Origin of the sequence: Streptomyces sp. NPDC051180 (assembly GCF_040689545.1) — a bacterium.
GTDB lineage: Bacteria > Actinomycetota > Actinomycetes > Streptomycetales > Streptomycetaceae > Streptomyces.
Genome location: NZ_JBFBBC010000023.1, coordinates 1 through 54,968, shown reverse-complemented (window position 1 = coordinate 54,968; position 54,968 = coordinate 1). Strand labels below are relative to the sequence as shown.

Below are 54,968 nucleotides of genomic sequence, written 5' to 3'. Positions count from 1 at the left end.
GGACGCCGTCGACCTCGACGCCGAGCGCGGGATCGTGGCGCCGCTCGACCCGCGCCGCCTGGACGTGATCCTGGCGAACCTGATCGGGAACGCGCTCAAGCACGGCGGTTCGCCGGTGCGGGTCTCGGTGCGCACGGAGGCCGAGGAGCTGGTCATCTCGGTCCGCGACCACGGGCCCGGCATCCCCGAGGAGGTGCTGCCGCACGTCTTCGACCGCTTCTACAAGGCGAGCGCGTCCCGGCCGCGGTCCGAGGGCAGCGGTCTCGGCCTGTCGATCGCCATGGAGAACGCCCTGATCCACGGCGGGTCGATCACGGCGTCCAACTCGGTCGGCGAGGACGGATCGGTGGACGGCGCGGTGTTCGTGCTGCGGCTGCCGCTCGACGCGTCGGGGATCACGCGCGAGGTGCAGACCCGCAGCAGCCAGGGCGAGGTGGAGGAAGAGTGAGGCGCCGCACCTTCGGGCGCACGGCGGGAGCCGGCGCCCTGAGCGCGGCCGCGCTGGCCGTGCTGGTCACCGGCTGCGGGATCAGGACGACGTCCGTCCCCGTCGACGCGGGCGCGGCCCCGTCGCGGGTCCCCTGCAGCGTCACCGACGAGTCCCCGTCGCCGACGGCCGCGCAGGGCGTGCCGGTCCGGGTGTTCCTGGTCTGCGGCTCGCAGCTGGAGCCGGTGGACCGGCGGGCGCCGCTGCCGGAGGAGAAGGCGGGCGGCGACCCGGTGCGTACGGCCACGGGGCTGCTCGCGCAGCTGTCCGCCGAGCCGTCGGACAGCGAGCGGCAGGCCGGTTTCACGAGCGCCGTGCGGGGTCCGCTGACGGTGGGCGGCGGGTCCAAGGGCGATCCGGCGGGCACGCTGCGGCTGAGCCGGCAGCCGGAGGACCTGGCCCCGACCGCCCTGTCGCAGATCGTCTGCACCTTCGCGGAGAGCTCGGCGGGCGCGGGCGGCCACACGGTCCTGCTCGGCGGCCCCGGCGCCTACCCGCCCAAGCGCTACCGGTGCACGACGGAGCTGCGCGAGCGCCCGGAGTCCACCCCGCCGACGGCGCCGGCGGCCGCTCCGACGGCGACGTCGACGGGCTGACCCGGTGAGGCGTCCGGCGGGCGGCGGAACCGATTCCGCCGTGACGGGCGTCTTGGGGGGCGTGCAGCGTCAAGGTTCGGGCGGTGGTGCCGCCGTGGTCGTCCGCGTGGTGGGGTTCTCTCTCCTCCTCGCGCATCTGCTGCTCGTCGCCTGGGTCGGTCTGCGGCCACGTGACGTGGCCTGGGTGACCGCGCCGAACACGATCCCGCTGCACGGCCTGCGGGCCGACCTGGCCCTCGGCGCCGGCGCGGCGGCCCGGCGGATCGGCGAGGGCCTGCTGCTCCTGGCGCCGCTCGGGGTGCTGCTGCCGATGGCCGACGGCAGGCTCGACGTCTCCCGCTGGGCCTCCCTGGCCCGGACGACCGCCGCCGGCGCGCTGCTGTCGCTGGCCGTGGAGCTGCTGCAGACCGCCGTGCCGGGGCAGGTCGTCGACGTGGACTCGGTGCTGCTGAACACGGCGGGCGTGGCCCTCGCCCATCTCCTGTTCGTCCCGGCCGGCCGCGGCTGGCTGCGCCGCAGGTCGGAGCCGCGACGGGGGAGCTCATCCGCGGGGAGCGGGTCCGGTCAGGGCTCCGCCCTCCCCCGGAACGAGACGGCTCAGGGTTCGACCCCGACGATTTCCAGGGTTCCGATCGCCCGGTAGACCGACGCCCGACGCACCCGTCCGGCGGCACCATCGAGTCATCGGGAGCCCGACGGAGCGGCTCCCGGACCGACTCCGAAGGAGCCCACCATGGCCGCAGTCATCCGCCCCCGTGACGGACGCGTGATCGGCGGAGTGTGCGCGGCGCTGGCACGGCGCTTCGGCACCTCCGCGTGGACGATGCGCCTGATCTTCCTGGTCTCGTGCCTGCTGCCCGGCCCCCAGTTCCTGCTGTACCTGGCGCTCTGGATCTTCCTGCCGTCCGAGAAGCGGGCGTCCGCGGCCTGGTAGCCGCACGCACCGCGCACGCCGAAGGGGCGCGTATCCGGGAGAGTCCGGGTGCGCGCCCCTTCGGCGTGTGCGGCGGGTGTCAGCCGATCGGGAGGCCGCCGAGCGGCAGGCCGCCCAGGAGGCCGCCGAGCGGGGTGGCGCCGAGGCCGCCGGCGGCGGCGTCGAGCGGCAGGCTCTGGGTGGCCTGGCCGGCGGCGGCCGGCAGGGTCTTCACGCCCTGGTCGACGCCCTGGCCGAGGGCACCCTGCCCGCCGGCGAGCGACTCGGCGGCGCCGTCGGGGAGCTCGGTGAGGCCGTCACCCAGCGGGACGGCCTTGGTCACCGTGCCCAGCGCGTCGGCGTCGAGCGGCAGGGACGGCGCGGCGGAGGCCGTGCCGGCGGCGGTGACGGCGAAAGCGGCACCGAGAGCGGCGACACCGAGCTTCTTGGCGGCAGACTGCTTCATCTGAAAATCTTCCTTGTGGAATCCGGGGGCTTCCGGGAAAGCCGGGAGGGGAAATCCTGGGAATGCAGAGCGGCTCTGCAACCTAACCAGTGATCGACCCCTCCGCAAACACCGGAAAGCGGCCGGGTGTCGCACCGACCCGGCCGCCTCCTCACCCCGGACGGGGCGCCGATCAGCCCGTCGTACGGGAAGAGTCGCTGGTCGTGGCGGTCTGCTGGAACAGCCATTCGGACCGCAGCTCGGCATATCCGGGCTTGATGACCTCATTGATCATCGCCAGGCGTTCATCGAAAGGAATGAACGCTGATTTCATCGCATTGACCGTGAACCACTGCATGTCGTCGAGCGTGTAATCGAATGCCTCGATCAGCAGCTCGAATTCCCGGCTCATGGTCGTACCGCTCATGAGCCGGTTGTCGGTGTTGACCGTGGCCCGGAAATGGAGGGTGCGGAGCAGGCCGATCGGGTGCTCGGCGAACGAGGCGGCCGCGCCGGTCTGGAGGTTGGACGAGGGGCACATCTCCAGGGGGATGCGCTTGTCGCGGACGTAGGCGGCGAGGCGGCCGAGCCGGACCGTGCCGTCGTCGGCGACCTCGATGTCGTCGATGATCCGGACGCCGTGGCCGAGCCGGTCGGCACCGCACCACTGGAGCGCCTGCCAGATCGACGGCAGGCCGAACGCCTCGCCCGCGTGGATCGTGAAGTGGTTGTTCTCCCGCTTGAGGTACTCGAAGGCGTCGAGGTGGCGGGTGGGCGGGTAGCCGGCCTCGGCGCCCGCGATGTCGAAGCCGACCACGCCGGAGTCGCGGTAGCGGTTGGCGAGTTCGGCGATCTCCAGGGCCCGGGCCGCGTGCCGCATGGCGGTCAGCAGGGCGCCGATCCGGATGCGGTACCCGTCGGCCCTGGCCTGCCGCTCGCCCTCCCGGAAGCCCTCGTTGACGGCCTCGACGACCTCTTCGAGGGTGAGTCCGCCCTCCAGGTGCTGCTCGGGGGCGTAGCGCACCTCCGCGTAGACCACGCCGTCCTCGGCGAGGTCGATCGCGCACTCGGTGGCGACGCGGACCAGGGCCTCGCGGGTCTGCATGACGGCGCAGGTGTGCGCGAAGGTCTCCAGGTACCGTTCCAGCGAACCGGAGTCGGCCGCCTCGCGGAACCAGATGCCGAGCTTGTCGGGCTCCGTCTCGGGGAGCTGGTCGTAACCCTGCTCCCGGGCGAGTTCGATGATCGTGCCGGGGCGCAGTCCGCCGTCGAGGTGGTCGTGGAGCAGCACCTTCGGGGCACGGCGGATCTGGTCCGCGGTGGGGACGTTGGGAGTCTGGCTCGTCATTTTCGCACTGTAGCCCCTACGCGCGTAGAGCGCGCCCCGTCGCGCCGCGCGGGCGCCGATTTTCCCCGCCGCGGACGGGCGTGCGGACGACGGTCCGGCGAACCGGTCCGAACAGGCGGAGGGCCCACGGGTGTTCGCTCTCCGGACGATACGTAACAGAGATCGCGCGTACCACTGGTGTACACCTCCGCTTCTGAGACTGTTCTGTCATGGCGCACTACGCACTCGTGGGGCCGTCCGAGGCCCGGAGACCCCGGCTCGGACGTCCCGTTGGCGGTTCCCGCACGTCGGCGGCGGTGGGCGGCGTGGTGCTGCTCCTGCCGGACGGCGAGCCCGTGTCGGGGCGGCGGGCCTCGGCCCGGGCGCACGCGGCGATGCTGCCGTTCGGCCGCGACCTCGTCCGCGCGGGCCGGTCCGAAGGGCTCGTCGCGCACGTGGTGCGCTACCGGGGCCGCGGCTGGAACGGCACCGACGCGCAGCTCGCGGCGGACGCGTCCTGGGCGGTCGCCGAGGCCGTGCGGCGGTACGGCGACGTCCCGGTCTGCCTCGTCGGGCACGGTCTCGGCGGCCGGGCGGCGCTGCGGGCGGCCGGGCACGAGGCGGTCGGCGCGGTCCTGGCCATGGCCCCCTGGCTGCCGGAGGACGACGTGGCGGCCGAGCCGGAGCCGGTGCGGCAGCTGGTCGGGCGCCGGGTGCTGCTGGTGCACGGCACGAACGACGCGCGGACGGACCCGGAGCTGTCGTTCCGCTTCGCCGAGCGGGCGAAGAAGGCCAACCGCGACACCTGCCGCTTCGAGGTGCACACGGACGGCCACGCGCTGCGCCAGTACGCGGACGAGGTCCGGGCGCTCGCCGCCGACTTCGCCCTCGGCGCGCTCTTCGCCCGGCCCGTCGCCCGCCCGGTGGCGGACGCGATGGCGGCGCCGCCGCCGCTGGGCCTGCGGATGCCGCTGGCGGCGGGCTTCGGCGGCTCACGCCGGAGGTGACGGCTCCTTCGGGAGCAGGTGACCGCGCCGGCCGAGCAGGAACTTCTTGAAGGCGGCCACCGGCGCGGTGTCCGGATGGCCGTCGAGCCAGGCGACGCCGATCTCCCGGACCGCGCGGGGGGCGGTGACGTTGAGTTCGACGACGCCGGGCCGGGGGACGGCGGGCGGCGGCAGCAGGGCGACGCCGAGGCCGGCGGCGACCAGTCCGCGCAGGGTCTCGGCCTCCTCGCCCTCGAAGGCGATCCGGGGCCTGAAGCCGGCCTCCGCGCACAGGTCGTCGGTGATGCGGCGGAGGCCGTACCCCGGTTCCAGGGTCACGAAGGTCTCGTCCGCGGCCTCGGCGAGGCGGACGCGCCGGCGGCCGGCCAGCCGGTGGTCGTCCGGGACGACGAGCCGCAGCCGCTGTTCGTCGAGGCGGCGGGCCACCAGGTCGGGGGCGTCCGGCACCGGGGAGGTCAGGCAGAGGTCGAGGTCGCCGGCCCGGAGCCGTTCGATCATCGCCTCGCCGTAGTTCTGGACGAGGGTGAAGCGGATCCCCGGGTGGTCGACGCGGAAGGCGCGCAGGAGGCCGGGGACGGTCTCGGAGCCCATGGTGTGGAGGAAGCCGAACGCGACCCGCCCGGCGGAGGGGTCCGCGTCGGCCCGCACGGTGTCGGCGGCCCGCTCCACCTCGGCGAGCGCCCGCTCGGCGGCGGTGAGGAAGCGGCGGCCGGCCGGGGTGAGGGAGACGGTGCGGCCGCGGCGGGCGAAGAGGGCGACGCCGAGGTCCTGTTCGAGCCGGACCATGGCCCGCGACAGGGTCGACTGCGGCACGCCCATCTCGGCGGCGGCGCGGGTCACGTGCTCGTGCCGGGCGACGGCGGCGAAGTACGCGAGCCGCGGCGCGAGCAGGTGTCCCATGTCATCTTCGTTACTGTTCGGTGACAGGCGAGGCTGTGACCTTTACTCATGCACCATGGGAACGATTACAGCAGTTCCGTGCATTGGACGCATGAAGCGGGGCGTCCTACGTTCGTGACATGCTTCCTGCCAGTACCAAGGCGGCCGCCACCAGCGCGTCCGCCGACACCCGCCTCTCCCCCGGCGCCCCCGGCTACCGCCGGCTGAGCCTCGCCCTCTTCGCCGCGGGACTGGCCGCCTTCGCCCTCCTCTACTCCACGCAGGCCCTCCTCCCGGCCATCTCGGCCGAGTTCGGCGCCACCGCCTCCGCAGCCTCCTGGACGGTCTCCGCCGCGACCGGCGCCCTGGCCCTCTGCGTGCTCCCGCTCAGCGCCCTCTCGGAGCGCTTCGGCCGGCGGACGACGATGACCGCCTCCCTGACGGCCGCGGTCGTCCTCGCCCTCCTGGTCCCGCTCGCCCCGAACCTGGAGTCCCTGGTCGTGCTCCGCGCCCTCCAGGGCGCCGCGCTCGCCGGGCTCCCGGCCTCCGCGATGGCCTACCTCGCCGAGGAGGTCCGGCCCAAGGCGCTGGTCGCCGCGATCGGCCTCTTCGTCGCCGGCAACTCCATCGGCGGCATGAGCGGCCGGCTGGTGACGGGCTGGGTCGCCCAGATGTGGGGCTGGCGCGCGGGTCTGGCCGCCGTCGGACTGACCTCGCTGCTCTGCGCGATCGCCTTCCGCACGCTGCTCCCGAAGGCGCGGCACTTCACACCGGGCACGCTGAACCCGAAGGCGCTGGCGAGCACCGTCCGCGGGCACCTGTCCGACCCGCTGCTGGTGCGTCTCTACGTGATCGGCGCCCTGTTCATGACGGTCTTCGGCGCCGTGTACACGGTGATCGGCTACCGCCTCGTCGAGGCGCCGTTCTCGCTCCCGCAGGGTGTGATCGGCTCGATCTTCCTGATCTACCTGGTCGGCACGGTGGCCTCCGCGGCCGCCGGACGGCTGGTCGGACGGCTCGGCCGGCGCGGCGCGCTCTACCTGGCGGTCTCCACCACCGCCGCGGGCCTGCTGCTCTCGCTCTCCGACTCCCTCGCCGCCGTCCTGGCGGGCCTGGTCCTGATCACCGCCGGCTTCTTCGCGGGCCACGCGGTGGCCTCCTCCTCGGTGAGCCGCACGGCGACGACCGGCCGCGCGCAGGCGTCCGCGCTCTACCAGTCCGCGTACTACCTGGGCAGCAGCGCGGGCGGCACGCTCGGCGCGATCGCCTTCCACGCGGGCGGCTGGGCGGGCACGGTCCTCATCGGTCTGATCGCCGTCCTCGGCGTCGTCTCGGTGACGCTGTACGGCAGCCTCAGCGCCCGGACGCAGGCCCGCCGGCTGCGGCTCGCCGCCTCCTGACCCCTCCCCCCGCGGTCCTGCAACTGGAAGACTCCCCCGCGCGTCCTACGGGACAGGACTCAAGGGGGAGTTGACGATCATGAACCGGATCATGGATCGGATAGGCAAGAGAGCGGGCATCGCGGTCGGCCTCACGTCACTCGTGGTGCCGATGACGATCGCGCTCGGCGCGGCACCGGCGCAGGCGGCGTCCTGCAACGTGACGACGGGGCCGTACCAGAAGCAGGTGGAGAAGTTCCTCGGGCGCGCGGTCGACGGCCGCCAGTCGCTCGGAGACTGTCAGGCCATCCAGTCCTTCCAGCGCAAGCACGGCATCACCCCGACCATGGGGTACGCGGGGACGATCACCTGGCGCACGATGAACACGATGCTCCAGCAGAAGGCCGCCGGCACCAACCCCAACCGCTCGGGCGCCTGCCCGACCAACCGGGGCCGCATCGCCTGCGTCGACCTGACGCGACAGCTGAGCTGGATCCAGGACGGCGCCCGCCTCAAGTACGGCCCGGTTCCGGTGCGTACGGGCAAGGACGGCACCGAGACCCGGCCCGGCTCCAAGAAGATCTACTGGCGCAACATCAACCACTGGTCGACGCTGTACCACGTCTCCATGCCGTACTCGCAGTTCTTCGACGGCGGCCAGGCGTTCCACTCGACGACCAAGTCGATGTGGAACCCGCCGGGTTCCGGCGGCTGTGTGAACATGCGGTCGGCCGACGCCAAGGCGTACTGGAACCTGCTCAGGAACGGCGACGACGTCTACATCTACGGGCGCAAGCCGGGAACCTGACCCCGACTGTCAGTCCACTGCGATAGCTTCCCCTCACCGGCGCCGAACGGGCGCCGGCGAGGGGTGAGTGGGGTGTGGACCCGATGAGTGACGCCGCGACCGCGACGACCGAGGAACTCGACAAGTACCGCAGGGAGCTGACCGGTTACTGCTACCGGATGCTCGGATCCTCCTTCGAGGCGGAGGACGCGGTGCAGGACACCATGGTCCGCGCCTGGAAGGCCATCGACTCCTTCGAGGGCCGTTCCTCGCTGCGCTCCTGGCTCTACCGGATCGCGACCAACGTCTGCCTGGACGCGCTCAACGCAGGCAACCGGCGGGCGCGGCCGATGGACCTCACCTCCGCGACGCCGGTGGCGCAGGCGCAGCTCGTCAAGCAGCCGGAGATCACCTGGCTGGAGCCCGTACCCGACGGGCGGGTACTCCCCTCGATCGCCGACCCCGCGGAGACGGCCGTGCACCGCGAGACCGTCCGGCTCGCGTTCGTCGCCGCGCTCCAGCACCTGCCGCCCAAGCAGCGTGCCGTCCTCATCCTCCGCGAGGTGCTCGCGTGGAAGGCCAGTGAGGTCGCCGAGCTCCTCGACACCTCCGTCGCCTCGGTCAACAGCGCCCTCCAGCGGGCCCGCGCGACCCTCGCCGAGCAGGCGCCGGCCGCCTCCGACGCGGCGAACCCGCTCGACGAGGAGCAGAAGGCGCTCCTGGAGCGGTACGTCGCCGCCTTCGAGGGCTACGACATGGAGGCGCTCACCGCGCTCCTCCACGAGGACGCGACCATGTCCATGCCGCCGTACGACCTGTGGCTCCGGGGCCACGACGACATCGTCGGCTGGATGCTGGGCGTCGGCGAGGTCTGCGCCGGCTCGAAGCTCGTGCCGACCGTGGCCAACGGCTCCCCGGCCTTCGCCCAGTACCACCCGGATCCGGCCGGCGGTTACGGCCCCTGGGCGCTCATCGTCCTGGAGCTCCGCGACGGCAAGGTCGCCGGCATGGACTTCTTCCTGGACACCGAGCGCTGGTTCCCGCTCTTCGACCTCCCGGCGCGGCTGGACGCCTAGGCGGCCGTCACAGGGGGCCCAGGGGCTCGTCCAGGCCGGTGAGGAGGAGCAGGGCCCGCAGCTCGGGCCCCGCTCCGTGGAAGCGGATCCGGTGGCCGCGCCGGCCGGCCGCGAGCCTCAGCCGGGCGAGGGCGTCCACGGCGGCGAGATCGGGGTGCGTGAGCGCGCCGATCTCGCAGACCACCTCCCCGGGCGGGGCGGCGGCGAGCTCGGCGCAGAGCCGGGCGACGTCCTCCCGGCCTGGCCGGGCGGGCAGGGTCACGAAGAGGGGCTGGCTGGTGTCCACGTTCCGTACGACCGTCCGGGCCGCCGGAACTCATCGCTAGGCTCCCGATCATGACTCTTGAGCCTGTCGAACTGGTGATCTTCGACTGTGACGGCGTCCTGGTGGACAGCGAGCGGATCTACTGCCGTGTGGACCGGGAGGTGTTCGCCTCGCTCGGGGCCGAGTTCACCGAGGCGGAGGTGGTCGAGCACTTCGTCGGCTCCTCGCACGAGATGCTCACCGCGATCGTCGAGGAACGGCGCGGCCACCCCCTCGAACCCGGCTGGCAGGACCCCTTCAGGCAGCGGTACGAGGACGCCCTGGACGCGGAGCTGACCGCCGTCGAGGGCGTCGTCGACGTCCTCGACACCCTGTCCGTGCCGTACTGCCTCGCCTCCAACGGCAGCCACGCCACCATCCGGAAGAACCTGGGCCGGGCCGGACTGCTCGACCGCTTCGAGGGCCGTGTGTTCAGCGCCCGCGACGTCGCCCGCGGCAAGCCCGCCCCGGACCTCTTCCTGCACGCGGCCGCGTCCATGGGCGTCCCGCCGGAGCGCTGCGCGGTCGTCGAGGACAGCCCGTACGGCGTCCAGGCCGCTCGCGCCGCCGGCATGCGCGCCTTCGGCTACTGCGGCGGCCTGACCCGCGCGGACCGCCTGGCCGGCCCTCGCACGGTCGTCTTCGACGACATGCGCGCGCTGCCGGGGCTGCTGCGGGAGCCGGTGTAGCGGGCCGTACCGGCTCCCGTCGCGCGGCGGGTGTCAGGCGATGCGGTCCAGGACGATCGGGTTCGGCGTGAAGGTGGTGCCGGGGGCCGCGATGTCCCAGGCGCCCTCCAGGGAGCCGAGGGCGTAGTCGAACTTCTCCGGGGTGTCCGTGTGGAGGGTCAGCAGCGGCTGGCCGGCCGTGACGGTGTCCCCGGGCTTGGCGTGCAGCTCGACGCCGGCGCCCGCCTGCACCGGGTCCTCCTTGCGGGCGCGGCCGGCGCCGAGGCGCCAGGCGGCGATGCCGATGTCGTAGGCGTCGAGGCGGGTGAGGACGCCGGTGGAGGGGGCGGTGACGACGTGCTGCTCGCGGGCGACCGGGAGGGTGGCGTCCGGGTCGCCGCCCTGGGCCGCGATCATCCGGCGCCAGACGTCCATCGCGGAGCCGTCCGCGAGGGCCTTCGCCGGGTCGGCGTCCTTGATGCCGGCCGCGTCGAGCATCTCGGCCGCGAGGGCGATCGTCAGCTCGACGACGTCCTTCGGGCCGCCGCCCGCGAGGACCTCGACCGACTCGCGGACCTCCAGCGCGTTGCCGGCGGTCAGGCCCAGCGGGGTGGACATGTCGGTGAGCAGCGCGACGGTCTTCACGCCGCTGTCGGTGCCGAGACCGACCATCGTCCGCGCCAGCTCACGCGCGTCCTCGATGTTCTTCATGAAGGCACCGGTGCCGACCTTGACGTCCAGGACCAGGGAGCCGGTGCCCTCGGCGATCTTCTTGGACATGATCGACGAGGCGATCAGCGGGATCGCCTCGACGGTGCCGGTGACGTCGCGGAGCGCGTAGAGCTTCTTGTCCGCGGGGGCCAGGCCGTCGCCGGCCGCGCAGATGACCGCGCCGGTGGTGTCGAGGACGTGCAGCATCTCCTCGTTGGAGAGCAGGGCGCGCCAGCCGGGGATGGACTCCAGCTTGTCGAGCGTGCCGCCGGTGTGGCCGAGGCCGCGGCCGGAGAGCTGCGGCACGGCCGCGCCGCAGGCGGCGACGAGCGGGGCGAGCGGCAGGGTGATCTTGTCGCCGACGCCGCCGGTGGAGTGCTTGTCGGCGGTCGGGCGGGAAAGCGCGTCGAAGTTCATGCGCTCGCCGCTGGCGATCATCGCGGCGGTCCAGCGGGCGATCTCCGTGCGGTTCATGCCGTTGAGCAGGATGGCCATGGCCAGGGCCGACATCTGCTCGTCGGCGACGACTCCGCGGGTGTAGGCGTCGATGACCCAGTCGATCTGCTCCGGGCTCAGCTCGCCCTTGTCCCGCTTCGTGCGGATGACGGAGATGACGTCCATGGTGGTGCCTCTTTCTACGCGCATAGAGGGGGAAAGGAGGAGCGGCCCTTCCCATCGTGCCGGAAGGGCCGCTCCGAAGTGCTACTTGGCGAGGTGGTCCGGTCCGAATGCCTGCGGGAGCATCTCCGCCAGCGTCAGGAACCCGGCGGGCGTCTCCAGGACGAGCTCGGGCCCCCCGAACTCGTACAGCAGCTGCCGGCAGCGGCCGCACGGCACCAGGGACTCGCCCCGGCCGTCCACGCAGACGAAGTGCGTCAGCCGGCCGCCACCGGTGGCCTGCAGCTGGGAGACGAGCCCGCACTCGGCGCACAGGCCGAGCCCGAACGAGGCGTTCTCCACGTTGCAGCCGGAGACCGTCCGCCCGTCGTCGACGAGCGCCGCCGCGCCGACCGGGTAGCCCGAGTACGGGGCGTAGGCGCGGTCCATGGCCTCGCGGGCCGTGACCCTCAGGGCCTCCCAGTCGGCCTCGGGAAGGGCGGTCGTCACTTGCCCTGGCCCTTCCGGTAGGGCAGACCGTCGGCCTTGGGCATCCGCAGGCGCTGTGCCGAGAGGGCGAGCACCAGCAGGGTGGTGACGTACGGGGCCGCGTCGACGAACTGGCTCGGGACCTCGTCGGTCAGCACGTACCAGAGGAAGAAGCCGACGGCGAAGATCGCGCCGATCGCCGCCACGACCCACTTCTTGCGGTACATCTGCCACAGCGCGGCGATCACCAGGAGCAGCGCCACGAGCAGCAGCAGGGCGTGGACGTTCTCGGCGCCGCCGCGCAGCTTGAGGCTGTCGGTGAAGCCGAAGAGGCCGGCGCCGAGCGCCATGCCGCCGGGCATCCAGTTGCCGAAGATCATCGCGGCGAGACCGATGTAGCCGCGGCCGCCGGTCTGGCCCTCCTGGTAGATGCCGGTGGCGACGATCGCGAGGAACGCGCCGCCGAGGCCGGCCAGGGCGCCGGAGGTGGTGACGGCGATGTACTTGTACTTGTACACGTTCACGCCGAGGGACTCGGCCGCGACCGGGTTCTCGCCGCAGGAGCGCAGCCGCAGGCCGAAGGCCGTGCGCCAGAGCACCCACCAGGTGGCCGGGATCAGCAGGATGGCGACGACGGTCAGCAGCGACAGGTTGGTGACCAGGCCGCCGAGGATGCCGGCGATGTCCGAGATCAGGAACCAGTGCTTGCCCTGGAGGTCGCCGAGCCAGTCCGAGAGCCCTGGGATGGTGATGTCGGTGATCGGGTCGATGCGCGGGGACTGCTTGGAGGAGCCGCCCTCGGCCTCGGCGAACGTGAAGTTCGACAGGTACTGGGTGAAGCCCACCGCGAGGATGTTGATCGCCACACCGGAGACGATGTGGTTCACGTTGAACGTGACGGTGATGATCGCGTGCAGCAGACCGCCGAGCGCGCCGCCCAGCAGGCCGAAGAGGACGCCCACCCAGGGGCCCCACTGGTAGCCGGCCCAGGCGCCGAACCAGGTGCCGAGCACCATCATGCCTTCGAGGCCGATGTTGACGACGCCCGCGCGCTCCGCCCACAGGCCGCCGAGGCCGGCGAGGCCGATCGGGACGGCGAGCTGCAGCGCGCCGGAGACCTGGCCGACGGAGGTGAGGTCGTTCGCGCCGGAGATGACCCGGACCAGCGAGAAGAGGACGAGGCCGGCCGCCACGATCAGCAGGATCCACGGCCAGGTGAGCTTGCGGCGTCCGCCGCCCTTGGGCGCGGCGCTCGGCTTGGAGACGGTGGTGGTGCTCATGCCGCGACCTCCTTGTCGGTCTTGATGGCACCGCCGGCGGCGAGTTCCTCGCCGACCTTCTGCTGCTGGCGGCGGATGCCGTAACGGCGGACGAGCTCGTACGAGACCACGACGGCGATCACGATGATGCCCTGCATGATCTGGGTGATCTCCTTCGGGTAACCCTCGGTGTCGAGCGTCGAGGACGCCTTGTCGAGGAACGCGAAGAGGAGCGCGGCGAAGAGGATGCCGACCGGGTGGTTGCGGCCGAGCAGCGCGATGGTGATGGCGGTGAAGCCGACACCGGTCGGGAAGTCGAGGCTGTAGGTGTGGGACTCGCCCAGCAGCGTCGGCATGCCGGAGAGACCGGCCAGCGCGCCCGAGAGCAGCATCGAGGTGAGGATCATCTTCTTGGCGTCGACGCCGCTGGCCTGCGCGGCGGACTCGCTGGCGCCGGTGGCGCGCAGGTCGAAGCCGAAGCGGGTGCGGTTGAGGACGAACCAGTAGACGACGCCGAGGGCGAGGGCGACGAACGTGAAGCCGTAGATGACCCCGTTGCCCTCGCCCATGTCGATGCCGGGGAACCAGCCCGACTCGGGGATCTTGCCGGTGGTGAGGTTGTTCGAGCCCTGCGGCTGGACGCCGAAGTTCTTCGGCAGGATCAGCCAGGCCACCAGGGAGGTCGCGATCGCGTTCAGCATGATCGTCGAGACGACCTCGGAGACGCCGCGGCTGGTCTTCAGGATGCCGGCGATGCCGGCCCAGAAGGCGCCGGTCAGCATCGCGACGATCACGATGACCAGGATGTGCAGCGGGCCGGGCAGCTCGATGGAGGCGCCGACGAGGGCCGAGACCATCGCGGCGAGCCGGTACTGGCCGTCGACGCCGATGTTGAAGAGGTTCATCCGGAAGCCGATGGCCACGGCCAGGGCTGCCAGATAGTAGATGCCGGTCTGGTTGACGATCAGGACCTGGATGTCCGAGTAACCGGCGTTGTCGATCATCAGCCGGATCGGCTCGATCGGGTCGAGGCCCGTCGCGAGCAGCACCAGGACGGTGAGCACGAACGAGGTGACCAGCGCGAGCACCGGGCCGGCGGCGCCGATGATCAGCTTGTCCTTGTCGAATTTCATCATCGGGCGTCACCGTCTTCGGACTGCGCTTCGGTGCCCTCCAGGCGGCCGGTGGCCGCGCCGGTCATGGCGGAGCCCAGCTCCTCGGGCGTGATGGTGGCGGGGTCGGCGTCCGCGACGAGCCGGCCGCGGTACATGACCCGGAGGGTGTCGGACAGACCGATCAGCTCGTCGAGGTCGGCGGAGATCAGCAGCACCGCGAGGCCCTCGCGGCGGGCGTCGCGGATCGCGTCCCAGATCTGCGCCTGGGCGCCGACGTCCACACCGCGGGTGGGGTGGGCGGCGATCAGGAACTTGGGCGCGTGGCTCATCTCGCGGCCGACGATCAGCTTCTGCTGGTTGCCGCCGGAGAGGGAGGACGCGGTGACGTCGATGCCCGGGGTGCGGACGTCGTACTCGCGCACGATCCGCTCGGTGTCCTTGCGGGCCGCCTTCGGGTCGAGGACGCCCCGCTTGGAGTTGGGCGCCTCGGTGACGTGGCCGAGGATGCGGTTCTCCCAGAGGGGGGCCTCCAGGAGCAGGCCGTGCCGGTGGCGGTCCTCGGGGATGTAGCCGATGCCGCCCTCGCGGCGCTTGCGCACCGAGACCTTGGAGATGTCCTGGCCGTCGAGGGTGATGACACCCTCGTCGGGGCTGTTCATGCCCATGAGGGCCTCGATGAGCTCGGTCTGGCCGTTGCCCTCGACGCCGGCGATGCCCAGGATCTCGCCCTTGTGGATGGTCAGGGAGACGGCGTCGAGGAGCTTGCGGCCCTCGCCGACCTCCTGGAGCCCGACCGCGCCGGACGGGTCCGGCGGGGCCGCGCTGGTGAGCGGGGCCGCGGACGCGGCGCCGGCCTCGGTGAGCGTCAGCCCGTCGACCTTGAGCATCGGCACGTCGGTGACGGTCGACTCGCGGGTCTCCGGCGACGGCAGCTCGGTGCCGACCATCAGCTCGGCGAGCTGCTTGGTGGTGGCGGTCCTCGGGTCGGCGGTGCCGACCGTGGTGCCCCGGCGGATGACGGTGATGTCGTCGGCGACCTTCAGGACCTCGCCCAGCTTGTGCGAGATGAAGATGACGGTCAGGCCCTCGGACTTGAGCTCCCGCAGGTTGTCGAAGAGCGCGTCGACCTCCTGCGGGACGAGCACGGCGGTCGGCTCGTCGAGGATGAGGATCCTGGCACCGCGGTAGAGGACCTTGAGGATCTCCACACGCTGGCGGTCGGCCACGCCGAGGTCCTCGACGAGGACGTCGGGGCGGACCCCGAGGCCGTACGCGTCGGAGATCTCCTGGATCTTCTTCCGCGCCTTGGCGCCGATGCCGTGGAGCTTCTCGCCGCCCAGGACGACGTTCTCCAGGACGGTGAGGTTGTCGGCGAGCATGAAGTGCTGGTGCACCATGCCGATGCCGCGCGCGATGGCGTCACCGGGGCTGGCGAACGTCACCTGCTCGCCGTCGACGGCGATGGTGCCCTCGTCCGGCTTCTGCATGCCGTAGAGGATCTTCATGAGGGTCGACTTGCCGGCACCGTTCTCGCCGATGAGGGCGTGCACGGTGCCCTTGCGGACCGTGATGGCGATGTCCTTGTTGGCGACGACGCCGGGGAACCGCTTGGTGATGCCGTGAAGTTCTACGGCAGGGGGGCTGGACGCGTTGATGACGCACTCTCCTTGGCCGGAAGGAGTGGGAGCGGGAGGGCAGGGCGGGGCGAAGTTATCGTGCCAGGGAGACATCTACACGCGTAGCGCTGCCGAAAAATGAAAACCCGTACGGGAATGGGGCCGGGGCCCGGCCCCAGTGGGGTGCCACTGGGGCCGGGCCCGCGGACTCAGGTCGTGACCTGCTGGTCCTTACGGAGCGGTCTTGACCGTGATCTGACCGTCGACGATGGCCTTCTTGGCCTTCTCCACGGCGGCGGTGACGTCGGTCATCTTCTGGTACGCCGGGTTGGAGTCGGCCAGGCCGACACCGTCCGTGGCGAGGCCGTAGCGGATCTCACCGGACTGCGGCTTGCCGTCCTTGACCGACTTGATGACGTTGTAGACCGAGTCGGAGACGTCCTTGGTGACCGAGGTCAGGATGTGCTCCTTGTAGGAGGCGAGACCGGCCTGGTTGTACTGGTCGGAGTCGACGCCGATGGCCCACTTGCCCGCGGTCGCGGCGGCCTCGATCGAGCCGGAACCGGCCAGACCGGCGGCGGCGTAGATCACGTCGGCACCCTTGTCGATCTGGCCCTGAGCAGCGGCCTTGCCGAGGTCGGGCTTCGAGAAGCCGTCGAAGTTCGGCGGCTGGGTCAGGTACTGGACGAGCACCTTCGCCTTGGGGTTGGTGTCCTTGACGCCCTGCGCGAAGCCCGCCTCGAACTTCTTGATCAGCGGGACCTCGACGCCGCCGATGAAGCCGACCGTGCCGGTCTTGGACGCCTTGGCGGCGGCGACGCCGGCCAGGTAGGAGCCCTGCTCCTCGTTGAAGACGAGGTTGGCGATGTTCGGGGCGGTCACCGAGGTGTCGTCGATGAGGCCGAACGTGGTCTTCGGGTACGCCTTGGCGACCTTCTCGATGGCCGGGGCGTAGGCGAAGCCGACGCCGATGACCGGGTTGTTCCCGGCGCGGGCCAGCGCGGTGAGGCGCGCGACCTTGTCGGCGTCGCCCTCTCCGGACGAGGGCTCGGCCTCGGCGCCCTTGACGCCGAGCTCGTCCTCGGCCTTCTTGAGGCCCGCGTAGGCGGCGTCGTTGAACGACTGGTCGCCGCGGCCGCCGATGTCGTACGCGATGGCGGCCTTGGTCGCCTTCGAGTCCGAGCTGGAGCTGGAGCTGGAGCCCGAGTCCGTCGACGACTTGCCGCACGCGGTGACCGAGAGGGCGAGCGCCGCGGAGGCGATGCCCACGGTGGTGATCCTGGTGATCCGGCGCAAGAGGAGGGTCCCTTCAACACTGACCGAAAGCGCCTCTTCCGGCGCTGGTTTCGCCGCGATCGTAACGCGCGTAGATGTCAGTTAAAGACCCGTTCATGAGTCGTTATCGGATCGTCGCGAACCGGCCAGTCGAGACCACCGGGAGCGTTCGGCCCGGTACCGCCGGTTATACCGCCCGGCCCGGGCGGGCGGTAGGCCATCGGGCGGCGCCACGCCGGGTGATGGGCCGGACGGGGCAACCACCGCGCCCGGTGCGCGCGGCCCGCCCGGCCGGTCCCCGGGCGCGGCACGCACGGCCGGAATCCGGCCCGGACTCAGCCCCGCGGCGTGGCGTCGAGCAGGGCCGCGGCGGTGAAGAGCTCCACACCGGCGTCGATGCAGCGCTCGTCCACGTCGAAGTCGCCGGCGTGCAGGTCGCGGACGCGGCTGTCGCCGGGGGTGCGGACGCCGAGGCGGGCCATGGCGCCCGGAACGTGCTCCAGGTACCAGGAGAAGTCCTCGCCGCCCAGGCTCTGCTCGGTGTCCTCGATCGCATACGGTCCGCGGCGGGCGGCCATCGCGTCGTGGAGCAGTTCGGTGACGGCCGGGTCGTTGACGACCGGCGGGACGCCCCGGACGTAGGTGACGGTCGACTTGGCCCGGTGCAGGGCGGCGACCTCGTCGATCGCGGCGTGCACCAGGTCGGGCGCCTCGCGCCAGGCGGGCAGGTCCAGGCAGCGGACGGTGCCGGAGAGCTCGGCGTGCTGCGGGATGACGTTGGGCGCGTGGCCGGCCTCGATGCGGCCCCAGGTGACCGAGAGCCCGGAGCGGGCGTCGACGCGGCGGGCCAGCACGGCGGGGACGTCGGTGGCGACCCGGGCGGCGGCGGTGACGAGGTCGGTGGTGAGGTGCGGGCGGGCGGTGTGGCCGCCGGGACCGTCGAGGGTGACCTCCAGGCGGTCGCAGGCCGAGGTGATGGCCCCGACCCGGAGCCCGATCCTGCCGGCGTCCACCCGGGGGTCGCAGTGGACGGCGATGATCCGGCCGACGCCCTCCAGGACCCCGGCCTCGATCGCGTCGGCGGCGCCGCCGGGCAGGACCTCCTCGGCGGGCTGGAAGATCAGCCGCACGGCGTTCGGGAGCAGGCCCTGCCGGTCGAGCTCGGCCAGGACGAGGCCGGCGCCGAGGACGGTGGTGGTGTGGACGTCGTGTCCGCAGGCGTGGGCGCGGTTGGCCACGGTGGAGCGGTAGGCGACGGTCTTGACGTCGGGGATGGGCAGCGCGTCGAGGTCGGCGCGGATCGCCAGCATGGGACGGTCCCGGTCCCGGGTGCCGATGTCACAGATGAGCCCCGTACCGGCCGGGAGGACCTTCGGCGCGAGGCCGGCCGCCTCCAGGCGGGCCTTGAGCGCGGCGGTCGTACGGAACTCCTGGTTCCCGAGCTCGGGGTGCATGTGCAAGTCCCTGCGGAAGTCGATCAGTTCGGCGCGCAGGGTTGCGGACAGCGTTCCGGGCAGGGTGGCGGAGCCTGGCTCACGGGACTTCAACTGGTTCACCCTTTGAAGGGTAGGCCCGTGGAGAGGTCAACTGCCCGTTGATCACGAAAAGTTCAGCCCGTTAGGGGAAAGAATCTCGGTTTGCCGGGCATGAAGCCCCTCCCATATGGGTACGCTCAGCCGAATTCGAGCCGGTCGGTGGAGGCCACCGCCCGTGCGGTGAGCCGGTCGACCTCGTGGGCGGCCGTGCCGGTCACCACGGACAGGAAGCCCTGGGCGCGCGGTGAGGCGCTCTCCCGCAGCCACTCGGGCGCGATCTCGCACACGGCGACCTTCACCCCGGTGCCCGCCAGGGCCAGCGGCAGGGTGTGCACGACCGTGGACGGGAAGCTCACGACCGTACGCCCGATGGGTCCGCGCCGGGCGATCAGCTCCAGCGGCAGATCGGGCCGGACCACCTGGAGGCCGGTCTCGACCGCGATCCGGTGCAGTTTCTCGGCGCTCTCCCTGCGGTGGGCGAAGTACCGGGTGGCGCCGTGGTCGCGGGCCAGCTCGCCCACCACCCGCGCGTAGTGCTCGGCGTCCACGACGCCCGTCTCCACCAGCGAGGTGCCGACCAGGTCCGCGCCGCCGGTGAGCCGCGGGGGTCCGAAGCGGCTCCTGGTCCAGGCGAAGGAGTTCTCGGTGACGTCGAGGTCGCCGGGCGCCTCGACGGGCAGGGAGGTGAAGAGCTCGACCCTGCGGCCCCGGGCGGGGGCGAGCCGGCGGCGGGCCAGCGAGGTCACCGGGGCGAGGAGCAGCTCGCGCGGGCCCAGGTTTCCCTTGCGGTGCCAGCGGACCAGGCGCTCGCCGCGGCCGAGCTGGGCGGCGAACTCCATCGTGGCGGTGCCGTCGTCGACGACCGTCAGGTGCCGGGGCGAGAACAGCGACAGCAGGAGCTGGACGTACCGCGAGAAGGGGTCCCCGATGATCACGCGCTCCGCCGCGCGCAGCGGTCCGGCCAGCTCCCGCAGCGTGCGGACGAGCGCTCCGCGGCCGCCGCGGGCCTCCTGCCAGCGGACGGCGAGGCCCTCGTCCCGGGCCAGCTGTGCCATCCGGCGCAGCTGGCCCCGGGACATCGGGTCGGTCGGCGAGAGGACGACCACCGTGAGGGGCGGTGCCGGGGAAGGGAGGCCGGCCCCGGCACCGGTGCGGGCAGGCGCGGCCCCCGGGTCGCCGGGGGCCGCGGGGGCGCCGGCGGCGGTCGACTGGGTGTGCGCCCATTCCAGGACGTTGAGGAGCTGGACGGGGCTCTCGACGAACGCCAGCTGCCCGGTCATGCCTCCACGACCCCCTGGACCCGGCGGAGCTTCTTCATCGGGCCGAGCTCGGACTCGTAGACCTTCTTCACGCCGTCGCCGAGGGCCGTCTCGATGGTGCGGATGTCGCGGACCAGGCGCTGGAGGCCCTGGGGCTCGACGGAGGCGGCCTGGTCGGAGCCCCACATGGCGCGGTCGAGGGTGATGTGGCGCTCGACGAAGGTGGCGCCGAGGGCGACGGCGGCCAGCGTGGTCTGGAGGCCGGTCTCGTGGCCGGAGTAGCCGATCGGCACGTTGGGGTACTCCTCCTGGAGCGTCTGGATGACGCGGAGGTTGAGCTCCTCGGCCTTGGCCGGGTAGGTGGAGGTGGCGTGGCAGAGCAGGATGTTGTCGCTGCCGAGGACCTCGACGGCGTGCCGGATCTGCTTCGGCGTCGACATGCCGGTGGAGAGGATGACCGTGCGGCCGGTGGCGCGCAGCTCGCGGAGCAGCTCGTCGTCGGTGAGGGAGGCGGAGGCCACCTTGTGGGCGGGGACGTCGAACTTCTCCAGGAAGGCGACGGCCTCGGTGTCCCACGGGGAGGCGAACCAGTCGATGCCCCGCTTGCGGCAGTGCTCGTCGATGGCTCGGTACTCGTCCTCGCCGAACTCCACGCGGTGGCGGTAGTCGATGTAGGTCATCCGGCCCCAGGGGGTGTCGCGCTCGATGTCCCACTGGTCGCGCGGGGTGCAGATCTCGGGCGTGCGCTTCTGGAACTTGACGGCGTCGCAGCCGGCGTCGGCGGCGACGTCGACGAGCGCGAGGGCGTTGTCCAGCTCGCCGTTGTGGTTGATACCGATCTCGCCGGTGACGTAGACGGATCGGCCGGGGCCGGCGGTCTTCTCGCCGAAGGTGCGCAGACGGGTGTTCATGGTGCCGTTCCTTACGAGTCGGTGGTGGTGCGTGCGGGGGTGTCGAGCTCGGGTCCGAGGAGCCACGCGGCGATCTCGCGGATCGCTCCGGCGCCGCCGGGGGTGACGGTGACCGCGCGGGCCGCGGCCCGTACGGAGTCGTGGGCGCTGCTCACCGCGACGGGCCAGCCGACGAGGTGGAAGCAGGGCAGGTCGTTGACGTCGTTGCCGGCGTAGAGCACGCGCTGGGGGTCGATGCCCTCGGCCTCGCACCACTCCTTGAGGGCCCGGTCCTTGCGGTCGATGCCGTGCAGGACGGGGATCCTGAGCTTGCGGGCGCGGGCGGCGACGACGGCGTTCTGCTCGGTGGAGAGGATGAGGACGGGCAGGCCGGCGCGGCGCAGGGCCGCGATGCCGAGGCCGTCGCCGCGGTGCGCGGAGACGAACTCGCGCCCCTCGGCGTCGAGGTGGACCCGGTCGTCGGTCTGCGTGCCGTCGAAGTCGAGGACGACGGCGTCGACGTCGGCGAAGCCCGGGGTGGTGGGCTCGTCGAGGAGCGGGGCGAGGACCCTGGCGCGGGCCAGGTCGTGCGGGTCGTCGATCTCCAGGACGCGGGCGGCGTCGGTGACGACGAGCGCGGTGCGGCCGAAGAAGCGGTGCCGGTGGGTGCGGAAGCCGGGCGCGTCCATGGCGTAGACGGCGCCGGTCTCCAGGTACTCGGGCTCCCGGTCCTGGCGGCGGGGGCGGTGCGCCTTGTCGTGGTTGACCCCGACGGCTCCGGTGGCGCCGTCGGCCGGGTCGCGCCACAGGAAGCCGTGCGAGGGGGCCGCCGTGAAGGCGGTGTCGGCGGCGCCCGAGACGACCCGGTCGGCGGTCTCCGCGATCTCGGCGGAGGTGAGGAAGGGGCTCGTGCACTGGACGAGGAGGACCACGTCGGCCGGGCCGCCGTGGGTGGCCTCGAAGGCGTCCATGGCGTGCAGGACGGCCGCCTCGCTGGTGGCGGTGTCGCCGGCCAGGGCGGCGGGGCGGTGCACGACCTCGGCGCCGGCGGTGCGGGCCGCCGCCGCGACGGCGGCGTCGTCGGTGGAGACCAGGACGTGGGTGACCGGGCGGGCGCCGAGGCAGGCCAGCGCGGCGCGGGCCACCAGGGGGACGCCGGCCACCGGGGCGAGGTTCTTGGCGGGGACGCCCTTGGATCCGCCGCGCGCGGGGATCACGGCGAGCACGGTCGGGGTGCTCGGCTTCGTCGTCATCAGAGTTCTCCCAGGCGGCGGATGACGGGTGCGACGCGCTGCACGCCATGGCGGTAGGCGCCCCGCGCGGCCTCCCGGACGACCCGGCGCAGTCCGCTCTCGCGGGGTTCCGGCGCGGTGACGTCCAGGCGGTGGCGGGCGAGGATCCCCGGCAGGTAGCCGGGGGCCGTCTCCGCGGTGTAGTAGGGGGTGATCGGGGGCAGCGCGGGGAGCGCCAGGAGGGCGGCGACCCGGTCGCGGGCCGCGTCGAAGGCGGACCCGTACGAGCCGTCGGAGGCGACGCCCTGCCGGGCGAGCCAGCTCTCGTCGGGCGTCGGGGCGGATCCCTCGTCGAGCCGGTCGAAGGAGGTCAGCAGACCGGAGCCGACGAAGTGGTGGTTGCCGAGCGCCTCGCGGACCCCGAGGTCGGTGAGGATCGCGGTGGGGATCCGCCGGTGCAGGGCTTCGAGGGCGGCCGTGGAGGAGACGGTGACCAGGAGGTCCGTACGGTCGAGGACCTCGCCCATGTGTCCGTAGACGAGGCGGAGGTTGGCCGGCGGGTCGAGGTCGCGGACCAGCTTCTGGAAGGGGAACTCCTCCAGGTGCGTGGTGTGTTCGCCCGGCTTCGAGCGGAGCTTGAGGAGCACCTCGCGGCCGGGGTGGAGGCGGGCGTGCTCGACCAGCCGCCGCAGGACGTAGGCGCGTTCGGCCCGGGTGGCGGGCACGGACGGCTGGGCGGCGAAGACGAGGGTGTCGCGGCCGGCCTCGGGGGTGTGCGGGGCGCCGCCGAGGAAGGGCAGCGCGGCCTCGACGACCGCGTCGGCGGCCGCGCCCACGCCCGTGTAGACGTCGCGGAAACGCTCGGCGTCGTGGCGGGAGTTGGCGAGGACGACGTCGGCGCCGTGGCGCAGCAGGAGGCCGTCGGTCAGCTTCTCGTAGACGACGCCGACGTAGCCGGTGACGATCACCGGGCGTCGCTCCAGGGCCAGGTCGGCCAGGCCCTGGAGGACGGCCCGGACGGTGCCGCCGACGAGAGCGAGGACGACGACGTCGTATCCCTCGCCGCGCGTCTCCGCGTCCCGTACCGCACGGAGGAACTCGGCGCCGGTCACCTCGCGCGGGACGGTCGTGGAGACCCCGGTCTCGGTGAGCTGGCGCGCGGTGGGCGTGGCCCGTCCGCGGAGGACGAAGCCGGTGGGTTCGGCGGTCGTCGCCGTGATGCGGCGCGCGGTGAGCGCGCCCCATTTCCACCGGGTGTCGGAGTCGGCGAGTACGGCGACGCGTACCGCTTCTCTGGTACTTGCTGGCACGCCGAGGACGCTAGAAGGGCATTCCGCTTTCCGTCCCAACTGGGCCGCAACAAACGGTGAACAGAGCCTCTCCGCCTTCTGAAGTGGTTCGGTTTCCGGACGCGGTGCGGCCTGATTCCCTTTTCGGTAAAGGCGGTTAATCCGCCTGCCGCTTGGTGTTCACCGAACCGCCCCCCGGCGGTCGGTGGGAATGCCGGGTCGGCGCCTAGCGTCGGCCGTGTGGTCAAGCTCTCCGTCGTCGTGCCGTTCTTCAACGTGCAGACATACGCCCCCGACACCCTCACGAGCCTGCGGGCCAACGCCCGGGAGGACTTCGAGTTCCTGCTGATCGACGACTGCTCGTCGGACGGGACCCCGGAGCTCCTCGACCGGGCCGCCCGCGAGCTGCCGGGCGCGGTCCTGATCCGGCACGAGCGGAACGAGGGCCTCGCCACGGCCCGCAACACCGGGCTCGACGCGGCCCGCGGCGAGTACGTCGCCTTCCTGGACGGCGACGACTGGCTGGCGCCGGGCTTCTACGGCCGGCTGGTCGCCGCCGCCGAGGACCTCGGCTGCGACTTCCTCCGCACCGACCACGTCTCCGTCACCGGCCGCAACCGGTCGGTCCGGCAGGTGCCCGTCGCCCGGCGCGCCGAGGTGCTCGACCCGCGGGACGCGATCCTGCCGGCCCACCGCACGACGTCCGTCGACTACCCGTACGCCTGGGCGGGCCTCTACCACCGGCGCCTCCTCGACCGGGGGCTGCTGCATTTCCCGCACGGCCTGCGGACGGCCGAGGACCGGCCGTGGATCTGGCGGCTGCACCGGGAGGCGGAATCGTTCGCGGCGATCGGCGAACTCGGTGTTTTCTACCGGCGGGGCGTTTCCACCTCGCTCACACAGATCGGCGACGTGCGGCAATTGGATTTCATTCGAGCATTCGACCAGGTGATCGAGGAGACGGCGAAGGACCCGGACGCGGACCGGCTTCTCCCGAAAGCCGTCCGCACGTATTGCGCGGTGATCTCCCACCACATCGGATCGATCGAACGGTTCGAGCCGGACGTGGCCCGGCGGCTGAAGGCGATGAGTGCGGCCGCGCTGCGGCGGATGCCCCGCGAGCTCCTCGACGAGGTGCTGCCGGCGATGGGGCCGGAGCGGGCGGCGACCCTGCGCTCGCTGCGCCGGCGCCGCCCCGCGGGCACCGTGGAGGTGGCCGCGTGAGCAGCCGTCCGACCCCGCCGGCCGCCGCCCGCCGGACCACGCAGATCTTCTGCGCCTCCACCCTCTACGGGGCGGTCACCCTGGCCGCCGCCCTCGACAGCGGCTGCTTCGGTCCCGCGGACCGGCGGATCCTGCTGGTCGTCAACAACGCGGCCGTGCCGGAGACCACCCCGGCCCTCGACGAGGCCGACGGCTTCGCGCGGCTGCGCGGCCGCTTCGACACGGTGCTGTCCTGGAACGAGACGATCTCCCCGCTCCACCCGGCCGGCTGGACCCCCCGGGCGAGCGACCTCCCGCTGCTCCGGCGCCATCTGCGGCGGATCTGGGACCTCGGCGACGACCGGATCGAGCTCGCCCTGGAGTCGCTCCAGGTGACGCCCGCGCTCGCCGTCGCCCAGCTGCTGCCCGACGCGCCGATCACCGCGTACGCCGACGGCCTCATGAGCTACGGCCCGACCCGCAACAAGATCGACCCGCTGGTCGGCGGCCGGGTCGGGCGGCTGCTCCACCTGGACCTCGTGCCGGGGCTCGCGCCGCTGCTGCTCGCCGAGTTCGGGGCGGTGGCCGAGGCCGTCCCCACCGAGGCGTTCACCCGGTGCGTCGAGGAGCTGTCCGGGCCCGCCGCCGAGGACGGCCGGGACGGTCCGGCGCTGCTCCTCGGGCAGTACCTCGCCGCCCTCGACCTCGTGACCGCCGCCGAGGAGGAGGAGCTTCACCTGCGGATGGTGCGGGGCGCCGTCGCCCGAGGCCACCGGCGCCTCGTCTTCAAGCCGCACCCGACGGCCCCGGACGCCTGGTCGCGGACGCTGGTCCGTGCGGCGGAGGCGCTCGGCGCGGAGCTGACCGTCGAGGACCGGCCCGTGCTCGCCGAGGTCCTCTACCGCGAACTGCGGCCCGCCCTCGTCGTCGGCTGCTTCTCCACGGCGCTGCTCACCGCGCACACCTTCTACGGGCTGCCGGTCGCCCGCGTCGGCACCCGCACGCTCCTGGAGCGGCTCACGCCCTACCAGAACAGCAACCGCGTCCCCCTCACCGTGGTGGACGCGGTCGTCCCGCCGCTGGAGGAGCACACCGCGGACGAGGCCGGCCCGGCGCTCGGGACGGCGCCGCTGAACGACCTGGTCGCGGCGGTCGGCTTCGCGATGCAGCCGAAGATCCGGCCCGACCTGCGCGAGGCGGCGGTCCGGCACCTGTCGGGCCCCCTCGCCGCGCGGACCCGGCACCACTTCACCCGCCGCCGGCTCACCGTCCTCGGCCTCCCGGGCGGCCTTCCCCTCCCCCGCCACCCGCGGGTCCGCCGACTGGCCCGCCGGGCGCTGCGGCTGCGGAAGGCACTGAGGCGGTAGGAGCGCAGGCGTGTCCGGGCGGCGGTGACGCCGTCCGGACACGGGGTGCGGCGTCAGGCGCGGGCGACCGGTTCCTGGAGTTCCGTCACCCATCCCGCCCGGTCGTCCGGGCACTCCAGGTAGAGCTCGCGGGCGTACCCGGCGGAGGCGTAGCCGTGGGTGTCGATCCAGGAGGCGAGCGTCTGGGCGGTCGGCAGGATCTCGTCCATCGCGCCCCGGTGGACGATGGTCGCCGCCGCCTCGATGCCGGGCAGGACGAGCACCTCGACGCCCTCCGCGGCCGTGCCCTCGGGGACGGTCATGGCGGCGTGCACGACGACCGAGCCGTCGCCGCGGCCGGCGTCCTCGTAGTACGCGACGCCCGGCCCGAAGCCGCTGACGCCCGCGCGCTCCAGGCGGCCGCACAGCTCGTCGTACAGGGGCCCGATGACCGGGCCGATGTCCTGCGGGCCGAAGCTCGCGGCGACCGCGCTCAGCTCGGCGACACGGACGGCGGGGATCTTCTTGACGACGACGTCCTGGGTGGACATGCGTCCCTCGCTCTCGATGGCTCGGAGCCGCGCGCCGACCTGGGCGAGCCGGGCCCGCGCCTCCGCGACGGCCGATTCCAGCTCGGCCTGGCGCAGGCGCAGCATGCCCCGCAACCCGTGCGCGTCGACCTGCTCGTCGAGGATGGCCCCCACCTGTTCCAGGGTGAAGCCGAGGTCCTTGAGCGCGATGACGCGGTTGAGCCGGGCGAGCTGGTCCGCCGCGTAGAAGCGGTAGCCCGTGTGCGGGTCGACCCGGGCCGGGTGCAGCAGTCCGATGGCGTCGTAGTGACGCAGCATGCGGACCGACACCCGGCCGTGCCGTGCGAAGTCTCCGATGGTGAACATGACGACTCCTACGGAACGCCCTCACACGGTGTCAGGGTCAAGCGTCAGGCGGCGCTGCTGAGCGAGAGCTTCGCCGCGAAGCCGAGGAAGAGGGCGCCGGCTGCGGACGTCGCACCGGCCGACAGGCGCCTGCGGCGGCGGAAGGCGGACGCGAGCCGGGTCCCGCCGAAGATCAGCGTCGTGAGGTAGAGGAAGCTGCCGATCTGGAGCAGTGTGCCGAGGACGAGGAAGGACAGCGCCGGGTAGGCGTATCCCGGGTCGACGAACTGCACGAAGAAGGAGATCAGGAAGAGGATCGCCTTGGGGTTGAAGAGGCTGATGAGCAGCGCCCTGCGGTACGGGTTCTCCCCCGCCGCGACGGCCTCCTCCGGGTCCTCGGCCGGTGTCTCGCCCCGGCTGCGCCACATGCTCCACGCGGCGCGCAGCATCCCGACGGCCATCCAGGTCAGGTAGCCAGCGCCCGCGTACTTCACGACCGTGAAGAGCAGCGGCGTCGTCTGGAGCAGCGACGCCGCGCCCAGCGCCGCCAGCGTCATCAGCACCGCGTCCCCGGTGAACACCCCGGCCGCGGCCTTGTACCCGGTACGCGTGCCCTTGCGCGCCGCGACGGAGAGCACGTACAGCGAGTTCGGCCCCGGCAGCAGAATGATGAGCACGAGGCCCGCGAGATACGTCGGCAGATCGATGACACCCAGCATGAAGCGGAGTGTCGCATGTCAGTACGACGCTCCGCTCCTGTGTTTCGCATCACGGAAGATCAGAAGGCGTCGGTGGGGACGTAGGTGCCCCAGATCCCGCGCAGGGCGTCGCAGACCTCGCCGACGGTGGCACGGGCCCTGAGCGCCTCCTTCATGGGGTAGAGGACGTTGTCGGCGCCCTCGGCGGCCTTCCGGAGCGCGGCGAGGGCGGCGTCGACGGCGGGCTGGTCGCGGTCGGCGCGGAGGCGGGCGAGGCGGGCGGCCTGCCGGTCCTCGATGGCGGGGTCGACGCGGAGCGGCTCGTAGGGCTCCTCGGTGTCGACGGTGTAGCGGTTGACGCCGACGACGACCCGCTCCCCGCTGTCGGTCTCCTGCGCGATCCGGTAGGCGGAGCGCTCGATCTCGCCCTTCTGGAAGCCGTGCTCGATCGCGGCGACGGCGCCGCCCATCTCCTCGACGCGGTCCATCAGGGCCAGTGCGGCGGCCTCGACGTCGTCGGTCATCCGCTCCACGACGTAGGAGCCTGCGAACGGGTCGACGGTGGCGGTGACGTCGGTCTCGTAGGCGAGGACCTGCTGGGTGCGCAGGGCGAGGCGGGCGGACTTGTCGGTCGGCAGGGCGATGGCCTCGTCGAAGGAGTTGGTGTGCAGCGACTGCGTGCCGCCGAGGACGGCCGCGAGGCCCTGGACGGCGACCCGCACGAGGTTGACCTCGGGCTGCTGGGCGGTGAGCTGCACGCCCGCGGTCTGGGTGTGGAAGCGGAGCATCAGCGACTTGGGGTCCTTCGCGCCGAACTCCTCCCGCATCACCCGCGCCCAGATCCGGCGGGCGGCGCGGAACTTCGCGACCTCCTCCAGGATCGTGGTGCGGGCCACGAAGAAGAAGGAGAGCCGGGGCGCGAAGTCGTCGACGTCCATGCCGGCGGCGACGGCGGTCCGCACGTAGGCGATGCCGTCGGCGAGGGTGAACGCGACCTCCTGCGCGGGCGAGGCGCCGGCCTCGGCCATGTGGTACCCGGAGATCGAGATGGTGTTCCACTTCGGGATCTCGGCCCGGCAGTAGCGGAAGATGTCGGCGATCAGCCGCAGCGACGGCTTCGGCGGGAAGATGTACGTGCCGCGGGCGATGTACTCCTTCAGCACGTCGTTCTGGATCGTGCCGGTCAGCCGGTCGGCCGGGACGCCCTGCTCCTCGCCGACGAGCTGGTAGAGGAGCAGCAGGAGGGCGGCCGGGGCGTTGATCGTCATCGACGTGGAGACCCTGTCCAGCGGGATGCCGTCGAACAGCTCCCGCATGTCGTCGATCGAGTCGACGGCGACGCCGACCTTGCCGACCTCGCCCGAGGCGATCACCGCGTCCGAGTCGTGGCCCATCTGCGTGGGCAGGTCGAAGGCGACGGAGAGGCCCGTCGTGCCGTTGGCGATCAGCTGCCGGTAGCGGGCGTTGGACTCGGCGGCGGTGCCGAAGCCGGCGTACTGCCGCATGGTCCAGGGCCGGCCGGTGTACATGGTCGGGTACACGCCGCGCGTGAAGGGGTACGCGCCGGGCTCGCCCAGCTTCTCCCCGGGGTCCCACCCCTCCAGCGCGTCCGGTCCGTAGACCGGCTCGATGGGCAGACCCGACTCCGACTCGCGTGCCATGCGTGGTGCCTCCCGACGGACGTGTCACCCTGCGGTACCGACCTCGCGACGGACTGTAGCGGGGGTCCCGCCGGACCCGGTGGACAGCGCGCCGGGACCTCCCTCCAGGATGTGCGGTAGGTGCGCGCGGAGCGCAACCGCGCACGTGGGGGAGAGCATCCCTACGTACACACGACTCGTCCCGGGGGGCAATCATGAAGCGGTCCACGACCGTCATACGCGGATCCGTCATACGCAGAGCGGTGGTGGCGGCGGTGGCCGTGGCACTCGCCGCGGGCTGTACGCCCGACGGGGGCGGCCCCGGCGGCACGGGCCCGGCGGCGCCGACGACCGCGGCCCCCACACAGGCGCCCTCGTCGGACGCCCCGAGCGCGAGCCCGACCACGGACGACAAGCCGCCGTCCCCGTCGGCCACGCCCTCCACCGGCGCGCCCTCGGCCGCGCCCCTCATGGACGACGGCGACGAGACCGAGCAGGTCCGTGAGCTCCAGGCGCGGCTGCGGCAGCTCGACTTCTTCGACCGGGCCCCGACGGGCTTCTACGGGACGATGACCGCGGGCGCCGTGAAGAAGTTCCAGAAGCGCCGGGGACTGCCGGCGACGGGCACGGTCGACGAGACGACCTGGCGCCAGCTGCTCGACGTGAGCCGGAAGCCGACCGCCGACGAGCTGAAGCCCTCCACCACCAACAAGCTGGACACGCCCGACCCGCAGTGCATGACCGGCCGGGTGCTGTGCATCAGCAAGGAGAGCCGGACCCTGGCCTGGATGATCGACGGCAGGGTCGTCTCGTCCATGGACGTCCGCTTCGGCTCGGAGAACACCCCGACCCGCGAGGGCACCTTCCACGTGGGGTGGAAGGCCCGCGAGTGGACGTCGACGATCTACCACACGCCCATGCCGTACGCGATGTTCTTCAGCGGCGGCCAGGCCGTGCACTACTCGGCGGACTTCGCGGCCCGCGGCTACAACGGCGCGTCGCACGGCTGTGTCAACGTCCGGGACAAGGCGAAGCTCTCGGCCCTCTTCGACGCGGTGAAGGTCGGCGACAAGGTCGTCGTCCACTGGTAGCGGAGCGGGAGGGAGGAAGAGGCGCGGGTGGGACCGGGGGAACGTGTCCCACCCGCGCCGGGTGCGCGGAGCCGTAGGTACGGGGGGAACCCCGGCTCACTGCGCGGCCGATGACCAGTCGGCTCACTCATTACTGCGCCGACCGGCCCGGAAGTGTTACACCGGCAGCGGAACGCGTGCCGCGGCGTCGATTCCGGCGGGCGGACCGACGGGGATCCGGACGGGGGACGCCACGGGGAGACCGGCGGAGAGCGTGGCGGAGAGACCGGCCGAGAGGCGGGTGCGCGGGGCCTCGCCACCGCCGGTCCGGGTGCCCCCGGCGGCGCCGGCCGCGCCGCCGCGTCCCTCGCTGCCCTGGCCGCCGGTGCGGCCTCGGTCCTCGTCCTTCTTCTTGTCGCCGTCGGACGTCTCCTCGGAGCCGTCCTTGGGCGTGCCCGTCCCGTCCGACGTGCCGGTGCCGCCGGAGAGGATCCGGTCGCAGTAGCGGCGCAGGGTGTCGCCGTCCCGCAGGGTGCGGTTGAGCCGGTCGCGTCCGGCGGTGTCGAGCTTTCCGGACCGGTAGTCCCGGCATGCCCTGAGGATCTTCTCGCGGAGGTCGGCGGTGCCGTTGCCGCCGGCGTCGCCGCCCTGGGTGCCGGGGTCCGCGCCGCCGTCGGCGCCCTCGCCCGTACCCGTGTCCCGGGTGGTCCGGCCCGGCGCCGGGGTGACGTCACCGTGCCCGTCCGGGTCGGGGGTGGCCGACGGGGTGGAGCCCGCGTCGGCGGAGGGGGACGCGCCGGGCGTCCCGTCGCCGTCCGGCACCGCCGGGGGCGTCTCCGGGTCCGGGCGTATGCCGGGCTCCTTCGAGACGAGCGTGTCCGCCGTCTCCCCTGCCGTGACGGAGCTGGCGGGCGCGGGGCCCACCAGGGGCAGCACTCCGGTGCCGGCCGCGACGGCGACCCCGCCCACCGTGACGGCGGCGAACGCGGCGGCCAGCCCGTACCGCAGGGAGCGTCCCCAGCGGCGGGCCGGCTCGGCCACGGGTGCGAGCCGGACCCGGTCCAGTTCGAAGGTCTCGGCGGACGCGCCGGCGCCTGCCGTCGTCCGGGCGGGGGCGGGTGCGGCGGCGCGGGCCGCGGCGACCGCGCGGAAGGCGGCGAGGGCCGCCGCCTCGCCCGGGAGTTCACCGCCGGCGACCGGGACGCGCGCCGAGCCGAGGGCTTCGGAGAGACGTTTTGCCTGGGTGCGCGCATGGTCGTCGGCGGCGTCGACCGGCTCGCCGCGGAGCAGCCGCTCCGCGGCCTCCTGGTCGAGCCACTGGTACCGCTCGTCGGCCATCACATGTCCTTCTGCGTACGCGGACGTGATTGCGTCACACCGCCGGGGGCCACGGGCCCCGGTCCGCGGCCGCGTTGCGGAGGCACGCCGTCCAGCGGGACGAGCGTCCCGCCCTTCGCATCCGCCCCGTCCGTCTCGCCGTCGACCCCGAGGAGTTCGGCGAGTCTCTTGAGGCCCCGGTGCGCCGCCGTGCGGACCGCGCCGGGGCGTTTGCCCAGGGTGTCGGCGGCGCTCTTGGCGTCCAGGCCGACGACGACGCGCAGCACGACGGCCTCCGCCTGGTCCTGCGGGAGCTGCGCGATCAGCCGCATGGTGTGGCCGGTGGCCAGGGCCTCCAGGGCCTCGCCGGCGGTGTCCGCGTCGGCGGGCTTGTCGGCCAGCTCGGTCTCGTCACCACCGGACGCGGGGCGCCGGCCGCGCATCCTGATGTGGTCGAGGGCGCGGTTGCGGGCGATCCGGGCGGCCCAGCCGCGGAAGCGGTCGGCGTCGCCGGAGAACCGGTCGAGGTCGCGCGAGATCTGGAGCCACGACTCCGAGGCGACGTCCTCGGCGTCGGCGTCGCCGACCAGTGTCCGTATGTAGCCGAGCAACCGGGGGTGCACGGCGCGATACACAGTCCGGAACGCGTTCTCGTCCCCGTCCTGCGCAGCGAGCACCGCGGCCGTCAGCTCCGCGTCGTCCCCCAGCACTCCCCAAACCCTGTTCGTCGGTCGCGTCGTCACGGCGCCGCGGCCGGTCACCGCCGCAACGCTGTCTCGCGCATCTGCACGCTACGTCGTGGTGCGGCGTCGCGTCCACGCGGTCCGGGGACTTTGTACAACTTGCAACCTTCGGTGGGACCACCGTGCTGCACGTGCCGGTGCACGTGCGGGGTGTGACAGAAACCGCACCGGCGGCGCTGTATGGAGTACGGAGCCGTGCTGCGGCTCCGTGGATGACGACCGGGGCCTCTCCTGTGGGGGGTGGCGGCCCCGGTCGTCTGCCTTTTCCCCACCCCCTCCGGCTCCTTCCTCGCGGGCACGCGTCACCCCTTCCAGTGTCAACTCGTCGTTGACAGTCATGGACTGTCAACCTAGGGTTGCCTCATGACGCATCCCGTCGTTCCCCAGGTCCCCGTCCGCCTCGACGAGCTCATCGACGCCATCAAGAAGGTCCACCCCGACGCTCTGGAGCAGCTCTCCGGCGCGGTCATCGCGGCGGACCACCTCGGCGACGTCGCCGACCACCTCATCGGCCACTTCGTGGACCAGGCCCGGCGCTCCGGCGCCTCCTGGACCGACATCGGCCGCAGCATGGGCGTCACCCGCCAGGCCGCCCAGAAGCGGTTCGTCCCGAAGGAGCCGGACGCGGAGAAGATGGACCCGAACGCCGGGTTCAGCCGCTTCACCCCCCGGGCGCGCAACGTCGTCATGGCCGCCCAGAACGAGGCCACGGCCGCGCGCAACGACGAGACCCTGCCGGCGCACCTGGCACTCGGCCTGCTCGCCGAGCCCGAGGGGCTCGCGGCGTACTGGATCCTCTCGCAGGGGGTCACCCTCGATCAGGTCCGCGGGGCCGTCACGGCCACCCTGCCGCCGGCCGTCGACGAGGTCCCGGCACTCGTCCCGTACGACGCGGCGGCCAAGAAGGTCCTGGAGCTGACGTTCCGCGAGGCCCTGCGCCTCGGCCACAACTACGTCGGCACCGAGCACATCCTGCTCGCCCTCCTGGAGCACGAGGACGGCGAGGGCGTGCTCAGCGGCCTCGGCCTCGACAAGGCCACGGCCGAGCGGGAGATCGCCGAGACGATCGCCTCCGCCACGGCCGTGACGCCGAAGGACTGACCCCGCCGGCGCCGGTCAGGCGGTGCGGGCCCGGCGCGAGACGACCGCGCGCAGCACCCGGCCGCCCTCGACGGACAGCTCGCGCGCCCGGCGCAGGCCGGTCGGGCCGTGGGCGACCGATTCGAGGACGGCCTGCTGCCGCCGGAGTTCTCCGGCGAGCAGCGGGCCGGCGCCCTCGGCGTCCCCGGCCAGGCAGCGCTCCACGAGCCCGTCGGGCACCCCGGAGGCGTCGAACCCGCCGTGCAGGGCGAGGGCGGTGGCGGAACAGGCGCCGGCCCAGGCGCGCAGGCCGTCGCCCGCCCAGTCGGCCGGCGCGTGCGCCAGCATGCCGCGCACGACCCCGGCGTCCGCCGAGCCCTCGACGTCCAGCTCCACACGGGCCTTGGCGACCGCCTCGCCCCAGGCCCCGCCGTCGCCGCGCGCGACGGCGGCCCACACGGGCCTCAGCGCGTCGCCCCCGTCCGGGGCCAGCAGCGGCAGACAGCGATCGAGGCAGGCGAGCCCGGCCGCGGCCAGTGCTCGCTCGTCGGCCCCTTCGATCAGTTCCAGCAGGCTTCGGCCGTTCCCCGACGTCATGGACGCCTCCTCGCCACCCGATGCGGACGCAGTACTTCCACTACTGCGCCGGGCGGCGCCTTTTCGTCACTGCGCGGCCGGAATCATGCCATTCGCCTTGGCGTGCTGCATAGAGGTCAGACGCCGGACGAAAAGGATCGCGAGGACGGCGGCGACGGCGTCGAGGACGTACCCCACGAGCGACCACTGGGTCGCCATCGTCCAGTTCTCGGTGGTGCTCTCGGTCTTGTACATCTGGCCGGAGACCCAGTTCACGAGCGTCCCGACGACCCAGCACGTCCACCAGCCGTTGAGCAGCGCCAGCTCCCCCCGGCCGTCGGCGGCGTACGGCTCCCGGCGGCTGGCCCGCCAGATGTCGACGGCGATCGCCCGCGGGATCCAGAGGTTGCCGAACGGGATGAACCAGCAGCCGATGGCGAAGCCAGGCGTACGGCCCTGCAGGTCAGGGGCCCAGACCTCGGCGTTCCGCCGCAGCCGGTGGAACCACAGGACGAAGACGATCGCGGTCGCCAGGAACACCATGAACGCCAGGCCGACGACGACGTTCACGTTGAACGGACCGAAGGACGTCGGGTCGAAGTCCGCCGTCCCGACGGCCGTCAGGTCGCGGACGTCGACGGCGCCGAGCAGGGCGTCGAAGACGATGTTGCCGGCCAGCAGAGCCACCACGGCTCTCGCCAGGCCGTTCGGATCGCGGAGTACGAGCATCGGGTTCCCCCCAAGGAACGGCGGCGGCCGGGCGGCCGCCGCCGGGGGAACGTACGCGACCGGTGATCTTCGCGTCCACGACGATTCTCAGCGCACCTGCGTCGCGAGGGCGCGGAACCGGTCCCAGGTCAGGGTGGGCTTGTCCGGGTCCCAGAGCTTCTGGGAGAGGGCCGCGAGGGGCAGCCGGATGCCGTCGGCGACCTGGGCCGGGGTCTGGGCGCGGGAGAGGTCGCACCAGACGGCGAAGCGGGCACCGAGGATCTGGGAGTCGTAGCGCGCGGGGACGGGGGTGGTGCCGCGGACGACGAGGGGGGTCCACTGCTCGTAGATGCGGCGGCCGGTGGGGTAGGCGAAGTCGTTGGGCTCGCCCAGGACGTAGTAGAGGTACTCGTCGTTGAGGTTGACCATCTTGCGGCCGGCGCTCAGGTACGAGACGGGCTGGCGGGCGCCTATCTCCTTGCCCGTCCAGTACTCGACCTCGATGTCCTTCGCGGGGCTGACCACCCCGCCGGTGAAGAAGCCGTCGTTCCACGCCTTGAGGGTCTTGCCGGTGGGCCGGACGACGGCGGCGCGGTCGTTGAGCCAGCCGGTGGCGAGGTCCTGGACGCGGCCCGAGGGGCCGTACTTCGCCCGCGCGGCGCGGGCGAGCTGCGGGTAGGTCGCCTCGGGGTCCTTGGACATCAGCGCCACGTACTCGTCGGCGCCGAGGTGCCAGGAGGCGCCCGGGAAGAGCGCGGTGTACTCGCGCAGCAGGTCGTCGACGATCTTCGCGGCGTCCGGGTCCGAGATGTCGACGGCGCCGCGCGGGGCGCGGCCGCTCGCGCTGCGGAGCTGGAGCCCGGGGTGGGCGTCGATGACGGCGCCGAGGTGTCCGGGCGAGTCGATCTCGGGCGTCACCGTGATGTGGCGGGAGGCCGCGAGGGCGAGGATCCGCCGCACCTCGGCCTTGGTGAGGTGCTGGTCGGAGACGATCTCGGGGTGGCTGTCGGACTCGATCCGGAAGCCCTGGTCGTCGGAGAAGTGCAGCCCGAGCCGGTTCAGCTTGAGGTCGCCCATCTCGCGGATGCGGTCCTCGATCCAGGCGGCGGTGAAGTGCTTGCGGGCGGTGTCGAGGTTGAGTCCGCGCTGCGGCTTCGCGGGCCGGTCGGTGACGGTCCCCTCCGGCATGGCGCCGGTGGCCTTCACGGACTGCTTGAGGGTGCGGGTGCCGTAGAAGACCCCGGCCTCGTCGGGGCCGCTGATCCGGACGCGGCCGTCGCGGACGGTGAGCGTGTAGGACTCGGGGGCGCCGGCCTGGCCGAGGGCCAGTTCGACGTCGCCGGGCTCGGCGGCGACGGCGCCGCGGTAGGGGATGCCGAGCTCCCCGGCGATCAGCTTCCCCTCGTCGGCGAGGCCGTCGCTGTCCGCGGCGAGGACGACGCCGCCGGTGGCCGCGGGCTTCCAGCCGGGGCCGCGGGCGGCCTCGTGGTCGCGGACGGAGGGGACGGTCCCCGGCGCTACGGAGAGGGGGTAGGTCTTCGTCGGCGTGGGCGTCGGGCTGGGCGGCGCGCTGGTGGGCGCGGCGCTCGCGGACGTGCCGGAGGGGGAGGACGGCCCTGTCGGGGAGCCGCCGGAACAGGCCGCCGCGGTGGCCAGTGCCACCGCGGTCGCCAGGAGAGCGGGGCCCCGTCGGGGCCCCCGTATGGAGTACCGCATCATTCGGAATCCTCCCGTACGGAAGCCCGTCGGGCCAATCGGGGGACGGAACGGAGAGCGACGACGGGCCGGGGCTCCCGGGCGGAGCGGAACCGGAACGTCCATCAGATGTTCCGAAACTCTCCCTTCCGGGTGAAAATCGCGCATCCGTCGGACACTTCCCTCGTCCCGTCGATAACGTTGAGTCACGTCCACCCCACCCGTCCCGGAGTACCGGAGCCCACGCTGACCAGCGACACCCACGCCCCCTGCCGGAAGCCGGGCTCCACGGACACGCCTGCCATACCCGCCCAGCAGACCAACGCCCGGCACACGAGCGGTCTGGTCGGGTTCAACGCGGCCTCGCCCGCCGAGGCCGAGGCCCTGCTGCTCTCCTGCTGCCACAGCGCCCGCTGGGCCGAACGGGTGGCCGCGCACCGTCCGTACCCGACGGTCGACGCCCTGCTCGCCGCCGCCGACGAGGCCGGTTACGACCTGTCCCGGGCCGAGCTCGACACGGCCCTGGCCGCCGAGTCCTCGGCGCTGCCGCACCCCGACGCGCCGCCGGCGGCACGGACGGCGCTGCGGGCCGCGCACGCCGCGTACGAGCACAGCTTCGGCCACGCGTTCGTGATCAGCCTCGACGGAGTGCGTCCGGGCGAGCGGCTCGACCAGGTCCTGGCGGGCATCCGGTCACGTCTCGGCAACGAACCGGAGGAGGAGCGGGTGATCGCGGCCGAGGAACTGCGCCGGCTCGCCCGCGCCCGGCTCGCCTTCCGACTGGCCGAGGGGCTCACACCCCGACACTCCGAACCGTGAATACGTCCGGAACACGGTGATTCCGGCCTGCGCGATAGCCCGTCCGTGCCTGTTTGATCACACCTATGGACCCCGCGCGAGCGAACCGACAAGTCGTCGCTACGATGACCGGGGCCGGTGGACCGTACCCGGCCGGGCCAGACCGACAGAGAAGCCGGCCGGCCCTGATCCCCGCTCCCGGAGGGTTTTTCCGTGCCGGCTGGAACGCTGTACCGCGGCCGGGAAGGAATGTGGAGCTGGGTGGCTCATCGAGTCACCGGCGTCCTCATCTTCTTCTTCCTGTTCGTACACGTGCTGGACACCGCTCTCGTCCGCGTCTCCCCCGAGGCGTACGACGAGGTCGTCGCGACCTACAAGACGCCGATCGTCGCTCTTCTGGAGTACGGCCTCGTCGCCGCCATCCTCTTCCACGCGCTGAACGGTCTCCGTGTCATCGCCGTGGACTTCTGGTCCAAGGGCCCGCGCTATCAGAAGCAGATGCTCTGGACCGTCGTGGGCATCTGGGTCGTGCTGATGGCGGGCTCGCTGTACCCCGTCCTCGGCCACGCCGCACGTGAACTGTTCGGGAGCTGACGCCACTCATGTCCGCTGACACCTCCACCGCCTCGATCGGCCCCGTCGAGGGCGGCGCCCACTACGACGTGGACAACCCCGCGCCGTACATCGAGGCCCCCCGCAAGCGCACGGGCAAGACCCCGCGCGCGACCCGCGGCAACTTCGAGATGGCCGCCTGGCTCTTCATGCGCCTCTCCGGCGTGGTCCTCGTCGTCCTGGTCCTCGGCCACCTGCTGATCCAGCTCTTCCTGGACGGCGGCGTCTCCAAGATCGGCTTCGCCTTCGTGGCCGGCCGCTGGGCGTCCCCGTTCTGGCAGGTCTGGGACCTGCTGATGCTCTGGCTCGCCATGCTGCACGGCGCCAACGGCCTCCGTACCGTCATCAACGACTACGCGGAGCGGGCCAACACGCGCCTGTGGCTCAAGGGCCTGCTGTACACCGCCACGGTGTTCACCATCCTTCTGGGCACGCTGGTGATCTTCACCTTCGACCCGAACATCCGCTAGGCACGGGGCTGAGGTAATCCACGTCATGAAGATCCACAAGTACGACACCGTCATCGTCGGCGCCGGTGGCGCCGGCATGCGCGCCGCCATCGAGTCGACGAAGCGCAGCCGCACCGCCGTGCTGACGAAGCTCTACCCCACCCGCTCCCACACGGGCGCCGCTCAGGGCGGCATGGCCGCCGCGCTGGCGAACGTGGAGGAGGACAACTGGGAGTGGCACACCTTCGACACGGTCAAGGGCGGTGACTACCTGGTCGACCAGGACGCCGCCGAGATCCTGGCGAAGGAGGCCATCGACGCCGTCCTCGACCTGGAGAAGATGGGCCTGCCGTTCAACCGGACCCCGAACGGCACCATCGACCAGCGCCGCTTCGGCGGTCACTCCCGCAACCACGGCGAGGCCCCGGTCCGCCGGTCCTGCTACGCCGCGGACCGCACCGGCCACATGATCCTCCAGACGCTGTACCAGAACTGCGTCAAGGAGGGCGTGGAGTTCTTCAACGAGTTCTACGTCCTGGACCAGCTGATCACCGAGGTCGACGGGGTCAAGCACTCCGCGGGCGTCGTCGCGTACGAGCTGGCCACCGGCGAGATCCACATCTTCCAGGCCAAGGCCGTGATCTACGCGTCCGGCGGCACCGGCAAGTTCTTCAAGGTGACGTCCAACGCGCACACCCTGACCGGTGACGGCCAGGCCGCCTGCTACCGCCGCGGCCTGCCCCTGGAGGACATGGAGTTCTTCCAGTTCCACCCGACGGGCATCTGGCGCATGGGCATCCTGCTGACGGAGGGCGCCCGCGGTGAGGGCGGCATCCTCCGCAACAAGGACGGCGAGCGCTTCATGGAGAAGTACGCGCCGGTCATGAAGGACCTCGCGTCCCGTGACGTCGTCTCCCGCTCCATCTACACGGAGATCCGCGAGGGCCGCGGCTGCGGTCCCGAGGGCGACCACGTCTACCTGGACCTGACGCACCTCCCGCCGGAGCAGCTCGACGCCAAGCTCCCGGACATCACCGAGTTCGCCCGTACGTACCTCGGCATCGAGCCGTACACGGACCCGATCCCGATCCAGCCCACCGCGCACTACGCCATGGGCGGCATCCCGACGAACGTCGAGGGTGAGGTCCTCTCGGACAACACCACCGTCGTCCCGGGCCTGTACGCGGCCGGCGAGGTCGCCTGCGTGTCGGTGCACGGCGCCAACCGCCTCGGCACCAACTCGCTGCTGGACATCAACGTCTTCGGCAAGCGCTCCGGCATCGCCGCGGCCGAGTACTCCGCCAAGCACGACTACGTCGAGCTGCCGGAGAACCCGGAGTCCCTCGTCGTCGCGACGATCGAGAAGCTGCGCAACTCCACGGGCAGCGAGCGGGTCGCCGACCTGCGCCGCGAGCTCCAGGAGACGATGGACGCCAACGTGATGGTGTTCCGTACGGAGCAGACCATCAAGACGGCCGTCGAGAAGATCGCCGAGCTGCGCGAGCGCTACGAGAACGTGTCCATCCAGGACAAGGGCAAGCGCTTCAACACGGACCTCCTGGAGGCCATCGAGCTGGGCAACCTGCTCGAACTGGCCGAGGTCATGGCCGTCTCGGCCCTGGCGCGCAAGGAGTCCCGCGGCGGTCACTACCGCGAGGACTACCCGAACCGCGACGACGTCAACTTCATGCGCCACACCATGGCGTACCGCGAGGTCGGCGAGGACGGCTCCGAGACCGTCCGTCTCGACTACAAGCCGGTCGTGACGACCCGCTACCAGCCGATGGAGCGTAAGTACTGATGGCTACCCCCGTACTGGACAAGGTCGAGGCGGAGTCCGCCGCCTCCCCGTACATCACGGTCACGATGCGGATCCGCCGCTTCAACCCCGAGGTGTCGGACGCGTCGGTCTGGGAGGACTTCCAGATCGAGATCGACCCGAAGGAGCGTGTGCTCGACGCCCTCCACAAGATCAAGTGGGACGTCGACGGCACGCTGACCTTCCGCCGCTCGTGCGCGCACGGCATCTGCGGCTCGGACGCGATGCGGATCAACGGCAAGAACAGGCTCGCCTGCAAGACGCTGATCAAGGACATCAACCCCGAGAAGCCGATCACGGTCGAGGCCATCAAGGGCCTGACGGTGCTCAAGGACCTCGTGGTCGACATGGAGCCGTTCTTCCAGGCGTACCGGGACGTCATGCCGTTCCTGGTCACCAAGGGCAACGAGCCGACCCGCGAGCGCCTGCAGACCGCCGAGGACCGCGAGCGCTTCGACGACACCACCAAGTGCATCCTGTGCGCCGCGTGCACGTCGTCCTGCCCGGTCTTCTGGAACGACGGCCAGTACTTCGGTCCGGCCGCGATCGTCAACGCGCACCGCTTCATCTTCGACTCGCGTGACGAGGCGGGCGAGCAGCGCCTGGAGATCCTGAACGACAAGGACGGCGTGTGGCGCTGCCGCACGACGTTCAACTGCACCGACGCGTGCCCGCGTGGCATCGAGGTCACCAAGGCCATCCAGGAAGTGAAGCGCGCGCTGATCACGCGACGTTTCTGACCTTCGGTGTGGCGGGAAAGCCCGCTTCTGTACGCTGCGGCGTGCAGGAGCGGGCTTTTTCCTTGCCCGCGTCGTAGTGGAGAGCGGGGACTGATGAGCGAGCCGAACCCTTACGCGGACGGCGAGTACAAGTGGGGGCCGGGGCAGCAGGGCGGTGCGTCCGGCACGCCGGCGTACGGGTATCCGCAGGACGCGACGCCGGGATACGGCTATCCGCAGGCGGGTTCCACGCCCGCGGCGGGCGTGCCGTACCAGCCGACCCTTCCCGGTGGCGTACAGCTGCCGCCGCAGCCCGGCCCGATGGGCTCCGGGGCGCCGCTGCTGAGCCTCGGCGACATCACCGTGGTCGGCGACCAGATCATGACGCCGGCCGGTCCGATGCCCCTGAAGGGCGCCGTGTGGAACGCGATGGACATGTCGCGGACCGAGGAGAAGATGCCGACGGTCGCGATCGTGCTGGCGATCGTCTTCTTCATCTTCTGCCTGCTGGGGCTGCTCTTCCTGCTGATGAAGGAGAAGCAGACCACCGGCTTCATCCAGGTCACCGTCACCAGCGGCGGCCGGCACCACGCGACGATGATCCCGGCGACCGGGCCGGACACCATCCACTGGGTGATGGGACAGCTCAACTACGCCCGCTCGCTCAGCATCTGATCCACCGCCGGGCCCCAGGCCCCGCTCAGGCGTGCCACGCCTCGGTGGGCCCGCCCGCCTCGGCCTGGACCATGATCCGGCGCAGCATGTCGTTGAGCAGGACGCGCTCCTCGGGGGCGAGGACGCCGAGAAGGCGGTACTCCTCGTGGCCGAGGACGTCCATGGCGCCGAACCAGGTCTCGCGGCCGGCCGCCGTGAGTTCGACGACGACCCTGCGGCGGTCGGTCGTGGACTGGGTGCGGCGGACGAACCCGCGCTTCTCCAGGGCGTCCAGGCGGCCGGAGACGGACGCGGGCGCGAGGTCGAGGTCCTGGGCGAGCTCGGAGGGCGCGGCGCTGCCGCCGCGGCCGGAGAGCTTGTGCAGGGTGTCGAACTCGTGGCGTTCCAGGTCGAAGTCGACGAGGGACTGCTCCCTGACCCGGCGGAAGTGGACGGAGAGCTTCTTCATGCGGGTGACGGCGCCTTCGACGACGGGGTCGAGGTCGGGCAGGACGGGCTGCCAGCGGGCGACGTGCTCGTCGGTCCAGTCACGCGGTTCGGGTGCGTGGGGGGCACGCGGTTCCTCGGGGAGTGCCATGGGGTGATCGTACGTCGGCGGGCGGTCCGCCTCACGGGAAAGTATTTCGTTGACGAATTATTCGGCACCGAAATACTCTACGGCCCATGCCCGCCTCCCCCGAGGACACCCTCGCGCCCCCCGCCGCACCCCACCCCCTGCGCACCCGCTCCTTCCGCCTGCTCTTCACCGGACGGACCCTCTCCCTCCTCGGCGACGCCGCCATCCCCGCCGCCCTCGCCCTCGCCGTCCTGCAGGCCACCGGCTCCACCGCGGCCCTCGCCCTCGTCCTCGGCTGCGCGATGGTCCCCAAGCTGCTCCTGCTCCCCGTGGGCGGAGTCGTCGGCGACCGCTTCGACGCCCGTACGGTCGCCCTCACCACCGACGCGGTCCGCTGCGTCACCCAGCTCGTCGTCGGCGTCCAACTGCTCGGCGGCACCCCCAGCCTCGCCGTCCTCGCCGTCGCCGAGGCCCTCGGCGGGGCCGCCGGCGCCTTCGCGATGCCGACCGTCTCGCCCCTGGTGAAGGGCACGGTGGCGGCCGCCTCCCTGCACCGCGCCAACGCGGCGATGGGGGTCTCCCAGAGCGCCACCCGGCTCGCCGGACCCGCGCTCGCCGGCTCCCTGGTGCTGACCGTGGGGGCGGGCTGGGCGTTCGTCCTGGACGCCGCCACCTTCGCAGCCAGCGCCCTGCTCCTGACCGCCGTCCGGGTCGAGCGGATCAGGATCCCCCGCCGCTCGCTCCGCGCCGACCTGGCCGAGGGCTGGCAGGAGGTCCGCTCCCGGGACTGGTACTGGACGAGCCTCATCGGCCACAGCGCCTGGAACGGCGCCGCCGCCGTCCTGATGACCCTCGGCCCCGCCATCGCCCTCCAGCACCTCGGCGGCGCGGGCACCTGGGTCGTCCTCCTCCAGACCGGCGCCGTCGGCTTCCTCCTCGGCGCCCTGCTCGCCGACCGGGTCAGCCCCCGGCGCCCCGTCCTCGCCGCGAACCTCGGACTCGCCACGTACGCGCTGCCGCTCGTCCTGCTCGCCGCCGCCGCGCCCGCGCCGGTGACCATCGCGGCGTACGGGATCGCGCAGGGGGGCCTCGGCTTCCTCTCCCCCGTGTGGCAGACGGCCGTCCAGCGGGCCGTGCCCGCCCACGCGCTCGCCCGGGTCACCTCCTACGACTGGCTCCTCTCCCTGGCCGCCATGCCCCTGGGATACGCCCTGGCCCCTCTCGCCGCCTCCGCCTGGGGCCCCGAAGTGCCCCTGCTGGCCGCCGCCGTGGTGGTGGGCGGCTGCTGCCTGGGCACGGCCCTGGTCCCCGGAGTGCGACGGTTCCGATAGGGAGTGTCGGTGGGGTCCTCTACCGTCGGGCCCATGGTGGGGATGGACGCGGTGGGGATGGACGCGGTGGGGATCGGCGCGGTGCGGATCACGGGCCCGCACGACGGGCCGGACGAGGCGCCGGCGCGGGCGCCGGGCGGAACGGCGGCCGGAACGGCGGGCGCGCCCGGGGAGTTCACGGAGTCCCCGGACGCGGAGGAGCGGCGCGCGGCCGCCCTCGCGCTGCACCGCCGGGTGTGCCGGCGGACGGACGAGGAGGCGGCACGGCCCGTGCTGGCCGCCCTGGCCCGGCAGGAGCTCGGCTGGTCGGTCGAGGAGGCGAACCTCCTGCTCGCCCGGCTGCTGGGCAGCGCCGCCGAGGTCGCCCCGCACGAACTGCGGGATTCCTTCCGCACCCTGGTGCCGATCGCCCTGGCGGCGGCGGACCAGGCCGGGGACTTCGACCGGCCCCGCATGCGGGCGCTGCGCGCGATGGCCGAGTCCCTGCGGGTGGACCGGCAGGACGCGTTCAGCCTGCTCCGGGACCGGATGGACGACCTGCTGCGGCGCGAGGTCCGCTTCGCGCCGGGGCTGCTCCCCCGTCACGTCCTGGACGGCCTCGACGATTTCGGCCCGGCGATGCGGTCCGCGCACGCCGAACTGCTGGCCGGGGCCGGGGTGGCGGAGTTCCTCGTGCACTGCGCCCTGATGGACCGGGCCCGCGCGACCCGGACGTGGCGGAGGCAGGCGGCCGTCCTGCTCGCGCGGGCCGAGGCCGGGGCGGAGGTGGTGCGACGGCTCCTCGAAGGGATCGCCGCGCAGCCCGCGCACCGGGTGGACGACCCCGATCCGTACCGGGCGGGGATCCCGACCCTGGCGGACCCGGCCAACACCTCGCTGGTCAGGGGCGTCCTGTGGGCGGCGCTCGACGTGGACGCCGACTGGACGGTGCCGCTGGTCGGGGCGGTCGCGCTGCACGCCGGTACCGGGGTCGGCGGTTCCGGCGGTCTCTGCCGCAGCCTGCCGCTCGCCACGACGGCCGTCGCGGTGCTCGGGGAGTGCGGGGGCGCCCGGGGCGAGGAGGCCGCGCAGTGGCTCGGGCGACTGCCGAAGCACGTACGGAACCGGACGGTGGCCAAGGGCGTCGCCAAGGCCCTGGAGGCCGTCGCGGCCCGCTCGGGGGTCACTCCGTCGATGCTGCGCGAGCGCGGGGTGGCGACGCTCGGGCTCGACGGACGCGGGGTCAGGGAGGTGCCGCTCGGGACGTTCACGGCGGAACTGGCGGTACGGGCGCCCGGCACGGTCGTCCTCGTCTTCCGGGGCCCCGAGGGGCGGGTCCTGAAGACCGCGCCGCGCACCGTCCGGGAGGAGTACCCGGCGGAGCTGCGGACCGTCCGGGCCGGGGTCAGGGAGCTCACCTCACTCGTCGCCGCCGAGCGGGTCCGCCTGGAGGAGCACCTGGCGGCCGGGACGGTCTGGCCCGCCGAGGACTGGCACCGCTTCTACGTCGACCACCCGGTGACCGGCGCCCTGGCCCGGGCGCTCCTCTGGGAGGTCGCGGAGGAGGACGGGGCGGACGGCCGGGAGACGGCCCGGGGGCCGGCCGCGGAGGCCGGCGCCGAGCGGTGGACGGCGGGGCTGCCCGAGCGCACCGGGGGCGGCTGGGCGCTCGCCGGAGCGGACGGCACCGCCCGCCCGGTCGGTCCGGGCGACCGGCTGCGGTTGTGGCATCCGCTGCGGTCCGACGGCGAGGAGGTCGCCGAGTGGCGGGACGCCCTGGCGGACCGCGAGGAGCACCGGCCGTTCCGGCAGGTGTTCCGCGAGGTGTACCCGGCGACTGCGGCGGAGTCCGGCGGCGGCCCGCACTCCGACCGCTTCGCGGGGCGGGTGCTGCGGTACGGGCAGGCGCGGGCATTGATGGCCGAGCGGCGGTGGGCGGGGAACCACCTGGGGTACTTCTCGGACGGCGGGTCCTCGGAGATGGTGCGGGAGCTGCCGCCGCCGGGGCACCTCCCGGCCGGCGAGGGGACCCGCTGGCGGGCCCGGCTCCGCCTGGACCTGGTCGACGAGGGGGCGAGCCACGACGGGGTGGCCCGGTTCTGCTCGACGGGACGGGTCGGGTTCGAGAGCAGGCCCGCCTCCGCGGGCGCGCGGGGCGCCTGGACGGAGGCCGCCCTGACCGACGTACCGGCGCTGGTGCTGTCGGAGGCGTTCCGGGACGTCGACCTGTTCGTGGCCGTGGCGTCGGCGCCGACCGGGGCGGACCGGGACTGACCGGTCGCGCCGCGGTGCGCGGGGGCCGGCGCCGGTGCACGGGGGCGGCCCGGTGGTCAGCCCGCGGTCGCGGCGGTGGCCGCGGCGCTCTCGTCGGCCCGCGGGGGCGCCGCCTCGGCAAGGAAGGCGGCGAGGAGGCGGGCGGTCTCGTCCGGGCGCTCCAGGGCGGGGAGGTGGCCGGCCCAGTCGAGTGCGAGGAGGCGGGCGGCGGGGAGGAGCCCGGCGAGTTCGGCGGCGACGGCCCGGAAGTCGGGGAGGTCGTGGGCGCCGACGGCCACGAGGGCGGGGGCCGGGATGCCGGCGAGTTCGTCCCGGGTGACCCCGGGGTCGACGGGGCCGTACTCCTCCGGCGCGGCGAGCTGGACGTCGAAGGCCCGCCGCTGCGCCTCCCGGACGAGGGCGCGGGCGTCCGCTCCGGCCTCGGGGCCGAGCCAGGTGTCGACGTTGAGCTCGACGGCCGCGTCGAGGTCGCCCGCCTCGAGGAGCGCGTCCTCGCGGGCGCCCCAGGCCCTCAGTTCCGCGCTCGGTTCCATGCCGGGCATGCCGGAGCCGAGGAGGGCGAGGGCGGTGACCCGGTCGGGGTGACGGGCGGCCAGTTCCAGGGCGACGCGGCCGCCGAAGGACGATCCGACGACGGCGGCCCGCTCGACGCCGAGGTGGTCGAGGAGGTCCCGTACGTCCTCGGCGTGGGTGTGCGGGGCGTCGACCGGGGTGTCGCCGAAGCCGCGGAGGTCGCAGCGGACGACACGGTGTCCGGCGGCGGCGAGGGCGGAGAACTGTCCGTCCCACATCCGGCGGTCGCAGACCCCGGAGTGCAGCAGGACGACGGTCGAGGGGCCGTGTCCGGCCTGGTCGTGAGAGAGCGTCATCCGACCGACCCTAGGGGCCTGCGACGGCGGCGGCCACCGGATTCTCCGGGGACTTGAACACGTTCAAAGATAGGTCTACAGTCATGACCGTCAGCTTTTGAACGTGTTCAAGGGAGGGTGGGGCATGGACCTCACTGTCGTCGCCTACATCGCCTATCTGCTGATCAGCGTGGCCCTCACGATCTGGGTCGCGCGGACGCTCAGCCGCAACGGAAAGGTCTTCCTCGCGGACGTCCTGCACGGCAACGAGAAGCTCGCCGACGCCGTGAACCACCTCCTGGTGGTCGGCTTCTACCTCGTCAACTTCGGCTTCGTCGCCCTCTACCTCAGCCAGGACGATGCCGTCCTCGACGCCCGCGCCCTCTTCGAGGCGCTCTCGGTCAAGCTCGGGGTCGTCCTGCTCGTCCTCGGCGTCATGCACCTGGCGAACGTCTACGTGCTCAACCGGATCAGGCGGCGCGGGGTCATGGAGCGCGAGCAGGTGCCGCCGGTCGGCCCGCAGGGCTGGACCACGACCCCCAAGGGCGGCCCCTGGGCCCCGCCGGCCCCCCAGGTCTGAGCCCACGGTGCCGACCCCGACCGCACCGGCGACACCGGTGGGACGACTGACCGTGCTGTACGACGCCGACTGCCCGCTCTGCGTGCACCTGAGGCACTGGCTCCTGCGCCAGCGGCAGCTCGTCCCGCTGGACCTCGTACCCGCCGGATCACGCGAGGCCAGGCGGCGCTTCCCGGACCTCGACCACGCCGCCACCCTGCGGGAGATCACCGTGGTCGCGGACCGGGGCCAGGTCTACCGGGAGACCGCCGCCTGGATCGTCTGCCTCTGGGCGCTCGCCGACCACCGGGCCAAGGCCCACTGGCTGGCCACCCCGGCCGGGCAGCCGTTCGCCCGGATGACCGTCCTGGCCGCCGCGAGGTGGCGGGAGGCCCTGAAGGGGCCGTCCTGCGACGACGGGCGCTGCGAGGTGCCCGTTCCGCCCGGCTAGGCTCGGCCCCGTGACGGACGTGAACGAAGAGAAGAAGGCCCCCAAGAGCGAGCAGACCCGCACGCTCATCCTCGAGACCGCGCTCCGGCTGTTCAAGGAGCGCGGTTACGACAAGACGACGATGCGGGCCATCGCCCAGGAGGCCGGGGTCTCCGTCGGCAACGCGTACTACTACTTCTCGTCCAAGGAGCACCTCGTCCAGGGCTTCTACGACCGGATCGCCGAGGAGCACCAGGCGGCCGTCGAGCCCATCCTGACCGGCGACGAGAAGGACCTCACGGCCCGGATCCGCGGGGTCTACCTCGGCTGGCTGGACATCGCCGAGCCGTACCACGAGTTCGCGTCCCAGTTCTTCAAGAACGCCGCCGACCCGGACAGTCCGCTCAGCCCCTTCTCGCCCGAGTCGGAGGGACCCCGCGAGGCCGCCATCGAGGTCCACCGGCGGGTCATCTCCGGCGCCTCGGTGAAGGTCGACCCGGAGCTGAGGGAGGCACTGCCGCAGCTGCTCTGGCTCCAGCAGATGGGCCTGGTGCTGTTCTGGGTGTACGACCGCTCGGAGCACGCCGCCAACAGCCGGCGCCTGGTGGAGCGGCTCGCGCCCGTCACCGCCCGCGCGATCTCGCTCTCCCGCTTCCGCATCCTGCGCCCGCTGGTCAAGGAGACCCACGAGCTGCTCTCCGACTTCATGCCGACGGCAGCCGGAATGGCGGCCTCGGGGAAGCCCAAGCGGGCCACCGCGAAGCCGCCGGCCTCCTAGGGCCTTTCGTCAAATTCCCCTCTGCCCCGCGGGCAACGAGGGGAATTTGACGACAGGCCCTAGAGGAGTGCGTCTCCCGGTCCGGCCTCGACGGGCCGGACCGGGAGGCCCGGGTCAGACCCGGGTGAGCTCCCACAGGCGCCAGATGCCGGTGCCGTCCGTGAGGTACTGGGAGCCGGCGACGCCCTCCGTGGAGAGGACGTAGTCCTTCTTCTGCCACAGCGGGATCAGCGGCACGTCCGAGGCGACCACGTTCTGGATCTCCCGGAAGTCGGTGGTCGCGCGGGACCGGTCGCTGTACTTCTGCGTCGAGGAGATCAGCGTGTCGATCCGCTTGCTGGAGAAGCCGTTGTGCAGGGTGTTCTGCGTCCCGACGAGCGGCGCGGTGAAGCTGTCGGAGTCCGGGAAGTCGGGGAGCCAGCCGACGGTGTACGCGTCGTAGGCGCCGCGCGCGTACCCCTTCTGGAAGTTCTGCCAGTCGGCCTCGACGACCTCGACCTCGAACAGCCCGGTCTCCTCCAGCTGCTTCTTGATCTCGGCGGTCTCGGCGGCGTAGGTGGTGTCCTTGCGGAACCCGAAGGTGAACCTCACCGGCTTGGTGATGCCGGCCTTCCGCAGGATCCGCTTCGCCTTCCTGGCGTCGGGCGCCGGATCGACGTCGTAGAACGCGGTGCTGTGGCCGACGAACCCCTGCGGGATGAGGGAGTACAGCGGCTCGACCGTGCCCTTGTAGGCCGAGGTGGTGATCGCCGGGCGGTCGATGACCGCGGCGACGGCCTGCCGGACCGCCTGGTTCGCCATCGGCGAGCCGGGGCGGACGTTGAAGTTGATGTTGCGGATCTCGGCGCTCTCGGCCTCGGTGACGCGCGTACCGTCGCCCGTCTCCAGGGTCGACAGGTAGTCCGGCGGGAGCTGCCGGTGCGTCACCTGGACCTCCTTGGCCTTCCAGGCGGCCGCGAGCTCCGAGGACTGCGCGTAGTACTTCACCAGGACCGGACCGCCGGCCTTGGTGACGGCGCCCTTGTAGTTCGGGTTGGGCTCCAGGCGGGCGGACTCGCCCTCCTTGTACTCCTTGAGGACGTACGGCCCGGACCCGTCGACCGAGGTGCCGGGCCGCAGGCCGTTGGCCGGGTACTGACTGCTGTCGACGATCGAGCCGGCGCCCGTGGCCACCTTCAGCGGGAACGTGGCGTCCCGGCCGCTCAGGTGGAAGGTGACGGTGCGCCCGTCGGCCGTGACGGTCTTCAGCGTCGGGAACAGCGGCTGCGGGCCGACGTCGGTCTTGATCCGCAGCATCCGCTCGAAGGAGAACTTGACGTCCTCGGAGGTCACCTTGCGCCCGTTGGAGAAGGTGAGGTCGTCACGGAGCGTGCACTGGTACGTCGTGAGCTCGGATCCCACGAACTTGCAGCTCTCGGCCGCGTCGGGGACCGGGGCGCTGAACCCCGGCTTGAACGTCAGCAGCGACTGGAAGACGTTGCTGTACATGGCCCAGGAACCGGCGTCGTACGCGCCGGCCGGGTCCAGTGAAGTGACCTCGTCGGTCGTGCCGACGCTGATCGGATCCGTCCGGCTGCCGTCGGAGGGCAGCAGTTGCCAGCCCCCGACCCCGGCCGCCACCAATACTCCACAAGTGATGAGGATCCGCAGACGGACCGTCGACCGCATTGCCGTGCTTCTTTCCTTTGGTGCCACCCCAGAAGCGACGAACCCCCCGATCACGCCGCGATGGCGCCATCCCATCACACCGCTTTCACAAGTGGAAGGAAAAACTTTCACACCACAGGTATATGTCCGGGATATGAGAATTTAAGTCGATGAGCAGCACGTATCGGTCTCGGCGCGGCGAGTGACCGATGGCGATTACGCCTGTTTCGAGGCGAGTTCGACGATCGTGATGTCCGACGGCGCGCCGACCCGCACCGGCGGCCCCCAGGCACCCGCGCCCCGCGAGACGTACAGCTGCGTGTCGCCGTACCGTTCGAGCCCCGCGACGGTCGGGTTGGCCAGTTCGGCGAGGAGGTTCCCCGGCCACAGCTGCCCGCCGTGCGTGTGTCCCGACAGCTGGAGGTCCACGCCGTGCCGCACCGCGTCGTGCACGACGATCGGCTGGTGCGCCAGCAGGACCGCCGCCCGCGCCCGGTCACGGTCGCCCAGCGCCCGCGCGAAGTCGGGGCCCTGGCCCTCGCTCTCCCCCGCCACGTCGTCCACGCCCGCCAGGTCGAACCCGGCCGCGATCTCCACCCGTTCGTTGCGCAGCGGACGCAGCCCGAGCTCCCGCACGTGGTCGACCCACGCGTCGGCGCCCGAGAAGTACTCGTGGTTGCCGGTCACGAAGAAGGAGCCGTGGCGGGCGCGCAGCCGCGCCAGCGGCTCGGCGGCGGAGCCGAGGTTCTCGACCGTGCCGTCGACCAGGTCGCCGACGACCGCGACGAGGTCCGGCTGCGCCGAGTTGATCGTGTCGACGATCCGCTGCGTGTGCGCCCGGCCCAGGATCGGCCCGAGGTGGATGTCCGACACCACCGCGATCCGGTAGCCGTGCGCCGCCCTCGGCACCTTCGCCAGCGGCACGGTCACCCGCTTGATCCGCGGCCCGCGCAGCACCCCGTACGTGCCGTACCCCACCGTCCCGACCGCCACGGCGGCCGCCGACCCCGCGACGACCCGCGACACGAACAGCCGCCGCGACACCTCCGCCGGCGATGTCCCGGCGTCCGGGCTCCCGGACGGCTCGGACGCCCCCGGCGCATCGGCCGCCGCGGACGGCTCCCCGCCGCGCTCCTCCGCCCCCGCGGGGACCGTGGCGGCCGGCACCGGGGCGGGCGCGGCGTCGGCGGCCGTCTCCGCCCGGCGGGCGAGCCACCGCCTCAGGACGGGCCGCACCGCCTCGCCGACGAGCAGGGCCAGCGTCAGGTAGAGCAGCACCGCGAGCCAGAGGAACCCCGGCCAGGCCACGGCCTGCTGCACCACGAACGGCGCCCCCGCACGCGACGAGACCAGGGCCGCCACCGACAGCACCGGCAGGGCCACCACCACCGCCGTGCCGACCCGGCGCGCGGCGCCTCCCGGCGCCGTCAGGTCCCGCACCATCCGCTGCCACACGTACCGGTGCACCGCACCGAGCAGCCCCAGCACCACGACCAGGACCACCACGAACCCGACCACGCCCGAACCCCCTCTTCGCCTTCTTCTCCAGGCCCTGCCCCGGTGCTCCTAGGAGGTGTGACCCTCACCGCCGCGCCCGGCACGCACACCGCGCAACCCGATCACCCCGATCACCGTCCCCAGGACAAAGGACGTGACCGCGAGCAGCAGATGTACCCAGAAGTAGGCCGTCGGGTCGCCCGCGTCGTCGAAGGCGAGGCCGCTGCCGTCCTTCCACAGGTTTTTGACGAAGGTGATCCAGATGAACCAGCTCCACACCCCGAAGGCGAGCAGGAACCAGGCGACACGACGGCTGAGCTTCATGGCCCCAGTATCACCGTCCGCCCCGCCGGGTCCGCGTCCGGGTGGACGAGCCCGGACGAACCGCCCCGCGGGGTTCGGATCCCTGGTGCGGGCCTGTACGTTCTCGACCGTGTCTGCTTCGAAGAAGACCGCTTGGGCGGTCGCCGCTGCTCTGTTCCTGCCGCTCGTGACCGCTGCGCCCGCCGCGCACGCGGAGGAGAAGGAGAAGCAGCCCCTGCCTCCCGCCGAGATGTCGAAGGTCGGCGGGCCGCTGCTCGGACTGCCCGGGACGCAGGTGCGGCTCAACGCGGGTGCGCCGGTCCTGCCGAAGGAGCTGTCCGGCCGCTCCTGGATCGTCGCGGACGCGGAGACGGGCGAGGTGCTGGCCGCGCACAACGCGCACTGGCCGCTCGCGCCGGCGTCCACGCTGAAGATGCTCTTCGCGGACACCCTGCTCCCGAAGTTCCCCAGGACGCAGAACCACCTGGTCACCGGCCAGGACATGCTGGGGATAGGGGACGGGTCCAGCCTGGTCGGCATCAAGGAGAAGCAGACCTACAGCGTGCACGACCTGTGGCTCGGGGTCTTCCTCCGCTCCGGGAACGACGCCGTGCACGTCCTGACCAGCATGAACAACGGCCTGGCCCGGACCGTGGCGGACATGAACGCGCACGCGGCCGAGCTCCAGGCGCTCGACACCGTGGTGGTCTCGCCGGACGGTTACGACGCCCCCCAGCAGGTCTCCTCCGCCTACGACCTGACGCTGATCGCCCGCAACGGCATGCAGAAGCCGGACTTCCGCGAGTACGCCGCCACGGCCCGCGCCGCCTTCCCGGGCGAGGCCAAGCCGGGCAAGAAGCGCGAGACCTTCGAGATCCAGAACACCAACCGGCTGCTCACCGGTGACCTGGGCGTCGCCCCGTACCCGGGCATCGCCGGGGTCAAGAACGGCAACACCACGCACGCGGGCGCCACCTTCACCGGCGTCGCGGAGCGGAACGGCAAGGTGCTGCTCGTCACCGTCATGAACCCGTCCTCGAAGGAGCAGCACGCCGTCTACCGCGAGACCGCCCGGCTGCTCGACTGGGGCTTCGCCGCGGCCGGCAAGGTGACCCCCGTGGGCGAGCTGGTGCCGCCGCGGTCGGCGCGGACGGAGTCGGCCGCCCCGGACGACGGCGCGGTGCCGGCCCCGGCCCCCGGCAAGAACGCCCCGCACGGGACGACCGCCGCCGCGGGGAAGGCCGGCGGCGTCGGGATCGCCCTCGGCGTGGCGGGCGGGGTGCTGGTGCTCCTGGCCGCCGCGGTCTTCCTGGTCAACCGCCGCTGGCCGCTGGCCGCGTCGGCGGCTCGCCGTCGTCGGCCCCAGGGCGAGGACCGGTCCGCGGCGGAGTCCCCGGAGTCCCGGGAGTCGTCTCCGGAGTCCCCGGAGTCCCCGGAGTCCCCGGAGTCCCCGGAGTCCCCGGCTCAGGAGTCTTCCGAAGGTCGGGAGTCTGCTGAGACTCAGGAGAACCCGAAGTCTCAGGAGTCGAAGGAGTCCCAGGAGTCGCAGGAGTCCGAGGAGTCTCCGGAGACTCAGGGGTCTCCCCGTCCCGGTGTGACCCCGTAGCCGTCCAGGCCGCGCAGTAGAGGAGCAGCTTCGCGGTGAAGTTGATCCACAGGAGCAGGGCGATCGGGACGCCGAACGCGCCGTACATCGACTTCGCCGCGACGCCCTTCATGTAGCCGCCCAGCAGCAGCTTGAGCAGCTCGAAGCCGACGGCGCCCATGAGCGCCGCCACGACGAGCCGGCGGCGGGGCGGGTGGACGCCGGGCAGCAGGGTCAGGACGTAGAGCAGGATCAGGAAGTCCGCGACGACGCCGACGAGGACGGCGGCGGCCTGGAGGAGGAAGCCGCCCGCCCCCTCGCCGGAGATGCCGACCCGGTCGGCGCTCCAGCCGACGGCGGTGGAGCCGAGCCAGGACGCGGCGAGCGAGGCGAGCGCGACGCCGCCGAGGCCGACGAGGATGAGCCCGTCCTTGCCCTTGAGGAGGATCGGGTTGCCCTCGATGTCGTCGAGGCCCCAGACCGCGCGCAGACACTCCCGCATGGAGCCGATCCAGCTGATGCCGGTGAGGAGCAGGAGGACGCCGGCGACGAGCCCGATGGTGCCGGCGTTGGCGACGAGCCCGCCGATGTCGAGCTGGTCGGAGATGCCCGGCACCTGGTCGGAGACCTTCTCCTCGATCGTGTCGAGCTGGTCGTCGCTGAGCAGCGCCGCCCCGACCGCGGCGGCGACGGTGATGAGGGGGAAGAGGGCGAGGAAGGACAGGAAGGTGATCGCGGCGGCGAGCCGGGTCCAGTGGGCCGCGTCGAGGGTCTCGTAGGAACGCCAGGCGTGGGTCCGCATGAGGCGGGTGACCACGGGGCCGATGACGGGGAGCTTGGTCAGCCAGTCCATGTCGTGCGCGTACCCCTTGATCCGTTGATCCGTTGCTCCGTGAGATGACCGGAGTACGAGAATCCCTCGCCTCGGGGCGGGAGACCGCGACCGACATCCCGTAACGAACCGCCTTGCAATACCGGCATAAGCGACAGAGGCGGCTATACGGTCACCCTCATGGCTGTCGAGACCCACGCCCTGGACGACGACCGCGCGCCGCTCGCCCCCCGGTGCGTCCCGGCCTCGGGCCTGTCCCGCCGTCTCGCCCTCTGAGGAGGACCCACCATGAAGGACGCCTACGGTGCCCCGCAGTCCCTGCTCGTGCTCGGCGGCACCTCCGCGATCGGGCTCGCCACCGCGCGCCGGACGATCGCCCGCGGCACCCGGACGGTCTGGCTGGCCGGGCGACCCTCCCCCGCCCTGACCGGCGCCGCGGACTCGCTGCGCGCGCTGGGGGCCGAGGTGCACACCGTGCCCTTCGACGCGCTCGACACCGAGTCGCACGAGGAGCGGCTCGGCAAGATCTTCGCCGAGGGCGCCGTCGACATGGTGCTGCTCGCCTTCGGGGTCCCCGGCGACCAGGCGCGCGACGAGTCCGACCCCGTCGCCGCCGCCCGGGTCGCCCAGACCAACTACACCGGCGCCGTCTCGGCGGGACTGGTGTGCGCGGGCGCGCTCCAGGCGCAGGGGCACGGCTCGCTCGTCGTGCTGTCCTCCGTGGCGGGCGAGCGGGCCCGCCGCGCGGACTTCATCTACGGCTCCTCGAAGGCGGGGCTCGACGCCTTCGCGCAGGGCCTCGGCGACGCGCTGTACGGCACCGGCGTGCACGTCATGGTGGTGCGCCCGGGGTCCGTGCGGTCCGGGAGGACGCCGGGGCGCGCCGGGGCGCCGCTCGCCACGACGCCGGAGGCGGTCGCGACGGCGATCGAGCTGGGGTTGCGGCGGCGCTCGGAGACGGTCTGGGTGCCGGGGGCGCTGCGGATGGTGATGGCGGCCGTACGGCACGCCCCGAGGCCGCTCTTCCGGCTCCTGTCGGTGTGAGGCACGCCTCGTCCGGCGCGGCTCGCCCGGCGCGGCTCGCCCGGCGCGGCTCGCCCGGCGCGGCTCGCCCGGCGCGGCTCGCCCCGCCGGATCGGCGGGGCCGGGCGGGCCGGGTCCGGCCCGGTGGTCGGGTGACGTCACCCGACC

54 protein-coding genes and 1 pseudogene (1 of these 55 running past the window's edge) are annotated in these 54,968 nt (G+C 72.6%); 26 read left to right on the top strand and 29 right to left on the bottom strand.

The annotated features are described in order from the left end of the window. From AB0424_RS29075 to AB0424_RS29060, 4 genes are all read left to right on the top strand, one after another. A protein-coding gene (locus AB0424_RS29075) for a HAMP domain-containing sensor histidine kinase (RefSeq protein ID WP_366309554.1) crosses the window boundary here: on the top strand, positions 1-448 show its end. It extends 1,085 nt beyond the left edge of the window; the window shows 448 of its 1,533 coding nt (coding positions 1,086-1,533); the start codon falls outside the window, past its left edge; its stop codon occupies positions 446-448. After that, positions 445-1,083 carry a hypothetical protein gene (locus AB0424_RS29070; protein WP_366309553.1) on the top strand — a complete coding sequence of 213 codons (639 nt, stop codon included), beginning with the start codon at positions 445-447 and terminating at the stop codon, positions 1,081-1,083. The genes AB0424_RS29075 and AB0424_RS29070 overlap by 4 nt, the downstream gene beginning before the upstream one ends. 106 nt (positions 1,084-1,189) lie before the next feature. After that, complete coding sequence (locus AB0424_RS29065) at positions 1,190-1,726, top strand: VanZ family protein (RefSeq protein WP_366309552.1); 537 nt, start codon at positions 1,190-1,192, stop codon at positions 1,724-1,726. A gap of 90 nt (positions 1,727-1,816) precedes the next feature. Beyond that, positions 1,817-2,017 carry a PspC domain-containing protein gene (locus AB0424_RS29060; protein WP_366309551.1) on the top strand — a complete coding sequence of 67 codons (201 nt, stop codon included), beginning with the start codon at positions 1,817-1,819 and terminating at the stop codon, positions 2,015-2,017. A gap of 79 nt (positions 2,018-2,096) precedes the next feature. Here AB0424_RS29060 and AB0424_RS29055 read toward each other — a convergent pair whose 3' ends face one another. Together AB0424_RS29055 and AB0424_RS29050 are read right to left on the bottom strand one after the other, a co-directional pair. Beyond that, on the bottom strand, positions 2,097-2,462 hold the full coding sequence (locus tag AB0424_RS29055) for a hypothetical protein (RefSeq protein ID WP_366309550.1): 366 nt from the start codon (positions 2,460-2,462) through the stop codon (positions 2,097-2,099). Between the two features lie 172 nt (positions 2,463-2,634). Then, a complete protein-coding gene (locus AB0424_RS29050) occupies positions 2,635-3,789 on the bottom strand; it encodes an adenosine deaminase (RefSeq protein ID WP_366309549.1) in 1,155 nt (384 codons plus the stop codon). 209 nt (positions 3,790-3,998) lie between these two features. Between AB0424_RS29050 and AB0424_RS29045 the strand changes: the two genes are divergently transcribed. Beyond that, positions 3,999-4,775: an alpha/beta hydrolase gene (locus tag AB0424_RS29045; protein WP_366309548.1), complete on the top strand. Its 777-nt coding sequence runs from the start codon at positions 3,999-4,001 to the stop codon at positions 4,773-4,775. On the opposite strand, the gene AB0424_RS29040 is transcribed toward AB0424_RS29045, so the two are convergent. Further along, entirely contained in the window at positions 4,761-5,675 is a 915-nt protein-coding gene (locus AB0424_RS29040) for a LysR family transcriptional regulator (protein WP_366309547.1), read from the bottom strand. The genes AB0424_RS29045 and AB0424_RS29040 overlap by 15 nt on opposite strands. Positions 5,676-5,794: 119 nt before the next feature. Between AB0424_RS29040 and AB0424_RS29035 the strand changes: the two genes are divergently transcribed. The 3 genes from AB0424_RS29035 (at position 5,795) to AB0424_RS29025 (ending at position 8,896) form a co-directional block, all read left to right on the top strand. Next, entirely contained in the window at positions 5,795-7,054 is a 1,260-nt protein-coding gene (locus tag AB0424_RS29035) for an MFS transporter (RefSeq protein ID WP_366309546.1), read from the top strand. Between the two features lie 91 nt (positions 7,055-7,145). Further along, positions 7,146-7,841: a L,D-transpeptidase family protein gene (locus AB0424_RS29030; RefSeq protein ID WP_366309562.1), complete on the top strand. Its 696-nt coding sequence runs from the start codon at positions 7,146-7,148 to the stop codon at positions 7,839-7,841. An 83-nt stretch (positions 7,842-7,924) separates the two neighbouring features. Further along, positions 7,925-8,896, top strand: coding sequence for a sigma-70 family RNA polymerase sigma factor (locus tag AB0424_RS29025; protein WP_366309545.1), 972 nt, complete (start codon positions 7,925-7,927; stop codon positions 8,894-8,896). A gap of 7 nt (positions 8,897-8,903) precedes the next feature. Here the strand turns inward: AB0424_RS29025 and AB0424_RS29020 are convergent, their stop codons facing one another. Further along, entirely contained in the window at positions 8,904-9,182 is a 279-nt protein-coding gene (locus tag AB0424_RS29020) for an STAS domain-containing protein (RefSeq protein ID WP_366309544.1), read from the bottom strand. A gap of 50 nt (positions 9,183-9,232) precedes the next feature. On the opposite strand from AB0424_RS29020, the gene AB0424_RS29015 reads away from it, so the two are divergent. Then, entirely contained in the window at positions 9,233-9,889 is a 657-nt protein-coding gene (locus AB0424_RS29015; RefSeq protein ID WP_366309543.1) for an HAD family hydrolase, read from the top strand. A gap of 33 nt (positions 9,890-9,922) precedes the next feature. Here the strand turns inward: AB0424_RS29015 and AB0424_RS29010 are convergent, their stop codons facing one another. From AB0424_RS29010 to AB0424_RS28960, 11 genes are all read right to left on the bottom strand, one after another. Beyond that, positions 9,923-11,200 carry a thymidine phosphorylase gene (locus tag AB0424_RS29010; RefSeq protein WP_366309542.1) on the bottom strand — a complete coding sequence of 426 codons (1,278 nt, stop codon included), beginning with the start codon at positions 11,198-11,200 and terminating at the stop codon, positions 9,923-9,925. 81 nt (positions 11,201-11,281) lie between these two features. Next, the gene (locus AB0424_RS29005) at positions 11,282-11,686 is read right to left on the bottom strand and encodes a cytidine deaminase (RefSeq protein ID WP_366309541.1); all 405 of its coding nucleotides are present in this window, start codon (positions 11,684-11,686) and stop codon (positions 11,282-11,284) included. Beyond that, the gene (locus AB0424_RS29000) at positions 11,683-12,945 is read right to left on the bottom strand and encodes an ABC transporter permease (protein ID WP_366309540.1); all 1,263 of its coding nucleotides are present in this window, start codon (positions 12,943-12,945) and stop codon (positions 11,683-11,685) included. The genes AB0424_RS29005 and AB0424_RS29000 overlap by 4 nt, the downstream gene beginning before the upstream one ends. Beyond that, positions 12,942-14,060, bottom strand: coding sequence for an ABC transporter permease (locus AB0424_RS28995; RefSeq protein ID WP_366309539.1), 1,119 nt, complete (start codon positions 14,058-14,060; stop codon positions 12,942-12,944). The genes AB0424_RS29000 and AB0424_RS28995 overlap by 4 nt, the downstream gene beginning before the upstream one ends. Further along, positions 14,057-15,769: an ABC transporter ATP-binding protein gene (locus tag AB0424_RS28990; protein WP_366309538.1), complete on the bottom strand. Its 1,713-nt coding sequence runs from the start codon at positions 15,767-15,769 to the stop codon at positions 14,057-14,059. Before AB0424_RS28990 ends, AB0424_RS28995 begins: the two co-directional genes overlap by 4 nt. 117 nt (positions 15,770-15,886) lie before the next feature. After that, positions 15,887-16,951: a BMP family ABC transporter substrate-binding protein gene (locus AB0424_RS28985; RefSeq protein ID WP_366309537.1), complete on the bottom strand. Its 1,065-nt coding sequence runs from the start codon at positions 16,949-16,951 to the stop codon at positions 15,887-15,889. Between the two features lie 314 nt (positions 16,952-17,265). Continuing rightward, complete coding sequence (locus AB0424_RS28980; protein ID WP_366309536.1) at positions 17,266-18,486, bottom strand: amidohydrolase; 1,221 nt, start codon at positions 18,484-18,486, stop codon at positions 17,266-17,268. A gap of 116 nt (positions 18,487-18,602) precedes the next feature. Beyond that, positions 18,603-19,745: a hypothetical protein gene (locus AB0424_RS28975; RefSeq protein ID WP_366309535.1), complete on the bottom strand. Its 1,143-nt coding sequence runs from the start codon at positions 19,743-19,745 to the stop codon at positions 18,603-18,605. Beyond that, positions 19,742-20,635, bottom strand: coding sequence for an N-acetylneuraminate synthase family protein (locus tag AB0424_RS28970; RefSeq protein WP_366309534.1), 894 nt, complete (start codon positions 20,633-20,635; stop codon positions 19,742-19,744). The genes AB0424_RS28975 and AB0424_RS28970 overlap by 4 nt, the downstream gene beginning before the upstream one ends. Before the next feature lie 11 nt (positions 20,636-20,646). Next, a complete protein-coding gene (locus tag AB0424_RS28965; protein WP_366309533.1) occupies positions 20,647-21,867 on the bottom strand; it encodes an acylneuraminate cytidylyltransferase in 1,221 nt (406 codons plus the stop codon). Next, positions 21,867-23,156 carry a DUF6716 putative glycosyltransferase gene (locus AB0424_RS28960; protein WP_366309532.1) on the bottom strand — a complete coding sequence of 430 codons (1,290 nt, stop codon included), beginning with the start codon at positions 23,154-23,156 and terminating at the stop codon, positions 21,867-21,869. The genes AB0424_RS28965 and AB0424_RS28960 overlap by 1 nt, the downstream gene beginning before the upstream one ends. A gap of 219 nt (positions 23,157-23,375) precedes the next feature. On the opposite strand from AB0424_RS28960, the gene AB0424_RS28955 reads away from it, so the two are divergent. Together AB0424_RS28955 and AB0424_RS28950 are read left to right on the top strand one after the other, a co-directional pair. After that, on the top strand, positions 23,376-24,359 hold the full coding sequence (locus AB0424_RS28955) for a glycosyltransferase family 2 protein (protein WP_366309531.1): 984 nt from the start codon (positions 23,376-23,378) through the stop codon (positions 24,357-24,359). Next, positions 24,356-25,705 carry a polysialyltransferase family glycosyltransferase gene (locus AB0424_RS28950; RefSeq protein WP_366309530.1) on the top strand — a complete coding sequence of 450 codons (1,350 nt, stop codon included), beginning with the start codon at positions 24,356-24,358 and terminating at the stop codon, positions 25,703-25,705. Before AB0424_RS28955 ends, AB0424_RS28950 begins: the two co-directional genes overlap by 4 nt. Positions 25,706-25,758: 53 nt before the next feature. On the opposite strand, the gene AB0424_RS28945 is transcribed toward AB0424_RS28950, so the two are convergent. From AB0424_RS28945 to AB0424_RS28935, 3 genes are read right to left on the bottom strand one after another with little or no spacing between them, the layout of a single operon-like run. Then, on the bottom strand, positions 25,759-26,580 hold the full coding sequence (locus AB0424_RS28945; RefSeq protein WP_366309529.1) for a MerR family transcriptional regulator: 822 nt from the start codon (positions 26,578-26,580) through the stop codon (positions 25,759-25,761). Between the two features lie 44 nt (positions 26,581-26,624). Next, the gene (gene leuE, locus AB0424_RS28940; protein ID WP_366309528.1) at positions 26,625-27,278 is read right to left on the bottom strand and encodes a leucine efflux protein LeuE; all 654 of its coding nucleotides are present in this window, start codon (positions 27,276-27,278) and stop codon (positions 26,625-26,627) included. A gap of 59 nt (positions 27,279-27,337) precedes the next feature. Then, on the bottom strand, positions 27,338-28,918 hold the full coding sequence (locus AB0424_RS28935; protein WP_366309527.1) for a methylmalonyl-CoA mutase family protein: 1,581 nt from the start codon (positions 28,916-28,918) through the stop codon (positions 27,338-27,340). A gap of 194 nt (positions 28,919-29,112) precedes the next feature. On the opposite strand from AB0424_RS28935, the gene AB0424_RS28930 reads away from it, so the two are divergent. Further along, complete coding sequence (locus AB0424_RS28930; protein ID WP_366309526.1) at positions 29,113-29,988, top strand: L,D-transpeptidase family protein; 876 nt, start codon at positions 29,113-29,115, stop codon at positions 29,986-29,988. A gap of 156 nt (positions 29,989-30,144) precedes the next feature. On the opposite strand, the gene AB0424_RS28925 is transcribed toward AB0424_RS28930, so the two are convergent. Together AB0424_RS28925 and AB0424_RS28920 are read right to left on the bottom strand one after the other, a co-directional pair. Beyond that, positions 30,145-31,305, bottom strand: coding sequence for a hypothetical protein (locus tag AB0424_RS28925; RefSeq protein ID WP_366309525.1), 1,161 nt, complete (start codon positions 31,303-31,305; stop codon positions 30,145-30,147). After that, on the bottom strand, positions 31,305-31,994 hold the full coding sequence (locus AB0424_RS28920) for an RNA polymerase sigma factor (protein ID WP_366309524.1): 690 nt from the start codon (positions 31,992-31,994) through the stop codon (positions 31,305-31,307). The genes AB0424_RS28925 and AB0424_RS28920 overlap by 1 nt, the downstream gene beginning before the upstream one ends. A 396-nt stretch (positions 31,995-32,390) precedes the next feature. On the opposite strand from AB0424_RS28920, the gene AB0424_RS28915 reads away from it, so the two are divergent. Next, on the top strand, positions 32,391-33,128 hold the full coding sequence (locus AB0424_RS28915) for a Clp protease N-terminal domain-containing protein (protein ID WP_366309523.1): 738 nt from the start codon (positions 32,391-32,393) through the stop codon (positions 33,126-33,128). 15 nt (positions 33,129-33,143) lie between these two features. On the opposite strand, the gene AB0424_RS28910 is transcribed toward AB0424_RS28915, so the two are convergent. From AB0424_RS28910 to AB0424_RS28900, 3 genes are all read right to left on the bottom strand, one after another. After that, positions 33,144-33,704, bottom strand: a complete 561-nt coding sequence (locus AB0424_RS28910) for a hypothetical protein (RefSeq protein ID WP_366309522.1) — start codon at positions 33,702-33,704, stop codon at positions 33,144-33,146. Between the two features lie 66 nt (positions 33,705-33,770). After that, the gene (locus AB0424_RS28905; RefSeq protein ID WP_366309521.1) at positions 33,771-34,412 is read right to left on the bottom strand and encodes a DUF4328 domain-containing protein; all 642 of its coding nucleotides are present in this window, start codon (positions 34,410-34,412) and stop codon (positions 33,771-33,773) included. 87 nt (positions 34,413-34,499) lie between these two features. Continuing rightward, positions 34,500-36,110: a glycoside hydrolase family 20 protein gene (locus AB0424_RS28900; protein ID WP_366309520.1), complete on the bottom strand. Its 1,611-nt coding sequence runs from the start codon at positions 36,108-36,110 to the stop codon at positions 34,500-34,502. Positions 36,111-36,287: 177 nt separating this feature from the next. Here AB0424_RS28900 and AB0424_RS28895 point away from each other — a divergent pair, with 177 nt between their 5' ends. The 6 genes from AB0424_RS28895 to AB0424_RS28870 all read left to right on the top strand — a co-directional run bounded on the left by AB0424_RS28895 (position 36,288) and on the right by AB0424_RS28870 (position 41,158). Next, positions 36,288-36,905, top strand: a complete 618-nt coding sequence (locus tag AB0424_RS28895) for a 2-oxo-4-hydroxy-4-carboxy-5-ureidoimidazoline decarboxylase (RefSeq protein ID WP_366309519.1) — start codon at positions 36,288-36,290, stop codon at positions 36,903-36,905. A gap of 192 nt (positions 36,906-37,097) precedes the next feature. Further along, positions 37,098-37,478 carry a succinate dehydrogenase, cytochrome b556 subunit gene (gene sdhC / locus AB0424_RS28890; RefSeq protein ID WP_015035721.1) on the top strand — a complete coding sequence of 127 codons (381 nt, stop codon included), beginning with the start codon at positions 37,098-37,100 and terminating at the stop codon, positions 37,476-37,478. An 8-nt stretch (positions 37,479-37,486) separates the two neighbouring features. Then, complete coding sequence (locus AB0424_RS28885) at positions 37,487-37,966, top strand: succinate dehydrogenase hydrophobic membrane anchor subunit (protein WP_366309518.1); 480 nt, start codon at positions 37,487-37,489, stop codon at positions 37,964-37,966. 25 nt (positions 37,967-37,991) lie between these two features. Then, on the top strand, positions 37,992-39,746 hold the full coding sequence (gene sdhA / locus AB0424_RS28880; RefSeq protein ID WP_366309517.1) for a succinate dehydrogenase flavoprotein subunit: 1,755 nt from the start codon (positions 37,992-37,994) through the stop codon (positions 39,744-39,746). Next, positions 39,746-40,504, top strand: coding sequence for a succinate dehydrogenase iron-sulfur subunit (locus AB0424_RS28875; RefSeq protein WP_147980872.1), 759 nt, complete (start codon positions 39,746-39,748; stop codon positions 40,502-40,504). Before sdhA ends, AB0424_RS28875 begins: the two co-directional genes overlap by 1 nt. A gap of 93 nt (positions 40,505-40,597) precedes the next feature. Next, on the top strand, positions 40,598-41,158 hold the full coding sequence (locus tag AB0424_RS28870; protein WP_366309516.1) for a hypothetical protein: 561 nt from the start codon (positions 40,598-40,600) through the stop codon (positions 41,156-41,158). Between the two features lie 25 nt (positions 41,159-41,183). Here the strand turns inward: AB0424_RS28870 and AB0424_RS28865 are convergent, their stop codons facing one another. Beyond that, the gene (locus tag AB0424_RS28865) at positions 41,184-41,735 is read right to left on the bottom strand and encodes a MarR family transcriptional regulator (protein WP_366309515.1); all 552 of its coding nucleotides are present in this window, start codon (positions 41,733-41,735) and stop codon (positions 41,184-41,186) included. A gap of 86 nt (positions 41,736-41,821) precedes the next feature. On the opposite strand from AB0424_RS28865, the gene AB0424_RS28860 reads away from it, so the two are divergent. Beyond that, a complete protein-coding gene (locus AB0424_RS28860) occupies positions 41,822-43,045 on the top strand; it encodes an MFS transporter (RefSeq protein ID WP_366309514.1) in 1,224 nt (407 codons plus the stop codon). A gap of 33 nt (positions 43,046-43,078) precedes the next feature. Then, positions 43,079-45,298 (top strand): DUF4132 domain-containing protein, encoded by a 2,220-nt coding sequence (locus AB0424_RS28855; RefSeq protein WP_366309513.1) that lies wholly within the window; start codon positions 43,079-43,081, stop codon positions 45,296-45,298. A 56-nt stretch (positions 45,299-45,354) separates the two neighbouring features. On the opposite strand, the gene AB0424_RS28850 is transcribed toward AB0424_RS28855, so the two are convergent. Beyond that, positions 45,355-46,167, bottom strand: coding sequence for an alpha/beta hydrolase (locus AB0424_RS28850; protein ID WP_366309512.1), 813 nt, complete (start codon positions 46,165-46,167; stop codon positions 45,355-45,357). 124 nt (positions 46,168-46,291) lie between these two features. On the opposite strand from AB0424_RS28850, the gene AB0424_RS28845 reads away from it, so the two are divergent. From AB0424_RS28845 to AB0424_RS28835, 3 genes are read left to right on the top strand one after another with little or no spacing between them, the layout of a single operon-like run. Beyond that, complete coding sequence (locus AB0424_RS28845; protein ID WP_366309511.1) at positions 46,292-46,726, top strand: hypothetical protein; 435 nt, start codon at positions 46,292-46,294, stop codon at positions 46,724-46,726. A 7-nt stretch (positions 46,727-46,733) separates the two neighbouring features. Further along, positions 46,734-47,156 (top strand): DCC1-like thiol-disulfide oxidoreductase family protein, encoded by a 423-nt coding sequence (locus AB0424_RS28840; RefSeq protein WP_366309510.1) that lies wholly within the window; start codon positions 46,734-46,736, stop codon positions 47,154-47,156. Between the two features lie 10 nt (positions 47,157-47,166). Beyond that, the gene (locus tag AB0424_RS28835; RefSeq protein ID WP_366309509.1) at positions 47,167-47,913 is read left to right on the top strand and encodes a TetR family transcriptional regulator; all 747 of its coding nucleotides are present in this window, start codon (positions 47,167-47,169) and stop codon (positions 47,911-47,913) included. Between the two features lie 114 nt (positions 47,914-48,027). Here AB0424_RS28835 and AB0424_RS28830 read toward each other — a convergent pair whose 3' ends face one another. The 3 genes from AB0424_RS28830 to AB0424_RS28820 all read right to left on the bottom strand — a co-directional run bounded on the left by AB0424_RS28830 (position 48,028) and on the right by AB0424_RS28820 (position 51,381). Further along, positions 48,028-49,581: an ABC transporter substrate-binding protein gene (locus AB0424_RS28830; protein ID WP_366309508.1), complete on the bottom strand. Its 1,554-nt coding sequence runs from the start codon at positions 49,579-49,581 to the stop codon at positions 48,028-48,030. A gap of 195 nt (positions 49,582-49,776) precedes the next feature. Beyond that, positions 49,777-51,078, bottom strand: coding sequence for a metallophosphoesterase (locus AB0424_RS28825; RefSeq protein WP_366309507.1), 1,302 nt, complete (start codon positions 51,076-51,078; stop codon positions 49,777-49,779). Between the two features lie 48 nt (positions 51,079-51,126). Next, positions 51,127-51,381, bottom strand: coding sequence for a hypothetical protein (locus tag AB0424_RS28820; protein ID WP_366309506.1), 255 nt, complete (start codon positions 51,379-51,381; stop codon positions 51,127-51,129). Between the two features lie 109 nt (positions 51,382-51,490). On the opposite strand from AB0424_RS28820, the pseudogene AB0424_RS28815 reads away from it, so the two are divergent. After that, positions 51,491-52,693 (top strand): annotated as a pseudogene (locus AB0424_RS28815) (D-alanyl-D-alanine carboxypeptidase); the annotation flags it as partial. Here AB0424_RS28815 and AB0424_RS28810 read toward each other — a convergent pair. Further along, the gene (locus AB0424_RS28810) at positions 52,674-53,798 is read right to left on the bottom strand and encodes a YhjD/YihY/BrkB family envelope integrity protein (protein ID WP_366309505.1); all 1,125 of its coding nucleotides are present in this window, start codon (positions 53,796-53,798) and stop codon (positions 52,674-52,676) included. The pseudogene AB0424_RS28815 and the gene AB0424_RS28810 sit on opposite strands and share 20 nt — an antisense overlap. A 267-nt stretch (positions 53,799-54,065) precedes the next feature. On the opposite strand from AB0424_RS28810, the gene AB0424_RS28805 reads away from it, so the two are divergent. Beyond that, positions 54,066-54,821: an SDR family NAD(P)-dependent oxidoreductase gene (locus AB0424_RS28805; RefSeq protein WP_366309504.1), complete on the top strand. Its 756-nt coding sequence runs from the start codon at positions 54,066-54,068 to the stop codon at positions 54,819-54,821. The last annotated feature ends 147 nt before the right edge of the window (positions 54,822-54,968 follow it).

Bases quoted from the DNA above. Each gene is read 5' to 3' on its own strand.
- AB0424_RS29060 (WP_366309551.1), top strand. From the start codon at position 1,817: ATGGCCGCAGTCATCCGCCCCCGTGACGGACGCGTGATCGGCGGAGTG.
- AB0424_RS29055 (WP_366309550.1), bottom strand. From the start codon at position 2,462: ATGAAGCAGTCTGCCGCCAAGAAGCTCGGTGTCGCCGCTCTCGGTGCC.
- AB0424_RS29050 (WP_366309549.1), bottom strand. From the start codon at position 3,789: ATGACGAGCCAGACTCCCAACGTCCCCACCGCGGACCAGATCCGCCGT.
- AB0424_RS29045 (WP_366309548.1), top strand. From the start codon at position 3,999: ATGGCGCACTACGCACTCGTGGGGCCGTCCGAGGCCCGGAGACCCCGG.
- AB0424_RS29040 (WP_366309547.1), bottom strand. From the start codon at position 5,675: ATGGGACACCTGCTCGCGCCGCGGCTCGCGTACTTCGCCGCCGTCGCC.
- AB0424_RS29035 (WP_366309546.1), top strand. From the start codon at position 5,795: ATGCTTCCTGCCAGTACCAAGGCGGCCGCCACCAGCGCGTCCGCCGAC.
- AB0424_RS29030 (WP_366309562.1), top strand. From the start codon at position 7,146: ATGGATCGGATAGGCAAGAGAGCGGGCATCGCGGTCGGCCTCACGTCA.
- AB0424_RS29025 (WP_366309545.1), top strand. From the start codon at position 7,925: ATGAGTGACGCCGCGACCGCGACGACCGAGGAACTCGACAAGTACCGC.
- AB0424_RS29015 (WP_366309543.1), top strand. From the start codon at position 9,233: ATGACTCTTGAGCCTGTCGAACTGGTGATCTTCGACTGTGACGGCGTC.
- AB0424_RS29010 (WP_366309542.1), bottom strand. From the start codon at position 11,200: ATGGACGTCATCTCCGTCATCCGCACGAAGCGGGACAAGGGCGAGCTG.
- AB0424_RS29000 (WP_366309540.1), bottom strand. From the start codon at position 12,945: ATGAGCACCACCACCGTCTCCAAGCCGAGCGCCGCGCCCAAGGGCGGC.
- AB0424_RS28995 (WP_366309539.1), bottom strand. From the start codon at position 14,060: ATGATGAAATTCGACAAGGACAAGCTGATCATCGGCGCCGCCGGCCCG.
- AB0424_RS28990 (WP_366309538.1), bottom strand. From the start codon at position 15,769: ATGTCTCCCTGGCACGATAACTTCGCCCCGCCCTGCCCTCCCGCTCCC.
- AB0424_RS28975 (WP_366309535.1), bottom strand. From the start codon at position 19,745: ATGACCGGGCAGCTGGCGTTCGTCGAGAGCCCCGTCCAGCTCCTCAAC.
- AB0424_RS28970 (WP_366309534.1), bottom strand. From the start codon at position 20,635: ATGAACACCCGTCTGCGCACCTTCGGCGAGAAGACCGCCGGCCCCGGC.
- AB0424_RS28965 (WP_366309533.1), bottom strand. From the start codon at position 21,867: ATGACGACGAAGCCGAGCACCCCGACCGTGCTCGCCGTGATCCCCGCG.
- AB0424_RS28945 (WP_366309529.1), bottom strand. From the start codon at position 26,580: ATGTTCACCATCGGAGACTTCGCACGGCACGGCCGGGTGTCGGTCCGC.
- leuE (WP_366309528.1), bottom strand. From the start codon at position 27,278: ATGCTGGGTGTCATCGATCTGCCGACGTATCTCGCGGGCCTCGTGCTC.
- AB0424_RS28935 (WP_366309527.1), bottom strand. From the start codon at position 28,918: ATGGCACGCGAGTCGGAGTCGGGTCTGCCCATCGAGCCGGTCTACGGA.
- AB0424_RS28930 (WP_366309526.1), top strand. From the start codon at position 29,113: ATGAAGCGGTCCACGACCGTCATACGCGGATCCGTCATACGCAGAGCG.
- AB0424_RS28925 (WP_366309525.1), bottom strand. From the start codon at position 31,305: ATGGCCGACGAGCGGTACCAGTGGCTCGACCAGGAGGCCGCGGAGCGG.
- AB0424_RS28915 (WP_366309523.1), top strand. From the start codon at position 32,391: ATGACGCATCCCGTCGTTCCCCAGGTCCCCGTCCGCCTCGACGAGCTC.
- AB0424_RS28910 (WP_366309522.1), bottom strand. From the start codon at position 33,704: ATGACGTCGGGGAACGGCCGAAGCCTGCTGGAACTGATCGAAGGGGCC.
- AB0424_RS28905 (WP_366309521.1), bottom strand. From the start codon at position 34,412: ATGCTCGTACTCCGCGATCCGAACGGCCTGGCGAGAGCCGTGGTGGCT.
- AB0424_RS28900 (WP_366309520.1), bottom strand. From the start codon at position 36,110: ATGATGCGGTACTCCATACGGGGGCCCCGACGGGGCCCCGCTCTCCTG.
- AB0424_RS28885 (WP_366309518.1), top strand. From the start codon at position 37,487: ATGTCCGCTGACACCTCCACCGCCTCGATCGGCCCCGTCGAGGGCGGC.
- sdhA (WP_366309517.1), top strand. From the start codon at position 37,992: ATGAAGATCCACAAGTACGACACCGTCATCGTCGGCGCCGGTGGCGCC.
- AB0424_RS28875 (WP_147980872.1), top strand. From the start codon at position 39,746: ATGGCTACCCCCGTACTGGACAAGGTCGAGGCGGAGTCCGCCGCCTCC.
- AB0424_RS28870 (WP_366309516.1), top strand. From the start codon at position 40,598: ATGAGCGAGCCGAACCCTTACGCGGACGGCGAGTACAAGTGGGGGCCG.
- AB0424_RS28865 (WP_366309515.1), bottom strand. From the start codon at position 41,735: ATGGCACTCCCCGAGGAACCGCGTGCCCCCCACGCACCCGAACCGCGT.
- AB0424_RS28860 (WP_366309514.1), top strand. From the start codon at position 41,822: ATGCCCGCCTCCCCCGAGGACACCCTCGCGCCCCCCGCCGCACCCCAC.
- AB0424_RS28855 (WP_366309513.1), top strand. From the start codon at position 43,079: ATGGTGGGGATGGACGCGGTGGGGATGGACGCGGTGGGGATCGGCGCG.
- AB0424_RS28850 (WP_366309512.1), bottom strand. From the start codon at position 46,167: ATGACGCTCTCTCACGACCAGGCCGGACACGGCCCCTCGACCGTCGTC.
- AB0424_RS28845 (WP_366309511.1), top strand. From the start codon at position 46,292: ATGGACCTCACTGTCGTCGCCTACATCGCCTATCTGCTGATCAGCGTG.
- AB0424_RS28830 (WP_366309508.1), bottom strand. From the start codon at position 49,581: ATGCGGTCGACGGTCCGTCTGCGGATCCTCATCACTTGTGGAGTATTG.
- AB0424_RS28820 (WP_366309506.1), bottom strand. From the start codon at position 51,381: ATGAAGCTCAGCCGTCGTGTCGCCTGGTTCCTGCTCGCCTTCGGGGTG.
- AB0424_RS28810 (WP_366309505.1), bottom strand. From the start codon at position 53,798: ATGGACTGGCTGACCAAGCTCCCCGTCATCGGCCCCGTGGTCACCCGC.
- AB0424_RS28805 (WP_366309504.1), top strand. From the start codon at position 54,066: ATGAAGGACGCCTACGGTGCCCCGCAGTCCCTGCTCGTGCTCGGCGGC.